Below are 54,892 nucleotides of genomic sequence, written 5' to 3' on the forward strand. Positions count from 1 at the left end.
CATCCTGTTCGATTTCGCAAACGGCCAGCTCGGCCTGCGTGCAGCACAGCCGGTCGAGGCGCTGGGCGGCTGAGCGCTCTCTGCGTGTCATTCGCATGAGCGGGGAGGCGGCGAGAGCGCTGCGGCCCGCCTCCCTGCCGCCACTCACGGCATGGTCAGCGGCTTCACGTGCCAGATATCGTGGGCATACTCGGCGATCGTGCGGTCCGATGAAAACTGGCCCATTCCCGCGACGTTTTCGATCGCACTTTCAGTCCATGCCCGCCGGTCGCGGAAGCGTTCATCGACGGCGTTTTGCGCTTGAGCAAAGGCCGCAAAATCGGCGAGCACCATGTAGTGATCGCCCCAGTCGACCAGCGTGTGGAAAATATCCGAGAACCGCAGCGGATCGTCCGGCGAAAAGAACCCCGTGCGGATCTGGTCGAGCGCTACGTGCAGTTCCGGATTTGTCTCGTAAAGGTGCCGCGGGCGGTAACCCTGGGCCCGCAGATCGTCCACCTCGTCGGCGGTGTGGCCGAAGATGAAGATGTTCTCGCGTCCCACCGCATCGCAGATTTCGATGTTCGCGCCATCCATCGTGCCGATCGTCAGCGCGCCGTTCAACGCCAGCTTCATGTTGCCAGTGCCGGACGCCTCGGTGCCCGCCATCGAGATCTGCTCGGACAGATCGGCCGCGGGAATGATCAGCTCCGCGACGCTCACGCCATAGTTCGGCACGAACACCACCTTCAGGCGATCGCCGATCAGCGGATCGCTGTTGACCTTCGCGCCGACATCGTTGATCAGCTTGATGATCGTCTTCGCCATCCGGTATGCCGACGCTGCCTTGCCGGCAAACATCACCACGCGCGGCACCCAGTCGCGCTCCGGATGAGCGCGAATCTGGTTGTAGCGGACGATCACGTGCAGCACGTTCAACAGCTGCCGCTTGTATTCGTGAATGCGTTTGACCTGCAGATCGAAGAGCGCGTCGGGGTCGAACGACACCCCCGTCGCATGCGCGAGCCGTTGCGCGAGGCGCAGCTTGTTCTGCCGCTTCGCCTCATGAAACGCGTCAACGAACGCGTCGTCCGTGCGCAATTGGCGCAGCTTCGCGAGGTCGAACAGATCGCGGCGCCAGTGCGTGCCGATCTGCGCGTCGATCAGTGACGACATCGACGGGCTCGCCTGCGCGAGCCAGCGGCGTGGCGTAATGCCATTGGTGACGTTGGTGAAGCGCTCCGGAAACATGCTCGCGAAGTCCGCGAAGATGTGACGCGTCATCAGTTGCGAATGCAACTTCGAGACGCCGTTCACCTTGTGGCTCGCGACGATGGCGAGGTGGGCCATCCGCACGCGCCGCTGACCGTACTCGTCGACGAGCGAAATGCGCCGGATCATTTCGGCATCGTGCCCCGAGTGTTCGCTGACGTGCTTCAGAAAATCCGCGTTGATCTCGAAGATGATCTCGAGGTGACGCGGCAACAGCCGCGCGAGCATTTCCACGTCCCACGTTTCGAGAGCCTCCGGCATCAACGTATGGTTCGTGTACGAGAACATCGTCTGGATGTTCTTCCACGCCTTGTCCCAGGGCACGTGATGCACGTCGACGAGCAAACGCATCAGTTCGGGAATGGCAAGCACCGGATGCGTATCGTTCAGATGCACAGCCACCTTTTCCGCGAAGCGGCCGAACGTGCTGTGCGTGCGCTGATAGCGGCGGATCAGGTCCTGCATCGTCGCCGACACGAAAAAGTATTCCTGCCGCAAACGCAGTTCGCGGCCCGCGGGCGTCGAGTCGTCCGGATACAGCAGGCGCGACACGTTCTCTGAGTGCTCTTTCGCTTCGACCGCGCGCCGGTAGTCGCCACGGTTGAATGCCGACAGGTCGAGTTCTTCGGTGGCGCGCGCGGACCACAGCCGCAGCGTATTGGTGGCGCTCGTCGCATAACCCGGGATCACCGTGTCATACGCCATCGCGTTGACGTGCTCGGTCTCGATCCATTCGATGTGGCCGTCGCGCTCCACCGTGCGTCCGCCGAAGTGCACCATGTACTTCACTTCCGGGCGCGGGAATTCCCACGGATTGCCGGCACGCAGCCAGTAGTCAGGCGTTTCGAGCTGCTCGCCATCGACGATCTGCTGCCGGAACATGCCGTACTCGTAGCGGATGCCGTAGCCGAAGCCCGGGATGCCGAGTGTCGCCATCGAGTCGAGGAAACAGGCCGCGAGCCGCCCAAGGCCGCCGTTGCCGAGCGCCGCGTCCGGTTCGAGATCGGTCAGCGCTTCCATATCGACGCCGAGATCAGCGAGCGCCTCCTTCACCTGGTCATAGATGCCCAGCGCAAGCAACGCGTTCGTAAACGTGCGGCCGATCAGGAATTCCATCGACAGGTAGTAGACGCGCTTCACGTCCTGTTCATACTGAAGACGCGTGGTATGCATCCAGCGCGCGACAAGACGGTCGCGCACGGCCAGCGCCGCGGCGTGCAGCCAGTCTTGCGGGCGCGCCGTGACGGCGTCCTTGCCGACGCCGTACATCAGACGGTTGGAGATGGAGCGCCGTAGCGCGTCGACGGTACTGTTGAGCTGGTCGAATTCCAGATCCACGGCTGTCATCGAAGCCTCCGGGTTGGGCCCTGTGGCGCGCACCGGCCGCGCGGTCGGTGGGCGGAATGGCGCGTGCCGGTCAGGCGGTTAAATATGCAGAGTAGGACATTTTGCGGCTTCACGTCATAGCGGCGGGTGATAGGGCAATCCGCCTGTCCGCCTGCTGCGATGAACCGCTGTAGTCCGTCTTCGCACGAATCCAGTGCACAGGGGACGATGCGCGGTGTCCCGTGCACTAACATGAAAAGGCGCGTGAGACGCGCCGAAGGCCGCAAACGACGCGCACGCGCTCGCTACAGCCGGGTCCATGGAGAACCACCATGAACGTTCAGACAATGCTCGGCATGTTCCATGCCCAGGAACTCCTGCTGGTCTCCCTCATCCGCTCATTGCCGCCCGACGAGCGGCGCAGGATCGCCGATGAATTCCAGGCGCAGATCGAACTTGCCGAAGCGCCGCACCTCACGACGAGTCATGACCGTGAAACGGCAGAGGCGTTCAAGGCACATCTCCGAAAACTCTCGATCCTGATGGCTTCGTTTTCCTGAAGCCGCCGCCTGCGTGGGACACTCGCGCCGCGCCGTCTGCAGGCGCTCTGGCGAGTTTGCGCCTGTTTTATGTCACCTGCCCTGGTGCTCGCGGGTGCGGCGCCGGCTTGACCGTTAGTTGCGTTCTTTAGCGGCTTCAAAAGCCTTTCAAAAACCTTCGCTCGCAGACCCTACCCTGCACGATTTCGGCGCGTCTGTAACAATCGCTGAATTCGTGACCCGGCGACCGCAAAAATACTGTCGGGCCGACGAAAAACCTCTCGCAAATATCAACGAGCCAGGCTTTGTCCGACCACACCCCTATTCCCGGCTACGCGCGCCGCGACGACGCGCCGATGTCGCCCAGCGACCGCCGCGCGATGGCAGCCATCATGCTCGCCGTCGCGCTCGCGACCCTCGACACTGCAATCGCCAACACCGCCCTGCCCGCCATCGCGGCCGACCTTCACGCAGCACCCGCCGCGTCGGTCTGGATCATCAACGCCTATCAGCTCGCGGTGGTGGCGACGCTGCTGCCGCTCGCCGCGCTCGGCGACATCATCGGCCATCGCCGTATCTACATCGGCGGGCTGGTGGTGTTTACGGTCGCGTCGCTGGCTTGCTCAGTCGTTTCGACGCTGCCGATGCTCACCGCCGCGCGCATCCTGCAGGGGCTCGGCGCGAGCGCGATCATGAGCGTCAACACGGCGCTGATCCGCTTTCTGTATCCGCCACATCGTCTCGGACGCGGTGTCGGGCTCAATGCGCTGGTGGTCGGTGTGTCGTTCGCTGTGGGGCCGACGGTGGCGTCGCTGATTCTGTCGGTGGCATCGTGGCCGTGGCTCTTCGCGATCAACGTCCCGCTCGGCGTGATCGCCCTCGCATTCGCGTTGCCCGCGCTGCCGCAGACGACACGCGGCAGCCATCAGTTCGACCCCATCGCCGCGCTCCTCAACGTGATCACATTCGCGGCGCTGATCTTCGCGCTGGGCGAAGCGGCGCAGCGGGCGCCGACGCAGGTCGTGCTGGGCGCCGCTGGCATCGCGCTGGTATTCGGCCTGCTACTGATGCGCCGTGAGGCGGGTCACCCCGCACCGATGCTGCCCGTCGATCTGTTCAGGCTGCCGGTGTTTGCGCTATCGGCGGTGACCGCCGTGTGCTCGTTCGCCGCGCAGGGGCTCGCGTTTGTGTCGCTGCCGTTTTACTTCGAGGATGTGCTGCATCGCAGCCAGGTCGAGACAGGCTTTCTGATGACGCCGTGGCCGGTGGTCGTTGCGCTCGCCGCGCCGATTGCCGGGCGGCTGTCGGACCGCTATCCGCCCGGCCTGCTCGGCGGGATTGGTCTTGCGGTACTCAGTGCGGGGATGGCATCGCTTGCGCTGTTGCCGTCGCATCCGCACGTCCTCGACATCGCCATACGGATGGCGGTGTGCGGCGCAGGCTTCGGATTTTTCCAGTCACCGAATCTGAAGGCGCTGCTGGCCAGCGCGCCGCCCGAGCGCGCGGGAGGCGCAAGCGGGATTGTGGCGACCGCGCGGCTCCTCGGACAAACCACCGGCGCGGCGCTGGTAGCGTTGAGCTTCAGCGTTGCGGGCCGCCACGGTCCGACGCTCGCGCTCAGCGCCGGCGCAGTGTTCGCAGGCGCCGCGAGCGTCGCAAGCGGATTGCGGCTTTTCGCGCCGTCGCACCGGGTGTCCGGCGCATCGATGCGGCAACCAGGTAGCCAGTCCCGCGAGCTGACGCCGAAGTAACGGGCTGCGACGTCAGCGCATTGACATCAACGGGCGAAGTAGGCTTTCACCGCCGACAGGAAAGTATCGATGTCCGCCCGCGACACGTCCATGTGCGTCACAAAACGTGACGCATAAAGCATCTGTGTGAGAATGCCCCGCTCGTTGAGCCAGGCTTCGAGCGGTGCGCAGTGTTCCTGCGGAAACTGCGCGAACACCATGTTGGTTGCCTGCGACTGCACCTTCACCTGGTCGATCTGCGCAAGACCGGCCGCGAGGTGCGCGGCGTTGGCATGATCGTCGGCGAGGCGCTCGACGTTGTGGTCCAGCGCGTAGAGACACGCCGCCGCCAGCACACCCGACTGCCGCATGCCGCCGCCGAGCACCTTGCGCCAGCGATGCGCGCTGTCGATCAACGCCTTGCTGCCGACCAGCACCGAACCCACCGGCGCGCCAAGCCCTTTGGAAAAGCAGATCGACACGGAATCGAACGGGCCGCACAGCGCCATGAGCGATTGCCCGGAAGCCACGGCGGCGTTGCAGACGCGCGCGCCATCGAGATGCGTTGCGAGCCCGCGTTGCCGCACGAGCGCGACCGCCTCTGCGACGTAGCCCGCCGGCAGCACCTTGCCGCCAATGGTGTTTTCCAGCGCGAACAGACGCGTGCGCGCGAAATGGTCGTCGATCGGCTTGATCGCGGCGGCGACCTTGTCGAGCGGCAACGTACCGTCAGCGGCATTTTCGAGCGGTTGCGGCTGGATACTGCCCAGCACCGCGGCGCCGCCACCTTCGTACTTGTAGGTATGGGCCGCCTGACCCACGATGTATTCGTCACCGCGCGCGCAATGCGCCATCAACGCGGCAAGGTTGCTCTGAGTGCCGCTCGGGAAAAAGAGGCCTGCTTCCTTGCCGGTGCGTTCAGCAACCGTAGCCTGTAGCCGCAATACGGTCGGATCGTCGCCCCAGACGTCGTCGCCCACTTCGGCGCCTGTCATGGCGGCCAGCATTGCCGGAGTGGGACGGGTGACGGTATCGCTGCGCAAATCGATCATGGGAATGTCCTGGTCGGCTGCCGGTGCGGGCACCGCCTCGAACGGCGTGCGGCATCCCGGCGGGGTAGAGCCTGCCAGTGTAGTCAATTCTGCACGGGTTGAAAACCGCACAACGGCCTCGCCCTGCGGTGCGCGCTTCCCGCTTTGTGCGAGCCGCGTGGCGGGTTCTTGCGGATCTTGCTACCCGTCAGATGGCTAGCCACCGGATCGCGGCAGCATGCCGAGCGGATCGACCGGCTTGCCGCCGCTGCGCACCTCGAACTGCAACGAACCTGTGCCGTTCGCATCGGCGCCCATCTCAGCGATAGCCTGACCCTGGGCGACCGCATCGCCTTCCTTGACGAGCAGGGCGCCGTTATGGCCGTAAGCGGTGATGAGCGTGTCGTCGTGCTTGATGATGATGAGCGGACCATAAGCCTCGATACCCGTGCCGGCGTACACCACCCGCCCGGCGGCCGCGGCCCGCACCGGGTCGCCCGCCCTGCCGCCGATCACGATTCCCTTGGTCTTGCCCGGCGTAAACGTCGACAGCAGCGGGCCGCGAACCGGCCATGTCAGCTTGACTGACGACGTCTCGGGAGTCGGCGTTCCGCCCACAGGCGGCGGAACCGCGCCGACCGGCCCGGGGACGACGGGCGCGGGGACGACAGGCACGGCGGCGACCGGCGCGGGTGCAACCGGATAGGGCGGTGCGACACGCAGGATCTGGCCCACCACCACCATCGCGTTGGGCGGCAGCCGGTTCCATCGCGCGACGTCCTCCGGGCGCTGCCCGAACGCGACCGCTATCGACTGCATCGAGTCGCCCGGATTCACGCGATAGAAGCCGGCAGGCACGCCCGACGTCGCTGCATACGGCGGGGGGGCGCTGCGATAGTCAAGGGACTCGTTCCATGGCGGCATCGCGCACGCGGCCAGAGCCATCGGTACGCCAACGCAAACCAGGACCTGCGCCCCTTTGCGCAACCAAGCTGGAATCATCGTATTCGCCCTCGCTGCTGCACTGCGTCAGACGCTACCCTCGGTTTCCGCCACCAGTATCCGCGCTTCTCCGAACGGGTGCGCCACATGTTCTGTACCCATAGACGCGTAAAACACGTCGCCAGTTTCAAGAGCCGTCGATTGTTCGACACCCGCTTCACGAAACCGCATCTCGACCCGGCCGTCGAGAACGGCGAGAAGACAGAGTCCCAGTTGTTTTTCCCGCCGTGCTCCTCGTCCAGTAACTCGAGCTCGGCTAGCAGTGTTTCCTCAAGTTCCTCCAAGCTGTTCGGAGCGACCCCCAACGCCCGTATGATACGACTGGGCCTTTGACAAAGATGGGTCCACTTGTCGCCCATGTACTTGCGGATTGCGGACCGCTCGACCACGAGAGTTCCTTGTGAAACGCGATGACTGTGAGCTGCGGGTGGCCCGGCTCGACGCATATCTTCCGCGAAAAAGACGAAGTCAGCTGCGATGCCATTTCGATTGGCGACCACAAGTTTGCCGTTGGCGCTGACGTACTCGAAGACATGGCATCATTGCGCCGGCTCGCCCGATGCTGGCGCGCGAAGTTCCACGGTTCGTCCCAGCGTTACAGTCAGAGCCTCCCGCCTGGTTGCGGTACGGCGAGAGCCAGGAACTGGCGTGAGTGACGAGCAGCAGCACATTCTCGTGAATTCGTCTCAGGCGCAGAAATTCAGACGTAACGGCGGCGTGAAACGGCCGCCAGTATTTTTCAACACGCCCCTCGACCTCAGCCTCTGACGGCTCGAGTCCTGCCTCGTAAAGCGACTCACCTCGCGACGTGTGCGTGCGGCACAACCCGGTGCGGTTAAGTCGCGGCGACAGCGGTCTGTTGTCCGTTGCAACGTTGAAGTCGATGACGCACGGGTGATAGAGAGCCGAAACGCAGGAAACGCCTTGCCGCAGGGCTTCAGCCTGCAGCGCGATTCCGGCGGGGCCTGCGAGACGCCCTTCGATGGCAACCCAGGCGGGATGGACCCGCAACTCGCCGGGAATACTGCTGCCGGTGTGCGGTGCGACGGCGAGTATTGGCGAATCTGCGTGAAAAACGTGCCCGAAAGTCATCCTCTGCGTTTGGATACCCTCAGGTTCGCATCAGCTTGCTGGTAAATTGCAGGCGCGTCGCCACCAGGCGCGACGCCGCTCGAACGTAACCAAGGTACCCGAACAATTGTTGGCCCAACACTCCGTAAGCGCGGCTCGTCCTATCGATAAGCAGGAGTTACGCAAAATACGCGATATGTGACCCCGCCGTCGCCCGCGCCACTGACATAAAAGGTACTCAACAAGCCTTAGGTGTTGCCGACGTCAGTGCGACCCGGATGCCGGAATTCCGCTGGACCATCAGAGCGGGTCGCGAATCGGTGCTGCTGGAACCACCTGATATTCCGCAGACTGGCCAGCCCGATGTCGGCATGTGGGTCAACCTTATGTTGGCGTCAACATCTCAGTTACCGTTAGCGCGGCCGCGCTGTCAGTCAGGTCGTGGCAAGCGGCAACCCGAATACGCTCGTGGCGCTCAATGCGAGGGCCCGTGACCTCCGCCGCCACCCCAGTAATGGCCACCGCCACCGCCCCAGCCGCCGTGACCGCCCCAGCCGCCTCCATGTCCGTGGCCGCCCCAATAGCCGTGGCCCCAATAGCCGTGGCCCCGGTAGCCGTGACCGCCCCAGCCGTAACAGCAGCCACCCCAATAGCCGAAGCCCAGCGACACCGACGGTCCCCACCACGCAGGCCACCCGTAGTATGGATACGCAACTGGATAATACGCAGGCTCGACGAACACTGGCGCCGCCAGTGCGCTATAGGGGTACGGCGACACAGTTGAATCGGACGCTGCGGCATCGGGCAGCGTGAATGGCCACTGCTGGGTCTCCGTCGTCGGCACGGCGCTGTATGGAACGTACGCGTACGGAACGTAGTAGTAGCAACCGGACAACGCTGTGGTAAGCGCCAGCAACACAACGGCGGCCCGAACGCGCGACGTGGCATCAAAAGGCTTCATGACGTCGCCTCCAATACAGTTATGTCTCGCGTGGTCGGACGCGTCGCCGCCGTCAGTTCGGTCCGCGGTGTGCGGGCGATTCGCGAACTGGGGCGTGTCTAAACGATATAAACAGTACCGTTTTTGGGCAATCTTCGCTCTGCATCCACGATGCTACTCGACGGGCACGGACGTCGGCTTGTCCACAGAATCTGTTTGCAAGCCTGTGGACAATTCTCGAGGAGACGGGACAAGTGGCTGAAACGATTGAATTTGTGCGGTGCGCCTCCGGCACGTGCATCTGACTGGTCGGAGGAGGCGAGCACTGGCGAAAAGAACTCCAGCAGATACCGAAGCTTCTTCCCTGCAATTCGTACTTCATGCAGTGCCCCGTAACCGGGATGTTCAGGTTGTATCGCGCGCTTCACCTTCTTCTTCAGTGCCTTTTCGGCCAGCTCAACACGCTCCTGGGCGAACTCCGTAAGCATCGGACTCGCAATGTGCGATTCCAGTTGCTGTCGGGCGCGCGTCCTCGAACGTCTGCATCTCATTGTCCGTCAATACGACAAGGGCCGCCCATCTGTGGTGCAGATTGTGTGTAAAGGAAATGAGTCCGTCCATCGCCAACTCGTTGACGATACGCTGAACGTTCTGGCGGTGCGCTCCGATATCGCGCGCGAGGCATGCGACCGGCTGAGGCCGCTCGATCGCAGCAATGGTGCCAGGAATCTGCCCGCGGGCACTCGTCAATCCCACCTCGTCGACCAGTCGGTCAACCGCCGAGCGTAGTCGATTGTTGAGCCGCAACAGGTCGAGAATCATGTCGGGCAAAGCCCCACCGGACATGATTCGAACCGAGCTCTGGCCCGACTTTCCGAAAAGGCGTTGTCTGCCTCTGTCCTCTCGCGCTCCTTAACCGCTGTGTTTAATCGGCACGCCACCGCTCCCAGAGGGGAAGGGGCCTGGCTAGCAGCACGGCCCTTCGGCTGTTGACACTGCGGGAGAGGAAGGACAGCCTGGGTTTACGCCCTCGGCAGAGTGTGCAAGTATCCTTTCCAGCGCCTAGCACGGATACTCTTGCTCTCTTGGGAGGTTCAGAATGGACTGGAGGTTCTGGAAGACCGAGAAGCGCCACGAGGAGGCGCGCAACTGGCCCACCGATACACACGAATCGATACGGCAACTCCTGGGCAAATACCAGGACGCTGGAACACCGTTCGCCAGCTGGGCCGCGCCCGGCATTGCGTTCACACCCGACATCGAACCCACCGCCCGAAACGGTGTAAAGGGCTACCAGCTTGCCCTTTGGTTCTGGCTGTTTGCTGAGAAGCACGGCACTATCGCCGCGAGGATGGCTCGCGAAACGTTCTGCCTGCTTGCCGATGCGGCGCAGCCGTCATCGGGAGACACCATTGATGCGCTCCTCGACCTGGAAAACCAGCTGGCGCATTCTGTCGAGGCAATTTCCGCTGAACAACGCACCTTCAGACAGGAAGGCCTGTCCGTGGAACTGCCGATGGAATTCTTTCTGGCCACAGGCACCCTCAGGCTTACGCCCGACTCGCCTTATGCGGGCAATGCGGACGCCCCCCTGCAAGGCAATGACTACAAGCTGGCAGACTGCTTTCGCCATGCTACAGAGGAAGCGCTGGCTGTTTTCCGGCCGATGATACAGGCGGTCGAATTTGACGCGAAATCGCTGCCCAACTGGAAATGGAGCGCCCGGCCGGGCGCGGCTGAGCGACATCTACAGAGGCGCCACCGCAATCCACTCTTCCCTCTGCACCGACAGATGGTGACGGCCCACGACGTGCACGAAGCGCGACTTGCCGACAACCAGGCCCTTCAGGACATCCGCAATGAATTCAATGAGGTTCGCCACACATTCTCCCAGACGCAGGAACTGCCGTTGAACTGGCAGCCATTCCTCGAAGGTTATCGGGAACACGTAGACAGACTCGATGAGCGTCGCCTTGTAGCGGGTGGGCAGAACGCGTCGCTCGGTGATGCGATAGCGGCGATGCGGGCAGACATCCTGGGGACGTGGCGCGCTGAGATTCAGACGAACCGGCATAGCCTCGCCATGCTCGAACAGGACGAAGCGCGAAAGGCCGAACGACGTGCGCTTCTGTACGGATGCGACTGGACCGCTCAGCTGTTGACTCACGGCTCCCTGATACCACCGGAGGAAGTTGTTCCCGCCCTGCTAAGCGAATGTACTTCTGACCTTGAAAAAGCGGTGACCGGCCTGCAGTCAGAACCACGCCTGCATGAGACGCTTGCTCACTGCAGGGTAGTCGCACATCGGCTCGTGAGTGAGCTTCGCGCGGCAGGTCACAACGTCCCCGATATGAGCGACAAGCTTCGCATCCTTGCCGGCACCTCGGGGCAGGTGCCGGCCTGACACTCCTCACTAACATCGACTGACTGTCCTGCAAGGCTCAGGCGGTCCCGCATAACACCTTACTTGGGGGCGTGTTTAAGAAAGAATCGGTGCCGTGCCGCGTTGTGAATTTCACTGACCCAAAGGAAGCCTGGTCGTGCGGTTATTCATGTCTATCGGAATGATTTCACGAGTGTATTGAGCGCATTCACGAGGTGCGTGGTAACGGACGACCTGCGGGACCGCTGCTGCAAAGGTACTTCGTCGCGCGCCCGGCTTCGCCGAGTCGGGTACGGTGCAGGAGTAACGGTTGCCGCAATTGCCTGTCACCAATCTCGATTTTCGCGTGCGTCACGCCACATACTCCAGACGCGAGGTCCATTCCGCAACTCAGAAGCACCCAGCACCTCAAATCCGTACGCCGAGTAAAACGGCAGGTTGCTGGGTTCAGCGGTCTCCAGCCAGGAAGCTGCTCCCTGCTCGTCGCACACATCAAGTCCGGTCTTGAGCAGGGTGCCCCCAAGGCCCGTGCGTTGCTTGACTGGCTCAACTCCCAGGACGTCGAGATACCAGAACGTTCGACCGGCCGGATGCATCTGTTCAAGATGACTCAGCACATGCAGCGCGCTGGGGCGCGCCGTCAAACCGGTAGCCATCGCCATGCGTGGCAGCAGCCGTAAATGTTCGGCCAGCGAGAGCGGATAACGACCGGGAGGCAACCAGAGTGAAGCTGCGTTCCGGTCGCGGTTGGTTACAACCACTCCACTTCGCGAGAATATGCGAAGGTAGAATCGGTACACCGCGACTAGCCGTTGATGTCGCACCTCGTCGTCCGGGAAAACATGGACAGCGAGCGGGTCATTAGCGAATGCCCTCGCGAGCATACCCGCCAGGATTTCTCTGTCTGATGAACCGGGATTTTGAATCGTCTCCATCACGAGACCGACCTTGCTGACGGGGTGGATTTGATGCTACCACTTGTCCGCAAGATGTCTGATGGCGTGCGGAACGGTGCTCGGCGATGTGGGCATGGCTCTTCATCACAAGCTGTGCCACACCTTGGGTGGAACATTTAACCTCCCTCACGCTGAGACGCACGCAATCGTTCTCCCTCACGCTCTCGCTTACAACAGTACCGTTGCGGATGAGGCTATGGGCCGAATCGCCAGGGCATTGAACGTAGACTCTGCGCCTGACGGCCTTTACCAACTCAACGAAAAACCTGGAGTTCCGCGAGGTCTTCGCGAGATTGGGTTGGCCGAAGCCGACCTCGATTACGCGCGTAAGGTGGCATTGCCGAATCCATACTGGAACCCGCGACCGATTGAGGAGGAACCGCTTAGAGCACTGTTACAGCGTGCCTGGGAGGGGGCCGTCCCACCGCGTAACCTTCGACAGGCTCATTTCCCAATGGCACTCCGTCTTCTCCAAGGGGGATTCGCTCGCTCCTGCGAAAGCGCGGGCTTTTTTTCGGAATGGTCCTAAACCTGCATGTCTATGGACGAAACTACCGCTGGACCACCAGAGCGGCTCGCGAATCGTTCGCTGCTGGAGCCTTTTCCTAATTGGCAGACATGATCAGTCCGACGTCGGCATGTGGGTCGATTTTGTGTCGGCACCGACAGTGATGCGTATCACGCAGCAGGAGCACGCTTGCCGTTCTAGTTCGAAGCCGCCTTGGTTCTAACAGCACTGGGTTCACCGGTTTGCTTGAACATCTCGTCCATCAGGTCCTGAACGACGCCATCCGCATTAGGAAACTGATGCAAGACCGAATTCTTCCAGTGCCCCGATGCGATAAGTCCACCGCTGGGCGCCTTGTAGAAACGGATGTCCATGGAACGCAGATACATGACGATGTCCCAAAACCAGCTATCGGTGTAGGTGACGTTCATGTCTGCCTTGTCGCACGCGGGCGCAAGCGCCACCGACACGCCGTGGTTTTCGAGATTGCGCTGAATTGCGGCGTCCATATCAGCCGACCTGCCCCCATGTGCAGTAAAGCAGGCCGTCGTCATCGGAGAGCTTTTCACTTGAGGACCAGCGGTGACGTTTTGAGTCGTCGAACATCCAGGAAGGATGACGAGCGCCGAGACGGCGAAGACCAAAGAGACCAAAGAGACCAGCGTGCGCATTTTATTTTCCCGTTTGAATGCAAAGGCAGCATTCTGGATATCGGCGCTGTGCTCGAGAACTTGAACGAGCGGACGCGCCTACCTCGCTCGTCTGTACGACCGTCGACTGCGCCTCTATCACGCCGTGTCCGTCGATTAACGTCGAGACCATTCAAGGCTGGACTGTCGCGACCAGAACCGGTAGCCTAAGAGCGCTGAATGTCACTGTTTGGCTATGCAGGTCCTACGACGAAAACGAGGAGCCGACGCATGGAAGTGAGCACAGAATCGCTGGTGGAGTTGCTGCGGGAAGTGGAAGCCGACGACCCCATTGACTACGCGGACCTTCCGTTCGGAGAGCAGGAACTCAGGCGGCTGGTCATGAGCTCGCTCGTCGAGCGCCACCACCTGGTCGAAGCAGGTATGTCTGTCTCCGACATTCACGCGCTATACCTGCTGAGCACCGCCAAGCTCGTCCTCGAAAACACGGTCCTTCACGCGAGGCTGCTTATGCTCCAGGGCCAGCAGGTCGATGTGCAATCGATGCTGGCTCCATTTACCCTCAAAGGCAAACCGTAGGTCGTCGGTTCAGCCCTCAAGTGATGGGACAACGTGAACCGTCTGCCAGCCTGCGCTCATAGTACGGCCGGGCTCAGTCACTAACAATAGCGCGAGGTCCCGCCAGGTATTTCGATGGCATTGGCGGCTGTACCCGCCGAGGCGCCCGAGTCCGACGCTACAACGGACATGTTCCGATATCGAGTTGTGGCTCCTCACAACGACCGCAGCGGAATTTTTCTCGCGAGCCGGATATGCAGTGGTGAATCGGGGCAGCGCGTCTGTCAGGCTGAGCTGGGTGTCGTATGGCGGCTGACCCGGACGGCCACTAAGAATGCGATTGCCGACAGTATCGAGACGAGAAAGACCGTCCATTCGACGGCCACATAGCCGTGAGCGAGACTCCAGATGCTGGCCGCGGCAATCGGCGCTATGCCCTTGGCAACATTCGACGGGAACGAAAGCATGCCGCTGACCGCACCGTAGCCTTCGGTCCACATCAGGTCCTGGACGATGGTGCCGCGCAGGATGGTCATCATCCCGTTCGCGGCGCCATAGCAAAGCGCGAACAGCCATAGCAGCGCGGCCGAGTGGCCAGCACTTATCAGGATAACGGTCGAGAGCGGGAACAGCGTCACGATGATGATGCCCACGGTACTAACATGAAGCGTTCGGCCGAATGTGAACCACACTGCACGAGCGGCAACCTGTGCGGGACCAATGAGCGCCATGGTTGTTACCAGCACAGCATTCGATACGCCGCGCTCGACCATGAGCGGTACCAGATGAAATGTGAGCGCCGCGAACGTCGCGTAGTAGGCCGTGAAACAGACAGCGAGCGCCCAGAATGTCGATGTGCGCAGCGCGCGGCGCGTGGCGGCATCGTTCGCCAGCTTTACGGCGCCACTATGCGGTCAGGAGCCCACGTCCGCTCGCGAGGAGTGAATTGCCAATATGTGAATTGGTAGGCCGATGATCAGGTTTGCACTCGCAAGCACGACAAGTGACGTACGCCAGCCAACTGAGCCAACCAGCAACTGGGTCAAAGGAATAAAGACTGTGCTGGCGAACCCTGCCACCAGCGTAATGAGCGTGATTTTGGTCCGGAAGCTTCGTGGATACCGGTGCGTGACGACAGCGAAGACGGGGTCGTAGAACGTGGCCGCCATGGAGATGCCGAGGCCAATCCATGCTGCAAAGAGCACCGTCAGCGACTCCGCGCCGGCCCAGAGCAGCAGCATGGCTGCAGCGATGGCTGAGCCGATAACCATCACCCGGCGTCCGAGCCCATGGTCAATCCAGCGCCCAACGGGATAAGGCAGCGAATCCGGAAACTAGCAGTCCCACCGAGAGCGCGGCATTTGTCGCCGTTTTGCTCCAGCCCATGGTCTGGTCCATTGGCACGACCAGCAGCGAAAAAGAATAGTAGACCGAGCCCCATGAGACGAGCTGCGCCAGCGCCAGGGCCCACGTCACGAGCCTGTCGTGGGTGTCTGCTGGTGCAGTCTTCTCGCTGGCATTCTCGTCGTGACTCGACATCGTGCTCAATTTTCTCAGCCTCTCATCTGGCTCAGTTTGTTGACGGTGCCGTCACCGGTGCGAAAAGCGTCGCAGCAAAAGAATGTTGTCGAAGCGAGTCTGTGCGCGATGACAGCGGCGACGCGTTCGTGAAGCTGGTCCATACGGCGCGTGACGGAGGTCTGAGGCGTGACCTGTACGGAGCCGAGAAAGCCAATTCCCTCCCGATTGCTGTATCGCCGAACGCGTCGGGCGACGAGCTGCTCCCGCAGGCTTGCCACCACCCCGATGACGCTACTTGCCTCACGGCGCGTAGTTAATGCGACAAAAAACTTCGAACCCTCGTCGGCCAGGTGATTGCGGACCCGCAGCAACGGAGTCTTCCAGTCACACGGCGGCCAGGCACGGCTCAGGACTTCTGCATCCATCACAAGGACCGCAGCCGACGAGCCCTCTGTAGCCAGGAATCGCGCAAGCTCGAGTTTCTCGTCAACCTCTGCTGTTAACGCAATCGCTGAGGTCGCGTACCCGGTCTCCAACTCAAACGCCCTTGCCACGTCTTCCGGGAGCAACCCGCACCATGACTTCGTCGTAGCGCGCCCACCAGCAGATTGTGTCGCTGCGCCAGCAGTTCGTCCGTGTGCCATCAGCACGAGGAATCCCAGTATGGAGCGGCAATGCCACCCTCCCGACACCGGCAGGAGCGATTCGGTCGAAATGCGGTCTTCGCTGTCCATGGCAACCTCATAATTTTCTCATTTCCAGAATACTGGAAATATAGTAGAATGCAAGTAACGAAATCAGGACGGTCGTATTCCGCAGACGCTTCAAAGCGCCTTGAATTGACCCAACACCTCCATCTAATTGGAAATATCAAATAGCAGTGTAATGAGATGACAGTTCATGCAATTAGCGGCGACCACAGCTTTCCGGCCGCCAAGCCAGATTTTTTCGATACAGATATCGCCGCACGGCTCGGAATGCATGGGGAGCCGCCGGTGCGGATACTGCTCCTCTACGGCTCGCTGCGTGAGCGGTCGTATTCGCGGTTGCTCGTCGAGGAAGCTGCTCGCCTGTTGCAGACGTTCGGTGCGGAAACGCGGATTTTCGACCCGCGCGGTCTGCCGCACGCAGACGACGTCGACGTGAAGAATCATCCGAAGGTAAAGGAGCTGCTCGAGCTGTCGCTGTGGTCAGAGGGTCACGTGTGGTGCAGCCCGGAGCGCCACGGCACCATCACGGGCCTGATAAAGACGCAGATTGACCACTTGCCACTCGTCAGCGGCGGTATCCGGCCGACGCAGAGTCGCACACTGGCTGTCATGCAGGTCAGCGGCGGCTCGCAATCTTTCAACTCGGTGAATCAGCTTCGTCAGCTCGGACGGTGGATGCGCATGTTCACCATCCCCAACCAGAGCTCGGTTGCCAAGGCGTTCGAAGAGTTCGAAGAGGATGGCCGAATGAAGCCGTCCTCGTACTACGACCGTCTGGTCGATGTCATGGAGGAACTCGTCAAATTCACGCTGCTGCTTCGCGGTCGTGCCGGCTATCTCGTGGACCGATACAGCGAACGTGTGAAGGAAGACCGTCCGCTCGACCCGGCGACCGACCTGGCCTCCCAGGCAATCGCTGACCATTCCCGCAAAGAAGCGCAGGCGAGCAATCAATAAGAGGCACGTCATGGCAACCCTCGATTCGAAGCTGGCAGTCAAGGCGCTTGCAGCGCTCGCACATGAAACCCGTCTCGCGGTCTTCCGTCTTCTGGTGACGGCCGGACGCTCGGGTATGAGTCCAGGAGCCATTGCCGAAAAGCTGGGGTTGCCTGCGCCGACGCTGTCATTCCACCTGAAGGAGCTCGCACACGCAGGGCTCATCGAAGGCAAGAGTCAGGGCCGGTTCATCATCTACTGCGCCAGCTATGACCACATGCAGACGCTCATGGATTTCCTGATGGAAAACTGCTGCGCGGTGGAGCAAGCAGAGCAATGCGGCTGCGCGACCAACGAAACGGAGGCGTAAATGAAGCGATTTCACGTGCATGTTGTTGTCCCGAAGCTCGAAGAAAGCGTGCGTTTCTATAGCAGCATGTTCGGCGCGGAACCCTCGGTGCTCAAGGACGACTACGCGAAGTGGATGCTCGAGGACCCGCGCATGAACTTCGCCATCTCAGCGTGCGGCGGTGAAACTGGCGTCAATCACCTAGGCTTTCAGGTCGACAGTGACGAAGAGCTGGCTGCTCTCCGCGAGCAGGTCGTCTCCGGCAGCGTCGCGGTACAGGACCAACCTGGCGCCCAGTGCTGCTACGCTAGTTCGAACAAGTACTGGACGCAGGACCCGGCTGGCGTGCCGTGGGAGACGTATCACACCCTCGGCGGCATCCCGATGTTCGGTGCGGACAGCCGGCAGGCTGCCGCTTCAGAGCGCGGTGTCTGTTGCGCTCCGGTCACGTCGATTCCGGCCATGATTGAGAGAAAGGTTGGCTGTTGCTGAGCGCGCGGCGTGAAAGACGACGGCCGCCTAAGGGCGGCCGCAATTGGCACGTTGCTCCCCAGCCCCGTGCGGGATTCACGCCGGCCGGAACGGGTTGGACAACAGCGCCGCGCTTTTGCATTTGATCGCACAGGCACCTGAGCCGCGTTATTGGTTTCAGGTCAGGTCACGCTGGAACCGGCTTGCACTTCAGCTTTTTTCTGGGAGCGCAGGCCGCCGAATCCACTCCCCGGCAGCAGTTTTCGGTGAGGAAACCGACGAGCTCGTTCATGTACTCGATTTCCGGTGCGTAATAGACGAAGCGGCCCTCCTGGCGTGACGTGACCAGTCCGGCGTGCGTCAGTTCTTTCAGGTGAAAAGACAGCGTTGCGCCAGCAAGGCCAAGCTTCTCCTGGATAACCCCCACTGTCAGGCCTTCGGGCCCCGCTATCACCAGCAGCCGGAAAATACTGAGGCGCGTCGGTTGCGCCAGTGCGGCCAAAGCCGTGATTGCGTCTTTTTCCTTCATGATGTGCCGTTGGTTGGGTCTGTAGCATGATTCTAACGCGTCACGCAGCAGGCGCGCCGTCGACCGTATGCTGCTTCAGTGCTGGCTCGCAGGTGCCGGCTCGGTGCAGCATGTAATGTCATCGAAATGAGGTTGCTGGCCGATGACATTTCCATTAGATTGGATATATAGATATATCATCCTGAGCCACAACCCATTCCGGAGATATTCGTGGTCGAATCCCGAACGTTCAACGTGCTGTTCCTCTGCACGGGTAACTCCGCTCGCAGCGTGATGGCGGAAGCACTTCTCGCCACGTTGGGGCAGGGTCGCTTCCATGCATTCAGCGCAGGAAGTCATCCGACCGGAAAGGTCAATCCTTTCGCAATCGAACAGGTTACGGAGACGGGCTACGACGTGTCCAATCTACGTAGCAAGTCATGGGACGAGTTCGCCGCACCGGGTGCGCCGCATATGGATTTCATCATCACGGTGTGCGACCAGGCTGCTGGCGAAGTATGTCCCCTTTGGCCCGGGCAGCCAGCATCTGCACACTGGGGCTTCTACGACCCTGCCGCTGTGGAAGGCACTGATGCGACGAAGCGCGCTGCATTCGAACAGGTTTTTCAGCAGATTAAACATCGCGTCGACGTCTTCCTCGAGGTACCGCTGGAGACACTTGATGAAGCCGCTATTCGTGCCGAGTTGCGAAGGGTCGGCGACATCGACGTCTCAGCCATCGGCGTGGCTCAGTAACCGATACGACGCGTATCCATCGGCTTATCTGCTTGAGGTTCGACATGAGCGACAAGGTCTACAACGTCCTGTTTCTGTGCACGGGTAATTCGTGCCCGCAGCGTGCTTGCTGAAGTTCAGTTAAATGCGCTTGGCGGTGGTCGGTTCAGGGCCTGGTCGGGCGGCAGTCATCCGAAGGGGGAAATTAACCCGTTGACGCTGCAGCTCCTTCAGCAAATGGGGCCTCCCACGGAAGGACTTCGAAGCAACTAATGGGATGAGTTTGCTGCTCCCGATGCGCCGGTAATGGACTTCGTCTTTACCGTATGTGACCAGGCGGCCGGTGAACAGTGCCCAGTCTGGCCGGGGCAACCGGTCACTGCGCATTGGGGCGTTCCCGACCCGGCTGCTGTCGAGGGTTCCGATGACACGAAGAAGCGCGCTTTCAAGGATGCGGCGGCGACACTTCGCAAACGGCTTGAGCTCTTCAAGAGCCTTCCGCTTGCATCCCTCGACCGTCTCGCGTTGAAAAAAGAAGTCACTGATATCGGGATATCATCGCTATGAGGGTGCGTCATGCCGTCGTGGCCGAGTTCCTCGGCTCGGCGCTGCTTCTGGCAACCGTCGTGGGCTCCGGAATCATGGGCGAACGACTTGCCGGCGGCAACGTCGGAATCGCGCTACTGGCCAATACCCTGGCAACTGGCGCAGGACTGGTCGCGCTCATCGCCACCTTTATCAGTATTTCGGGGGCACACTTCAACCCATTGGTTACGCTCGCCGAGGTCTGCCTTGGCAAGCTGCGATGGAAGCACGCAGGTGCCTATGTCGCGGCGCAAGCGGTCGGGGCAATTGCGGGCGTGATAGCTGCTCACGGAATGTTTGACCTGCCGTTGATAGAAGCTTCGCGACACGTGCGCACGGGCCCATCACAGTGGTGGAGTGAGGTAGTTGCCTCGTTCGGCTTGCTCACGGTCATTCTGAACGTTGCAAAACGACGAATTGAGTTTGTTCCCGTAGCGGTCGGCGGCTATATCACAGCAGCCTACTGGTTCACAGCTTCCACCTCGTTCGCGAACCCGACCGTGACGATTGCGCGCTCGTTCACAGACACCTTTGCTGGCATTCGACCTGTCGACGCGCCCGGATTCGTTGTGAGCCAACTGGTCGGCGGCGCTCTCGCCGTACTCCTGTTTCGTTGGATGGAGCGTTCTCATGACCCATCGGAAAGCGTGCATAAAGCGGTCGGCAAGGAAGGTATGCGCGATGACGCTGCACGCTTGCGTAAAGAGGCCGCTGAGCAGACTGAGGGCGCCGAATTATCTGGCGCGCGGAGGCGCTAGCGCCAATCTGTGGTGACGCGCCCATCCGAGTGGCTGCTTTCCGCCACCTCTTACCCGTAACCGGCTTGCGGTCTGAAAATCGTCAGTGCCGAGCGCGGCGCGCCGCATCAGAGCGCAAATCGAGGCAGTCGAGCGGCTGCACCAGGATTAACGCGGCTGTGACGGACACAGCGGAAGCCCTCCCGGCATTCCAGGCCATCGTCTGGCCGGGAACCAGGGCAGCGTAAGCGAGAATGAGAGCCCTTGTTGTTCGCAATAAATGCCATGCGTGGGGCCTTTATCTTGTTGTCATGGGAAACCACCTACACTCGCGCGGTGACTATCAGGACAACTGCGCCCATGACACAACACCACAAATCAGATATCAAACGCTTCCGCGCTAACCTGCGGGACGAGATGGACGGTGCGGCACTCTACGAAGAACTCGCAGCAGCGGAGCCGAATTCCTCTCGACGGGACGTCTTCCTGCAGTTGGCTCAGGCGGAGCGGGAGCATGCGCAGCTATGGCGCGCCAAGCTGGAAGAACGAGGCATCCACGCTTCATTCGCCAAACCATCGTTCAAAACGAAAACTTTGCGTACGCTCATACGCCGGTTTGGCCCGCGCTTCGTCCTTCCGGCCCTGGCTGCCGCTGAGTTCGCAGACCGCGACAAATATGCAAACCAGCCCGATTCACAGGGTCTTTCCGCTGATGAACACAGTCATGCGGCAGTCGTGGCGGCAGCAGCGCAACGAGGCCCCGCCGGGGGGGTGACCGGCGCGGAAATCGCCCGGGCCGAATCGTGGCATCGGGGCGCTTCGGGCAACGATTTGCGGGCCGCCGTGCTTGGCGCCAACGATGGCCTTGTGTCGAACTTCTGCCTCATCATGGGCGTGGCCGGCGCCGGCTCATCCAACAAGGTCATACTTCTGACTGGACTCGCCGGTCTCATCGCCGGAGCCTGTTCCATGGCGTTAGGCGAATGGCTGTCGGTGACGAACGCAAGAGAACTCGCGTCGACTCAAATCGCGCGTGAAGCTGAAGAGCTCGAGCACACACCCGAGGCCGAGCAACGGGAGCTGGCGCTCATCTATCAGGCAAAAGGACTTGATAAGGACGAAGCACATCGGGTCGCCGAGCAGATAATGCGCAATCATGACAAGGCGCTCGATACGCTCACACGTGAAGAGCTTGGCATCGACCCGGACGAACTCGGGGGAAATCCATGGAGTGCCGCCGGCACGTCCTTCGGCCTCTTCGCCGTGGGCGCAATCTTTCCCGCCATGCCATTTTTCTGGTCGCATGGCTTTATAGGCATTGCCACCAGCGTCGCGCTTAGTGTCCTTGGGTTGGCGATTATCGGCGTGGTCACGTCGCTCTTCAACGGCCGGACACCCTGGTTTTCAGCCGCCCGCCAGGTCATTATCGGTTGTGTCGCCGCCGCCTTTACCTACGGTGTCGGTACGCTGCTCGGGGTATCGATGTCCTAGCGCACCGGTCATCCCGCCCGAACCCGGGCGAGTTGACACGGCTGCGTCAGAAAGTGATGCTAGTCTGCACGCCAACCACAGCTTCGTTACCGACGCGTTGGGATGGATTGTCCGCATCCGGAATGCCGCCTGCCGGACGGAACGCGTACTGGAAGTCCGTCTGCAACTGCCACCACGGTGTGGCCTGATACTGGTAGGTCACCTCGATGATGGTCTCGGCGCTGCGCGACCATGCCATGCGTACAAAAAAAAAGGACCCGGACGTGATGCCGGGTCCCACAAGGGATGGCTGCCGCTTCGGGTCAATGGCGGCACGGTATTGCCTTTGTTGACCCTGCAGCGGTGACCATCCACTGGACGTGAGAAACGCTCTTTACCGGCAATGACGTGCCACGAGTGGAATGGACACAAGCACGCCAAGCGGTGACGAGCAAAACTGCGAACTCGGATTTGTTGACCGGCTAGCCAGGGTCAATGGGCAAAAAGCGTGGAATTTTTCCCAACGTTGTGCGACATCGAGGACTGCGATGAGCCGTTGATTGTGGGCCCATATCCCGAGCTGTCGCGAGAGATTCCCGCACTAGGGACGGACTTCTGGTATTGCGGGTTCGAGTGGTTCAAGAGCCCGTCGGGCGAGGAGGTCATGGGTTGTGGGTTCGCCGCACCGCCAACCGCAGGGCTGTTCGTTTGTTGAGCAAATGACACTGCGGGAATCAAGAGAAATGCAACAATTGTGAGGTGTGAGAGAGTTCTCATATGGATACTCCGGAATATTGAGCTACCGCGTCACGGAACCTACGCAGCATGTTTGCATGCTGTGCAACTGGCGCGAGCGGAAATGGCATCGGTGTATTCGACGCGTGAGAACAGGATAGACGGGTATTATTAGCGGAGGCTTAGCCTGCAACAGGCGGCGCCGACGAAGTTGGAACTGACAGCACCAGTCACATAGTCACGACCATTATCCTGGCAGCCCTCGTATCACTGGCGGCTGTCTCCATCGCGGCAAACTTTGGTCACAGGGTCGATACAATTTCGAGCGTCGCGCTGGCGGCGTTCGGACTCTGGAGTGCGATTTCGTCCTGGTTTGTGACCTGCGCAAGGGCGACGACCACGGGCATAGTCACGGCACAACGGACAGACCGCTTCTCTCATCTTGAAGGACCTGACGGTTCCGTAAATTCAATTCAAGGTCCAGAGCTACGGCGTCTGTACGGGGAGCATGGCGTCGTCCTTCGCACGGGATGACCAGCGATGCGCAATGACCCACAAGCCACATGCGAACCAGGCTCAGCGGCTGGGACTCACAACGAGATGAGTGACACTCGGCATCCCATTCGCGAGGAGCGTCCACGTCGGCAATGGCGCGATGGCTCCAGCGGCGTATGCTAGAGGGAATATTCAGGAGTGGACCATGAGCCTTGCCGGCAAGACCCTCTTCATATCCGGCGGCAGTCGCGGCATCGGACTCGCGATTGCACTCAGAGCCGCACGCGACGGCGCGAATATCGTGATTGCCGCCAAGACCGCCGACCCAGACCCGCGTCTTGAGGGTACGATTCATACGGCGGCTGCCGCTATTAGAGCTGCTGGTGGCAACGCGCTTCCGCTGGTTGTCGACATACGTGACGAAGACCGCGTAAAAGCCGCGGTTGCCGAAGCCGTCGGGTTGTTTGGCGGCATCGATATACTCGTGAACAATGCCAGCGCCATTCGACTGACTGGCACGCTTGACACACCCGTCAAACGGTACGACCTGATGCATGGGGTCAATGGCAGAGGGACGTTTGTATGTGCACAGGCCTGCCTGCCTCACCTCCTCAATTCGTCGAACCCGCACATCCTCACTCTGTCACCGCCATTGGTCAGCGACGCGAAGTGGTTTAAGGATTTTCCGGCATACACCATCGCAAAATACACGATGAGCCTGTTCACGCTGGCGCTTGCGGGCGAGTTCAAGGACCGTGGCGTCGCGGTCAATTCACTCTGGCCCAGAACGGCCATCGCGACCGCTGCTGTGCGAAACGAGATTGGCGGCGCGGACATGGTCGCGGCTTGTCGGAAGCCGGAAATAGTCGCCGACGCGGCACACTTTATCCTGACGCGTCCCGCTAGAGAGTGTTCGGGAAACTTTTTCCTCGACGACGAAGTCCTGCTGGCGGCGGGCGTGCGGGACTTTGCCCAGTACGACGTGCAGGCTGGGGCTGCATTACAGGCAGATTTCTTTGTAGAGGCGTTGCCGGGCATGCTACCGGCGGACAATATGACGAAGCGTACAAAGCCCCCGTGAGACTTGCTCCAGGCAGCGCCTTGGTCGGGATCCTTTCGCTGAACAAGCTTCGCACCAACAACGCTTTCCTGAGACCGCATGTGGCACGGCCTGGCCGGCCCGCACACGGGGCCGTCTGTGACCGTGAACTAGCCGCCAATCTCCTGGTGACTGACCACGCCGCACATTCGACGCCCTCCGTCCGTCATAAAGCTTGGGACTTTTAAACGGACACTACGCAAATCGAAAGTGCGTCATTGCGCTGGCAGGCAACTCGACGTGCACTCGCGTGCAATCCTCCCTCGCCCCCCTGCGATATCGTTGTTTCACCCACAAACCTTGCCGAGCTCGATGACGGTTCGGCGGAGATGAGGAGACGACGATGGAAATCAAGCCGAAAGTCCGCGAAGACGCAACGGATACGCTGTTCGTAAAAGACGGGAAGATTGCGGTTCAGACGTTCACATCCTTCTCGGCCTGATCGACCACTTTGAGGGTCACTGCCTCGTATACAAATAATGCAACGCAGCGTCATTCGACAGTACTACTACACAAGGAGACAAGCTGCTTCACGAGCTCACCCCTTGGCCGCGTGTCGGCACCGCTGAAGATGTCGCCAAAGCCGCGCTCTTCCTCGCGTCGGACGACGCGGAGTGGATGACGGGTTCGATGCTCACCGTAGACGGCGCCTTCACGGCTCGCTAAACGCAGTGATGGCCGGCCCGTTGCGGCTGCCATTACATCTGACAGGAGGGTTTATGGATAGGCTCAAAGGTAAGGTTGCCATAGTCACGGGCGCGAGCTCGGGGTTCGGTCGTGGCATCGCAATGGCGTATGCAGCGGAAGGCGCCTGCGTGGTCGTCAGTGATGTTCACGAAGCCCCTAACCAGGGTGGCTTCGAAGGCAATCCCCAGTTGACGACTGCGGCTGCCATTACGGAGGCCGGTGGCAAGGCTCAGTATGTAGCGTGCGACGTGACGAAACAGGAGCAGGTCGCAAATCTGGTGAGAGAGACCGTCCGGCTATATGGCGGTCTCGACGTCATGGTGAACAATGCTGGCATCTACCGGGCCGGAAAGCTTGCCCACGAGTTCGGGGTCGAAGACCTCGACGCCTGCTTTGACGTGAACGTGAAAGGTACGTGGTTCGGCTGCCAGGAAGCTATCAAGGAGTTCCTTAAGCAAGGTCGAGGCGGAAATATCGTCAACATCGTTTCGACAGCGGGCCTGCAGGGCCACCCGAAGCAGTCCGTCTATAACATATCAAAGGGAGCGGCGGCGAATCTGACACGCTGCCTCGCAATCGAATACGGGCGTGACAAAATCCGCGTCAACGGAATCTGCCCGACGTATGCGAAAACGTCCCTGACTCGCGCGCTGTTCGACGACAAGGACTTCGACAAAGTGTTCACGGAGGCAATCCCCCTGAAACGCTGGGGCGAGGTCGAAGATATCGCGAACCTTGCGATATTCCTCGCGTCGGACGAGTCGAGCTACATCCACGGTGACCTCATCCGCATCGACGGCGGCGAGACGCTCTGTCGCTTCTCGGTTTAACTGGTCGGTCGCGACGCGGCATGGCATGGCATGGCAGTCGCGTCGCGAGTAACGCACTAAGGAAGGCCACTTGAAGTCTTCGCACGCATGCTCGAGGCCCCGACACAAACACCATCAACCCTCCATTAACCCGTTGCACTTCGGCTTTGAAACCGCCCGTGCAAGAGGGAATGGCCCTCCACGGGAAAACGACCAGATTGCAAACGGTTATGAGCGGCCCGGGCTCCGCCCGGCCTGCTTATCGCACCAACTCGTGAGAGGGGCCTATGCCTGAGGTTCTGCTGACGGGGTCGAATACACGTCAGCGCGATGTGCCGGTCGATCGTAGAACAATGCGTGACTGATTATATGATCCGCTGCATCAGGCACGGTCCCCTCGCTCAAAACTGACAGTTTGTAAAGCGAACCTGGCACGTCCGGCACATCATTGAATCCCCCCGACGCTCGCCTATACTGGCCATTACCGCCGCGACATACTGCGGGTGAGCCGATTGCCGATTCGCGATGTCCTGTCCGCGAGGAGTTCGAGGATGAACAAAGCCACGTTTCTGGCCCTGCAGCTCAATGTCGAGGATGTCGCGACGTCATCCGGGCTGGCCGAGCTGTTGAATACGCATCTTGTCTTCGCCACCGATGTCGCCGAAGCGGCCGACGCACTCGTTCAGCTGGCAAGCGTTGCGCGCCTGTCGAGCGGCGTGGAGGCGACCGTCGAACTGCCCGCGGTTGCAATCGAACGGCTGCGCGAGGCCCTCGATACATTGAGCGGCTACGACGAAACCTGGCTGCTCGCGCTCGAATCGAGCAGTGATCTGTTCGACGATATAGCCCGCCGCCATCGCACACTGCATTGAAATGCAAAAAAGCGCCGACCGGACATGCCGGTCAGCGCTTTTCTGTTTAAGCGGACGCTCTACGCGTCCTGGCGATCAGTTGCCGAAGAACACCGATTGCGGGCCGGTGCGGTCAGCTTCAGCACGGAAACCGGCCTGCGACGAACCCTTGGTCGACGCGCCGTAGCCGCTGCTATCGGCTTGCGCAGTGCTGTTCTGCGCCGCAATGCGCGCTTCGGCGGCCTGGATGTGCTGCGGGTACGTGGTGCGGTCGTCGAGCGGGCTGTAGCCTGCCTTTTCCAGTTGCACGAGTTGTTCGCGGACCTGCGCGCGGGTCAGCGGCTGGTTCGATTGGGCAAACGAAACAATCGGGGCGGCCAGAACGGCGGCGACAACTGCTGCTTTGATCAGTGACTTCATGGTGACTTCCCTCCAGAACTTGTTTTAGCTCGCTTCGGACACCTTGTCCGGAAGCGGTTAACGACAGTCTAGGGAAGTCGGACTTCAGGGAAAACCCTTATTTCAATGAAACTCTTTTGCTCGATCCGCAATAATTCAATTTTTGAGCGAGAAAAAACCCATTGCGTCGATAGGGTTTCGCAATAATGCCCTTACAGGCGCCATGGAGGGCAGTCTGCCCGCCACAGCGCCCGAATTACTCCGTCAGGACCAGTTGGCGTGGAAACTGCCGGGCTTGTCGATGCGCTCGAACGTATGCGCGCCGAAGAAATCGCGTTGCGCCTGCACCAGGTTCGCCGGCAGACGCTCCGACCGGTAACCATCGAAATACGCCACTGCCGACGCAAACGCCGGCACCGGCACACCGGCCTGCACGGCGGCAATCACCACGTCGCGCAGCGCGCTCTGATATTTGGCGGCGATGTCGCGGAAATACGGATCGAGCAGCAGGTTGGGGAGCGCCTTGTCCTTCGCGTAGGCGTCGGTGATCTTCTGCAGGAAGCGGGCACGGATGATGCAGCCGGCGCGGAAGATCTTCGCAATCGTGCCGTAGTCGAGATCCCATTTGTACTCGCTGGCCGCCGCGCGCAACTGCGCGAACCCCTGCGCGTACGAAATCACCTTGCTGAAATACAGCGCACGGCGCACCGATTCGATGAGCGCCGCGCGGTCGCCGTTGAACGGCTGCTTCTCCGGGCCGGTGATGACCTTGCTCGCCGCCACGCGCTGATCCTTCAGCGACGACAGCACGCGCGCAAACACCGATTCGGTGATCAGCGGCAGCGGCACGCCCAGGTCGAGCGCGTTCTGGCTCGTCCACTTGCCGGTGCCCTTTTGCGCGGCGCGATCGAGGATCACGTCGAGCAGATCCTTGCCGGTCTCGTCGTCCTTCTTGCTGAAAATCTTCGAGGTGATTTCGATCAGGTAGCTGTCGAGCTCGCCTTCGTTCCATTCGGTGTAGACCTTGCCCAACTCCTCGTTCGACAGGCCCGCGACCTGCTTGAGCACCGAATAGCTTTCGGCGATCAGCTGCATGTCGCCGTATTCGATTCCGTTGTGCACCATCTTCACGAAGTGGCCCGCACCGTCCGGCCCCATGTAGGCGACGCACGGTTCGCCGTCCGGCGCCTTCGCTGCAATTTCGGTGAGGATCGGCGCGACGAGGTCGTACGCATCGCGCTGTCCGCCCGGCATGATCGACGGCCCTTTGAGCGCGCCTTCTTCGCCGCCCGACACGCCCGTGCCGATGAAGTGCAACCCGGACTTCGCGAGTTCCTGGTTGCGGCGGATCGTGTCGGTGAAGTGCGTATTGCCGCCGTCGATCAGGATGTCGCCCTTCTCGAGGAGCGGCTTGAGCGACGCGATGGTCGCGTCGGTCGGCTCGCCGGCCTTGACCATCATCAGGATGCGGCGCGGCTTTTCCAGCGACTCGACGAATTCTTCCAGCGTGTAAGCCGGCACCAGTTTGCGATCCGGATATTCCTTGATCAGTTCGTCGGTTTTCTCGCGTGTGCGGTTGAAAACCGACACCGCGTGACCGCGGCTCTCGATGTTGAGCGCCAGATTGCGGCCCATCACCGCCAGCCCCACCACGCCGATTGCCTGCTTGCCCATGTGAATTCTCCAGATTCCAGAAAGACGGGATGCCGCGCCGGATTGCCGCCCGCACGGCGTCGAGGATGAAAGGATAAAAGAAATGGCCGCTTGTCGCTTGTTTGACCGTCTTGTTCGACCGTCTTGTTCGACCGTCTTGTTCGACCGTCTTGTTCGACCGTCTTGTTCGACCGTCTTGTTCGACCGTTTTGTTCGACCGTTTTGTTTGACCGGCTTGTTTGACCGGCTTGTTTGACCAGCCCGTTCGGCTATAGGGCGCCTTGCCTGCCGGACGATGCCCGAACGCGCATCGCCCCGTGGCGCCCGCGCTACCGCTTTCGAAACGCCAGGCTGAAGTTGTTGGCAGGCATCGCCACCGGCTCTTCACCTTCGAACCCGACCGAAGTCGCCAGTTCCATGACCGCCTCCATATCGCGTACGCCCCACTCCGGATCGCGGCTTCGCAGCTGCAGATCGAACGCCTCGTTGCTCAGTGCAGTATGCGCGCCGTTGCGCCGGTACGGCCCGTAAAGATAGATCACCCCGCCGCTCTTCAAGATTTGCGCGGCGCCGGCGAACAATGCCTCGCAGGCCGACCAGGGCGAGATGTGAATCATGTTGATACAGACGATCGCGTCGGCGGACTGGATGCCCCAGGGCAGACTCCTCACATCGAGCGCGAGCGGCGCACGCACGTTCGCCAGGCCCGTATGCGCTGTCCATGCCGCGATCGATGCGCGCGCGTCGGGGTCGGGGTCGCTCGGCTGCCAGTCGAGACCAGCCAACGCCGCTGCAAAATGCGTCGCGTGCTGGCCAGTACCGCTCGCGATTTCGAGCACGACGCCTGTTTCAGGCAACACGCGCCGCAGCACCGCGAGAATCGGCTCGCGATTGCGCTCCGCCGAAGGCGAGCGTTGACGCAGATCCGGATTGGGTGTGTTCATCGCTCAGTAGAGGCTGGTGCGCATTCTTTCGACCAGTTCGCGATCGTACGAATCGGCATCGAAAGTCGCGCCATCGATGCGCCGATGCATCGCGCCCGCGCTCGGCAGGCGCGAACGCTCGACATGGTGCGCGGGATCCCACAGTTTCGAACGCGCAAGCGCCTTCGAGCAATGAAAGTACACCGCGTCGACATCGACGATCAGCACAGTGCGCGGCAGTTTGCCATCGACGGCGAAGCTTTCCAGCAGCGACGGGTCATTCGAGATACGGCCGCGCCCGTTGACACGCAATGTCTCGCCGACGCCCGGCACGACGAACAGCAACGCCAGGTTCGGCCCGACGATGACGTTGCGCAGGCTGTCGATGCGGTTGTTGCCGATGCGGTCGGGAATCGCGAGCGTGCGTTCGTCGATGATGCGCACGAAGCCCGGCGCATCGCCACGCGGTGAACAGTCGACACCGTCCGGGCTGGCCGTGGCCAGCACCGCGAACGGCGCCAGTTCGATGAACGCGCGGTAATCCTCGTTGACGTAGGGAATTTCCTTGCGGACGGCGCGCTCGTGGGGCTGCCCGTAAAGCGCTTCGAGTTCGCTCTCCGTCGTCAGGATCGAAGGCTGGTTGCCACCTGCTACCGTCATGTCGGTCGTCATTGCTGTCAGGGAAGGGAATGGATCAGGTGCTCGCCAGCGCTGCCGCGAGCGCGGTCAACATCACCGAGCAGGGAGCGGCGATTTTCAGTGCCAGCAGCGGATCGGCACGCGTCTTGCCAAGGTTGATCGCCGCCACCGGCTTGCCGGCCTTTCCGGCCCACACGCAGAAGCGATAGCCGGAATAAACCATCAGCGACGAGCCGACGACCAGCACCGCGTCCGCCGCTTCAAGCGCACGGCCGGCGGTCTCCACGCGCTCGCGCGGCACATTCTCGCCGAAGAACACGACCGAGGGCTTCAGCAGGCCGCCGCAGGCCGGGCACGCCGGAATGCGGAACGTCTCGAGAGCATGCCATTCGAGATGCGCGTCGCCATCCGCGGCCGGTTCAGCGCTTGCCTCGAGCAAGGCCGGATTGTCGGCTTCGAGCATGCGCTGGATCGAAACGCGCGTATGCGGCGCGCCACAGTCGAGACACGTCACGCCGCCGATGCTGCCATGCAGTTCGATGACATCCGTGCTGCCGGCGCGCTGATGCAAACCGTCGACATTCTGCGTCACGAGCGTTTCAACATGCTGCGCGGCTTCCATCTGCGCGAGCGCACGGTGCGCGGCATTCGGCGCAGCATCCGCGACGACTGGCCAGCCGATCATGCTGCGCGCCCAGTAACGCTTCCTCGAATGCTCGGAGCCGAGAAACTCCTGCAACGTAATCGGCGGCGAGCGCTTCCATTCGCCGTTTTCGTCGCGATAGCCAGGAATGCCGGAATCGGTGCTGATGCCTGCGCCCGTCAGCACAAAAAGACGCGGGTAGCGCTGGACGAACTCATGCAACGCAGCGAGCGCGTGGGGCTCGATAGCAGGTGTGACAGGTAACTGAAGTTCGTTCATGTACGGGGACGGGCGGGCTTGTCTGCCTGGACGCTTCGGCGCGGCCGCGATTTTGCGGCCGCGTGCGCGTGACGCGATTCCCACGCCGCCAGCGCGATCCGATAACGTTCGAGCGCATCCTCATGAAGGTCGAAAACGCAGGGATCGCAGCCGCTATGGCAGCAGTCTTCCAGCTCAGGCGGCGTGGGCGGCACGGGAGGCGGGTCGTCCTTCAGCGAGGCTTTGGTCACGGCAGCGTACGGAATGCATGGATCGCTCAGTATAAGTTCATCCCGCAAGGCGTGTACGCCGTGCCGCGCGTTCCGCGTATCGAAGCATCGCCGCCGATGCCCGCGCCAATGTTTCCGCAGATGTTCACGCGGATGCTAGCCGCGCCCGACAAACGGCATCTTGCTCGCCATGATCGTCATGAACTGCACGTTCGCCGACAGCGGCAGATCGGCCATATGCAGCACCGCATCGGCGACGAGGCCGACGTCCATCAGCGGCTCGACGGCAATCTCGCCGTTTGCCTGCGGCACGCCGCGCGCCATCCGTTCGGCCATTTCCGTCGCGGCATTGCCGATATCGATCTGTCCGCAGACGATGTCGTGGCGCCGGCCATCGAGCGACACCGATTTCGTGATGCCTGTAATCGCATGCTTCGTCGCGGTGTAGGCGATGCTGTTCGGCCGCGGCGCGTGCGCGGAAATCGAACCGTTGTTGATGATGCGTCCGCCCCGCGGGGATTGCACCTTCATCATGCCGAACGCCGCGCGCGTGCAGAGGAACACGCCCGTGAGGTTCGTATCCACGACCGCGCGCCAGTCGTCGACACTGATTTCGTCGATGTCGACCGGCGGTGCGTTACGGCCAGCGTTGTTGAACAGCACGTCGAGCCGGCCATAGCGCAGGCGGATCGCATCGAACAACGCGGCCACGCTCGCCGCATCCGTGACGTCGCACGACACCGCCAGCGCGTCCTGCCCGCGTTCGCGCGCGGCGTCGGCAAGCGCGTCGAGCGGCGCCTGCCGCCGACCGGCCAGCACCACGCGATAGCCGTGCTCGAGCAGCCTGAGCGCGCTCGCCCGGCCTATGCCGCTGCCCGCGCCGGTGATCAATGCGACCTTGCCCTGCTTCGTGTCCGTACTCACTGCTTTCTCCTTGTTCGCGGGACGCCGGATCATCCGGGTTCGTGCTCATATGCTCTCGCACCATACAACGGCGGATTGTTCTTCACAAACGCCATGGCTTCCTCGCTTCCCGCCATGTGCAGGGATGGTTGAAGTCCACGACGTCCCGGTCACGTGGCGTCACGTGGCGGTATAGCATTGCGCCCGCAGAACACGGGACGCATCGCAGACCGATGCCACAGCGAGGCCGGACAGCCATCAGTGGTATCTTTAGCGGTCATTCCCCCCGGCGACTCACCAGCGACCTTCCCGGGACAAAGCACCATGATCGAATCGAATCCGGCCCTGCAACACAGGCCATCCCACACCCCAGCGCGCCGCTGGCCCTATGACGGCTATCCGGCGATGCTGAAAGTCACCATCGTCTGGCACGTACTCGCGCTCGCCGGCCTGGCTGTTGCGCCGCATGCGTGGCCCTGGTGGGTCGCGAGCATCGCGGTCAATCACATCATCGTGACGGCGGCGGGCTTGTGGCCGCGCTCATCGCTACTCGGCACAAACTGGACGCGCCTGCCCGCAATCGACAGTAATGCGGACGCGATCGCCCTGACCATCGACGACGGTCCCGATCCGATGGTCACGCCCAAGGTGCTCGATATGCTCGACGCGCACGGCGTGCGCGCGACTTTCTTCTGCATCGGTGCGAAGGCGCAGCGCCACCCGGAGTTGACGCGTGAGATCGTCGCGCGCGGTCACGCCGTCGAGAATCATTCGCAGGTTCACGTGCATACGTTTTCGGTAACGGCGCCTGGTGCACTGAAACGCGAAGTCGAAGCGGCCCAGCGAACGTTCGAAGCACTGACGGGCGAGCGGCCCTACTTCTTCCGCGCGCCCGCGGGCCTGCGCAACATCTTTCTCGAGCCGGTGCTGCAAAAGCTTGACCTGCGGCTTGCTGCGTGGACGCGTCGCGGCTTCGATACGCGCGAGCGAGACGCTGAAGTGGTCGCGCGACGGCTGCTCGAGGGCCTCGCTGGCGGCGATATCCTGCTGCTGCATGACGGCAACGCCGCTGCCACGCAGGAGGGCGAACCGCTCATCCTCGCAGTCCTGCCGCGTGTGATCGAAACGGCGCGCCGCCAGGGGCTGCGCTTCGTCACGCTGCGCGAAGCGCGCGCACCCCTCTGAGTTCGCGTGCACCCGACAAGGATCCCGGGCACCATCGAGCGGACCGCAGCGCGGCGGCTCGCCATCTCCAGATCGGCTAGGGGCGAAAATCGGCCGCCATGTCCTCGTCGGTGCGCGCTTCGAGCTCCCCGCTACGGCAGGCCTTCAGGAATCTGTCATAGTCTTTTTCCGCCTGGTCCGCGCAGGCGAACGCGTAATCGGTCAGCGACTCCGCGAACTGGTCGTTGCGGCCGATGTAGGCGGCGATCTCGATTGCCTTGCCCCCCGCCTTCGCATGTGCCCGCGCCATAACCCAGCCGCAAAGCCGCGCATAACCTTCAAGCACATCGTTGTCGAACATCTCGATGTTCGCCGAGAACTTCATGTCGCGCAGTTGACGAAAGTAGAAGTGGCGTCCCGACGGCCCGCTCGACCAGCCGAGGAAAATATCGCTCACTGCCTGCAGCGCTCGCTGGCCGCGCACCACCCGCTCGCCGTTATGCCCCAGCATCGGCGCCTTGTAGAATTGCGAGACGACAGACTCGCGCGCCTCCTTGATCTGCAGAAAGAGCGGCTTTCCCTTGTGGTCGATGTTCAACAGCACAAGACAACGCGTGCCCACGCTGCCGACGCCGACCACCTTGAACACCAGATCCTGTGGCACAAACTGGCTGAGCAGCTGGCGGCGGTCGTACGTCAGGGTCTTCAGATAATCGGCGTACATGCGGTCGGTCAGCTTGCGCCAGCAGCCAATCTTGAACCAGTCGTCTTCGGCATCGAACAGTGTGCTGGCGCCATGAACGTGAAAGAGGCCGGGCGGCGCATCGTGTATCTGCCACCCATCGCCGAGTTGTTCCGCCATCTTTTCGAGCATGCTTTCATGCGTGCGCGACGCGGCCTTCTCCATGGCGCGCCGCGCCGCGCGACGGCGTTCGGGCGTCAGCGCCGTCTCTATCATGCGGTCGAATGTAATGCGCTCGTACCAGAGTTCGAGTGCACCGTATTCCGCATATTTGCGGATCCAGTCGCGGTACGCCGTGACCGCCGACATCGCCAGCGTCGACGCCATGCCGCGGCTCAGACGCATATGGCGCGCCGCGATCACAAGGCTTGCCGTCAAACGCTTCAGGTCCCATTCCCAGGGTCCGAGCGCGACTTCGTCGAAGTCGTTCAGGTCGAAAGCGAGTTGCCGCTCGGGTGTCGCGAAGCCACCGAAGTTCATCAGATGGCCGTCGCCGCAGATGGGCATGACCATGCCGGTATCCTGCACCTTGCTGAGATCATGAGCCTGCAGGATGGCGCTGCCGCGAAAGAACGTGAACGGCGAAACCGCCATGCGCCCGTATCGCAACGGAACGAGCTGGGACACCCGGCCTTCGCTGCTCTGACGCAGCAGTTCGATGGGATCGCGACGGAGGTCGCCGATCGCGGCGTGACTCGAGCGTTTCGAACGTTCCCGCGCCGCGCGGCCGGCGGCTTGCCGTTCTGCGATGGTGCTCGACTTCATGCTCTTCTCCGTTCTTCGAATTGTCATGAGCCGGTACGCGCCCGCGGCAGCCTGGGGCGACAGCGTCCGGCGCCCCGGCCTTCCGAAGGCGCCGGATCACGCTGTCGACGCGGCGTTTCGCCCATCACACGCCTTATTAAATCCCGCGACGAACACCTGTGCAAGGGGTCGAAACGCCGCCCTGCAGATTGCAATAAAGCATCACTATTCTCTTAATGGTTGATTACAATCACCACACACGAGACTGGGTTCAGGATTCAGGATTCAGGAGACGACTTATCCGATGCAGCGCCCCATTCCATTCCTTCGGACGCATCCCATTTCAAAACGACGTCACCTTGCCGACACTCGCGCTTTCCTGCCGGGATCCGACCAGATCGCAGCAAGCCCGCGCGCTCACCTCAATCGACCCGGCGAGAACCTCACGGCGTGAAACCCACCTCCTTCGTCCGATACGGCGTGCTCAGCACTGCCCTGCTGCTTTCCGCCTGCTGTCTCTTCGGCAGGCACCGCTCCCGCACTGACGCCCTTACCCATCTGAACGGTTCGCTCAGCGTCGCCCCCGCGTACGACTTCGTCTACGCCCCGGCGGAAGCCGGCCGTGTGTCGCCGAACCGCATCGAAAACACCGCGATGTCCAGCATCATTCTGAAGAAGAACATCGACGTCTGCGTTCACGATGCGGTAGCCAGCAACCTCAAGCACGCGGGCATCGACACGGCCAACAGCAAACGCGTCCTTACTGCGCGCATCGAAACGTTCTCCGTGGAAGACGCGCGCTCGCCCGCGTGGTGGACCTTGACGATGCGCTACAGCCTTGTCGATGCCGACTCGAAGCGCGTGCTCTACACATCGACGAAAACGGTCCGTCAGGAGTTCCGCACGTTCACGAACAACACCTTCGCGCTCGAGGACATCGTCCGCGCGAACGTCTCGACGCTTCTCGACGATCCGGAATTCGCCCAGGCTGTGCACTGATTTCCGGGGTTCCGACGGTTCGGTACAATCGATCGACCCATCGTCGACGGCCACGTGCCGCCCATTCCGCGAGCCCCTCATGTCCCTCACCGCCTGGCTGTTCTTTTTGCCCGCCTGCTTCGCATTGAACATGGCGCCGGGGCCGAACAATCTGTTGTCCGTCAATGTTGCGGCGCGGCACGGCTTCATGACGGCTTTCATCACGGGGACCGGCCGGCTCGTCGCGTTCGCGTTGATGATCGTGCTTGCCGGAACCGGGCTGGCGGTCATCCTGCACGCGTCCGCGCTGTTCTTCCTCGCGATCAAGCTGACCGGCGCGGCCTATCTGATCTGGCTCGCGATCCAGCTATGGCGCAGCGACGCCGCGCCCGTCGATACGTCGAAGCAGGGCGATATGTCCATGTGGCGACTCGCGCGGCATGAGTTTCTCGTGGCCGCAGGCAATCCCAAGGCCATTCTGGTTTTCACGGCGTTCCTGCCGCAGTTCGTCAATATCTCGCAGCCGATGCTGCCGCAGTTCACGATTCTCGGCGCGAGCTTCCTCGTACTCGAGTGGTTTTCGATCGCGCTCTATGCCGCTGCCGGCATGTATCTGGGAAGGTGGCTCACCCGCGCGAAGGTGCGCCGCTGGTTCAACCGCACCTGCGGGACCTTTCTCGGCGCAATCGGCCTGAGTTTTCTGCTGGTAAGGCATTCGTGACGGCTGCCTCATGCTTCAGCGAAAACCATAAGCGATGACGAATGCATTTGGCCAGAAACTTTAACTATCGCCAATCGATGCGCGCTTCTATGCTGTGACTATCGCCCGCACTGGCCGCGCCATGATGCACAGGTGAGGCGCCCCGCGCGCCTCGTGCGGTCCTGCATTCCTGTATTGACGGGCAAACGGCTTTTCATTGTGACAGGGCGTAAATCATGAAGATCTGTGTCTTCGGAGCGGGCGCAATTGGCGGCCTGATGGGTGTGCAACTGGCGCGCGCCGGTGCTGATGTCAGTTTCGTCGCGCGTGGGCCGCATCTTGCGGCAATGCGTGAACACGGCGCGCGCCTGTTGATCGACGGTGAGGAAGTGTCGGCGAAGGTGCGCTGCACTTCCGATCCGCGCGAATTGGGCGTGCAGGACTACGTGATCGTCACGCTCAAGGCGCATTCGCTGCCGGGTGTCGTCGAATCGATGCAGCCGCTCTTTGGCAAGCATACGGCGATCATCACGGGCACCAACGGCATCCCTTACTGGTATTTCTATCAGCATGGCGGCAAATTCGCCGGCACGCGCCTCGCGAGTATCGACCCCGACGGCTCGCAGTGGACCCGGCTTGGGCCCGAACGCGCGATCGGCTGCGTGCTGTATCCGGCAGCGGAGATCGCCGAGCCCGGCGTGATCAAGCATGTATACGGCAAGAAATTCCCTATCGGCGAGCCGAACGGGGAACGTACGCAGCGCATCCAGCAGTTTCACGACATCATGCAGGCCGCGGGCTTCGAAGCACCGATCCGCGAGAACATCCGCGACGAAATCTGGCTCAAGCTGTGGGGCAATCTGTGCTTCAACCCGATCAGTGCGCTGACCCATGCGACGCTCGACATCATCACCAGCGATCCCGCGACGCGCGCCCTTTCACGCACCATGATGCTGGAAGCGAAACAGATCGCCGAGCAGTTCGGTGTGCATTTTCGCGTCGATGTCGAGAAGCGCATCGACGGCGCGGGTGCCGTCGGCGCACACAAGACGTCGACGCTGGTCGATCTGGAGAACCGGCGGCCGATGGAAATCGACCCGCTGTTGACGGTCGTGCAGGAAATGGGCCGCCTTGTCGGCGAGCCCACGCCGACCATCGATGTCGTGCTCGCGCTCGTCAAGCAACGCGAACGGATGGCGCTTCAGGGAGACTGATTGTTTGCTGCGTTCAATGCGGAAGGGGACCGAATGCGCAGCATTCGATCCCCTTCCCTTCATGCGTCGTCAGAGGCATCGACTCATTGATCGAGCGACAGCCACACACTCTTGGGTTCAGTGAAGTTTTCGATCGCGACGTCGCCATGCTCGCGGCCGAAGCCTGAGTCACCCGTCCCGCCCCACGGCAGACGCACATCGGTATAGCCGTAGGTGTTGATCCACACGGTGCCGGCCTTCAGTTCGTGCGCGACGCGATGCACGCGGCCGATATCCCTGCTCCATACACCTGCGGCCAGACTATAAAGCGTGCCGTTGGCGATGCGGATCGCATCCGCCTCGTCGTCGAAGCGAATCACGCTCGCCACCGGCCCGAAGATCTCCTCCTGCGAAATGCGCATTTCGTGTTCGACGTTGGCGAACACCGTCGGCTCGACAAAGAAGCCGCGCTCGCCGATCCGCGCGCCGCCCGTCACCAGCGACGCGCCCTCCTTCGTGCCGACGTCGACATAGTCGAGCACCGTCTTCATCTGCGCGGCCGACACAAGGGGCCCCATGGTCGTTTCGCGCGCAGCCGGGTCGCCGACGCGTATCGACTTGGCCCGTGCGGCCAGCCGTTCGACGACTTCGTCGTAGATATCGCGTTGCGCCAGAATACGCGAACCCGCCGAGCAGACCTGCCCGGTATTGAAGAAAATGCCCGACGCCGCGGCGCGCACGGCATTGTCGATATTCGCATCGGCAAAGATCACATTCGCCGACTTGCCGCCGAGTTCGAGCGTCACGCGCTTGAAATTGCCCGCGGCGCCCTGCAGGATCCCGCGCCCAACCGACGGCGAACCCGTGAACGTCACCTTGTCGACGCCCGGATGCGCCACCAGTGCGTCGCCCACCACGCGGCCCTTGCCGGTGACGATGTTGAGCACACCGGGCGGCACGCCCGCTTCGAGCGCAAGTTCGCCGACGCGCAGCGCGGAAAGCGGCGTGATTTCAGCCGGCTTCACGATCAGCGTGCAACCGCAGGCAAGCGCGGGCGCGATCTTCCACATCCCGATCATCAGCGGAAAATTCCACGGCACGATCGCCGCCACCACGCCGACCGGCTGGCGAATCGTATAAGTCAGTGCATCGGGACGTACCGGCACCACCTGACCGTTGATCTTGTCGCACCAGCCCGCATAGTAGGCGAGCGTATCGATGGCGGCCGGCACGTCCTGACGCAGCACCGCAGCTATCGGCTTGCCCGCGTCGAGGCTTTCGAGCGCGGCAATTTCGTCCTGATGGGTGCGCAACAATTCCGCAAAGTGCCCAAGGATGCGCCCGCGTTCGGCCGCCCGCATGCCGTTCCACACTTTCAGCGCGGCGCGAGCGGCGGCCACGGCCGTATCGACATCGGCCGCGCTGCCCTGCGCGACCAGCGCGATTGGCTCCTCGGTGGCGGGGTTCACGTCGACAGAGTATTCGCCGCTGCCAGGCGGCAGACGCTTTCCATCGATCAGCAGGTCGTGGCGCTTGAGATCTGCGTCGATTTGATTGTTCATCATCGTGCTCCTTGCAAAAGGTATTGCCTCGAGCGTGCCTGCCAGCACACTACGTTGCCGCTATGGCGCGCGCAGCATCGCGCCATCGTCGGCAGCCGCAACCCGTATGCGGCTGCCTGCGCCCGACCATGCTGCAGCCGGCGCATGTGCTTCCTTGAAGAGTTGCGACCAGACCGCCTCCGCGTTCGGCCGCAGCGAGCGATTCTTCCGCCGCACGAGCACGGTCGTCAGCGTGACTTCCGGCACCAGTTGGCGTGCCACGAGGCGCGTGGACGGCGCGGGCCAATGCGCATCGATGGGCAGGATGCCGACGCCGAGGCCGAGTTCGACCATGCGCAACACCGCCGCAACGTGCCCCAGTTCCTGCATCGGACGGCCACGCATGCGATGCGTGCCCAGCGCGCGATCGACGGCAGCGCGGCTTCCCGCGTCGGCGTTGAGGGTGACAAGCGGCGCGTCTTCGAGCGCGGCCCATGCCAGCGCCGGACGTTGCGCCAGTGCGTGACTAGCGGGAAAAACAGCATGGAGCGGCGTGGAGAACAGGACCTGCGCGTGCAGGCCCACGCCCTGTGCGGAGTCGAGATCGGATACGACGCCAAAGTCGACTGCGCCCTGCTCGACGCTCGCCAGCACCGCGGACTGCGGTTCGTCCTTCACGGAGACGATCAGATCGGGAAAGGCCGCCGCGCAGCGCGCGAGACCGCCCGGCAGCCAGCTTGACGACAGCACCGGATTGCTGGCAATCACAACCACGCCGGTATGGCCTTCGTGCGCGGCGCGCCCTTCGCGCAATGTGATGTCGATCTCATCGAGCAGACGGCCGATGCGGCGCTCGAGGCTCGCACCGGCCGTCGTCAGTTCGACCTGACGCGTGGTCCGGTCGAACAGTCTCAACTGGATCGCGTCTTCGAGTTCGCGCACGCAGCGGCTGACCGCCGACTGCGTCAGATCGAATTCGCGCGCCGCGCGGGTAAAGCTCCGCTGGCGCGCGACGGCGACGAACACCTTGAGTTGATGCAGCGAAATATTCATAAGACAGCGCGCTCGGCGCTATTCGCCTGTCTGCTCCGGCCAGTGACTCAGGCGCGAGGCACTTTTGGTATGAACGACCGGGTTTTCGCTGGCCTCCACCCAGCGGGTGCGCATTGGCGCCAGGATGAATTTCGCCGAGATGCCTGCCGCGATCGTGATCACCGCGGCCACGATGAACACCAGATTCCAGCCACCCGTTGCCGACAGCACCGAAGCCAGCGGCACGATCAAGGATGCAGTGCCCTTCGCCGTGTACAGCGTGCCGGCATTCGCGGACGCATACTTGCTGCCGAAGGTATCGGCGCAGATCGCCGGGAAGATCGAGAAAATCTCGCCCCAGAACAGAAAGATCAGCGCGGCGAAGGTCATGAACGCATACGGGTTCGAGCCGAACTGCATCAGACCCAGCAACGCCAGCCCTTCACCGATGAAGATGAAGAACATCGTGTTCTCGCGCCCGATCTTGTCGGAAATGAATCCGCACAGGGGACGCGTGAAGCCGTTGCAGATGTTGTCGATCGAGAGGGTGACGGTCAACAGAGGCAAGGTCATGCCCAGGAAGGACATCGGGATCCGGGCGAGGCCCCAGTCTTTGGCGATAGGGCCGATCTGCGCGGTGGCCATCAGTCCACCGGCAGCCACGCCGACAAACGCCAGGTAGATCACCCAGAACACCGGTGCCTTGATCATCTGGCCGGGGGTGTAGTCGACCTTGGATACCGCGAAATTCTTTCTCGGCGGCGGTGGCGCACGCTTTACGGGCTTTTTCAGCAGCATGGCCAGCACAAGGATGCTGACGCCCTGCAGGATGCCGAAGAAGAAGAACGTGTGCTCGTAGCCCTCGCGCGTGATCATGTTGGCAATCGGGATCACTGTCACGGCCGCACCCGCACCGAAACCCGCTGCGGTGAGACCTGCGGCAAGACCGCGCTTGTCCGGAAACCATTTCAGCGCATTGCCGACGCACGTGCCGTACACGCCGCCTGCACCGACACCCGCGATGAACGCCGCGACATACAGCTGCGGCAACGCATTCGCGTAGGAGTTGATCACCCACGCGAGGCCTGCGCACACCGCGCCGACCGCCACCACCGGTCGCGGACCGAATTTGTCGACGAGCCATCCCTCGACCGGCACGAGCCACGTTTCAGTCAGAATGAAAATCGAGAATGCGAGCTGGATCGAGGCTTCTCCCCAGTGGTGTCTTGCATTCATCGGTGCGACAAAGAGCGTCCATGCATATTGCAGATTGGCGACGAGCGCCATACACACCATGCCAATGACAAGCTGGCACCAACGGTTCCCTAGAAAGGAAGGTGCTGGCGCGTGCTGGTTGATGTCGTCCATTTACCTTGTCTCCGCTATCTATTTAGTGCAGCCGACCCAATCGCCCTGCTGCATTTACTCCACCTTATAGTTATGACCCGAAATTAAATGCCATCGGGAATATTTATCACCTGCATCGCCCTTGTTAAATTCATAAAAAATGGCAATGCAAAAATCAGATTACTAATTAACTGATTAATCTTCAGTTCCCGTACCCCGCGCTTCGCCATATTTCGCCTGACCTTCGCCGCTACGCGTTAACCCGGGGACTCCGCTGCATAAACCGCTTTGTTACAGAATCATGTTAGGGTCTTTGCTGAATTACCAATAATTAAAGTTTGTTATTATGTTGATTCACATATGCTTATACATCGGCCATGACGATGAGAAATGCGACCCTTCGCCAGCTGAAGGTCTTCGAAACGGTGGCACGGCATCTCAGCTTCTCGCGCGCGGCGGAGGAGCTGCATCTGACCCAGCCGGCCGTCTCCACCCAGGTGCGGCAACTCGAGGAACACGCGGGCCTGCCGCTCTTCGAACAGCTCGGCAAAAAGATCTACCTGACCCCTGCCGGCACCGAGATGCTTCACTACAGCCGCGCGATCATGCAGCAGTTCCACGAAGTGGACGAAGCGATGAGTCAGCTGAAGGGCGTATCGGGCGGCAAGCTGAACGTTGCCGTGATCAGCGCGGGAGACTATTTCTTTCCGCGCCTGCTGGCGGAGTTCACGCGCCGCTATTCGGGCGTCGTGCTCAATCTTGCCGTGCACAACCGCGAAGAACTGCTGCATCAGCTTGCGACCAACCAGACCGATCTCGCGGTGATGGTGCGTCCGCCGCACGAGATCGACTCGATCAACGAGCCTTTCGCGCCGCACCCGTACGTGATCGTCGCCGCGCCCAGTCATCCGCTCGCGAACAAACGGAACATCAAGCTGAGCCAACTGGCGAACGAAGCGTTCGTGGTGCGCGAGCGCGGCTCGGACACCTGGAATTCGATGGAAGAAGGTTTTGCCGGCCGGCTCGAGAACCTCAAGATCGCGATGGAGATCAAGAGCACCGAGACGATCAAGCAGGCGGTGATCGCCGGCATGGGGATCGCGTTTCTGTCCGCTCACACGATCAGCCTCGAACTGCAGGTCGGGAACCTCGTTGTGCTCGACGTGGAAAGCTTTCCGGTGATGCTCAACTGGTACGTCGTCCATCGCAAGAACAAGCGCCTGCCGCCGGTAGCGGTGGCCTTCAAGCGCTTCCTGATGGAGGAAGGCGCGAACCTGATCGAGCAGATCACGCATCTGAAGGAATCGACCGTCTATAGACGATAGGATATGGTTTTCCAATAAAACTTTAACTATTGCGGATCCAGGGTCGTACCTATGCTTGAGGCGAGTCCTTTCACTCGTCCGCATGGGAGCCCGATCATGCTGAATCATTCTTCGATAGCGTCTCATCCTGTCACGCGTGCAGCCCGCGTTACCGCGGACAGTCCCGACGATGCCCATCTGAGCGCATACAACGCGGCCTTCAGCGATCTCGGCCTGCGGTTTCGCTGGGACCGCGATACGCTCGACGCGCTCAACGAATTCACCAGCGAAGTGGCGCGGATCACGGCATACATCGAGCGGTTCCATTCGCATCTTCATAAGGCCTATGACGCCGACTTTCTGGCCCAGTTGATTCTGCGTAAAAAGAGCCAGTACTTTCACGAATTCGAGCCTGACGGCGGCGTCTGATTCCGCGCCCTGGCTGCACGCGGATCGATGATGATTGCGCGTGCCGCCTTCGCTCCTGTTCATTCGGCTTCTCCGTCTGGTTTCGTCTCACGGGTCCTGCCTCTTGATGGATCAGTGGCGCATCGCGCGATAGCGCTGGCGTCCCCGATAGCGCCACTCGACACCACACCGGTATGCGCCAGCGCGCTGCACGTTGCATGTGTCGTCGCGCAGTGCCCAGCGTTGCGAAAAGTCGTCGCCTGCAACGTGGTGCGACGGATCTCCACGTAGTTCGATGCGCTCCAGAATCCCGCGCCGATGGACCAGGCCGCAGCGGGCATGGGCCCGCGCGCCCGGCCCCGCATACGCGTGCGTGTGCGGGTCGTCAGCCGTCGTCATCAGATGCGCGCCCAGCGCGGCTGCCAGCAGGCTCAAGGCGAGCAACGCGGCCACGTCGAAGTTCTGGGTGTCTTCCGCGACAAAGGCGTAGCCAAGCCAGGCGCACAGCAGAAGCGCCGCCACGTTGACAATCCTGCTGCCCGGAAACGTGCCACTGTGGCCGCCGATTGCGCCGCGCAGTTTGCAGAACGCGATGAACGATCCGGCAAAGACAAGACCGCCGATAAAGACGGCGACACACGATTCGACGCGCTCGATGCCCACGGGCACAGCCGAAAGGAGGTAGCGCGCGAAGCCCGCGCCAATCACGAGGAGCCCGGCGCCGCTGCCCAGCAGCGTCAGAAACCCCGGTCGATGCAACAGATCGTGCCGGCGCGCCATCCGCACGCAGAAGGTTGCGCCTACAACCGCTGCCAGAATGCCGCTCAATATGTAAGCGGCATCTTCCAGTCCGTCCAGCATGCCTCCTCCTTGTGCGACGCCCTGCGGCGCCGCTCCGATCAAGGGGTAATGCTCGTGGCCGTCGCCGCGGCCTGTTCTGTCTCACCCCGTACTGTCGCGAGGGTGTTGCTCAATGTGCCGATGCCGTCGATCGAAATCGCGACGGTCGAGCCATCCTTGATCGAACCGACGCCGAGCGACGTACCGCAGGCAATCACGTCGCCCGGCTCCAGCGTCAGATCGTGCGAGATGAGACTCACCTGCTGCGCCGGCGAAAACACCATGTCCGAGAGCGGATAGTTCTGCCGCTCCACGCCGTCGAGCAGGGTCACGACGCGGCTCGACAGCCAGTCGAGACCGGACACGATCGCCGGACCGATGCAGGAGAACGTATCGAAGCCTTTCGCCCGACACCATTGCGGAAAGTGCGGATTCTCGTTCAGCAGGTCCGCCGCGGTCACGTCATTGACGATCGTATAGCCGAAGATCGACGCCGCCGCTTCTTCGACGCTCGCCGCGCTGCAACGCCGTCCGATCACGATGCCAAGCTCGCCTTCATAGGCGATCTTTCCCATATATCCCACTGGACGCTGGATCGGATCTCCCGAGCCAATCACGGAGCCGGCCGGCTTGATCAGAAACAGCGGATGCGACGGCACCGGCTTGTCGAGCTTCGCGGCCAGCGCGTGAAAGTTGTTCCATAAGGCGACGACTTTCCCGGGCGCGCAGGGCGCGAGCCGGGTGAGCGCGCGCGTCGACAGCACGGCGCCCGTGGGCACCGGCTCGTCGAGCCCCACGTACTCGTGCAGGTAGCCGTTTTCAACGCGGCCGAAGACGATACCGCCGTCGTTCGACATGAAGCGCATCCAGGTATCCACTATCAGCTCCTCGGCGGTTCGGGCCGCCATCTTGGGCCGCCATCCGTCGAAACGGATTGCGCCGTCCCGACGGCAAATGAAATGCGTCAGTCACATGGCGTCGCGCGAGGGTGTTTGAAGCCTGCGCGCCGCGTCGTACCGTACCTTGAAGCGCGCTGTCAGATCGCTCCCGCCGCGCGCAGCGCATCGATCTGCGCGGACGTATAGCCCAGTTCGGCCATCACCTCATTGGTATGCTCGCCAAGCAGCGGCGAGCGCGTGACTTCGGTCGGACTGTCGGACAGCTTGATCGGGTTGCCCACAGTCAGATACTTGCCGCGCTGTGGGTGATCGACCTCGACGATGGTGCCGGTCTTGCGCAGCGACGGTTCTTCCGCGATCTCTTTCATCGACAGGATCGGACCACATGGGATGTCGTATTTGTTGAGAATCTCCATGGCCTCGAACTTGGTCTTGCTCATGGTCCAGCGCTCGATCTCGCCGAAGATTTCCTTCAGACGCGGCAGGCGCGCAGCGGGCGTCGCGTAGTCGGGATCGGTGGCCCATTCTTCCTTGCCGATCACGTTGCAGATCTTCGCCCACACCGGCGCCTGCGTGATGAAGTAGATGTACGCGTTCGGATCGGCTTCCCAGCCCTTGCATTTCAGGATCCAGCCCGGCTGGCCGCCACCCGATGCATTGCCGGCGCGCGGCACCGCTTCCCCGAATGTGCCATTCGGGTACTGCGGGTACTCCTTCATCACGCCGGTGCGCTCGAGCCGCTGCTGATCGCGCAGCTTCACGCGGCACAGGTTCAGCACGCCGTCCTGCATGGCAGCCAGCACCTTCTGCCCGCGGCCCGTACTGACGCGCTGGAACAGCGCCGTGACGATGCCGAGCGCCAGATGCAGGCCCGTGCCGCTATCGCCGATCTGCGCGCCGGACACGACCGGCGGGCCGTCGTCGAAGCCGGTCGTCGATGCGGCGCCGCCCGCGCATTGCGCGACGTTCTCGTAGACCTTGCAGTCCTCGTACGGCCCCGGCCCGAACCCCTTCACCGACGCCACGATCATCCGCGGGTTGAGTTCCTGGATGCGTTCCCACGTGAAGCCCATGCGGTCGAGAGCGCCCGGCGCAAAGTTCTCGACCAGCACGTCGCATGACTGGATCAGCGCTTCGAGAACCTGTTTGCCTTCCGGGTTCTTCGTATCGATCGTGACCGAGCGCTTGTTGTGGTTGAGCATCGTGAAATAGAGGCTGTCCACGTCGGGGATATCGCGCAGCTGTTCGCGCGTGATGTCTCCGGCGCCGGCCCGCTCCACCTTGATCACATCTGCGCCGAACCACGCCAGCAGCTGCGTACAGGTCGGGCCCGACTGCACATGTGTGAAGTCGAGGATGCGCACGCCGTCGAGTGCTTTGCCCATGTCATGTCTCCTTGATGTCTCGCGCGTTTTACCTGCACATGGTCTGGCGGTCGCTGCCCGGCGCGTATTCGCCTGGACCGCGGGTTTCTTTGCCGTTTCCGAAAACCTGCTGGAAGGCAACACCGGTGTCGAACGATGAAACAACGGCTAGCATGGTCGTCTCCTGGTCATCCGGTTGTAGAGCGGCTCTCGACGGATAAAGCCGACCCGACGACAGTGCCTCTTCACCATCGTCCTCAACCCTGCCCCATACGGTATGTGATATACCACATTCATTCAAGATCATTTTTTCTCCGATTTCCCTGAGAGTTGCGATCGGCAGCCGCATGTACAGCGTGGCTCAGCGCCCTGTATGAGGTCCTGAAACGGTTCGAGGCCGAGGGAAAACACTGATCACGATTCATTCCTCGGTCGCTTTGATATATCACATACCATATTTATATGGTCGTCAAGCAAGGCTTTTCCCGTACATCGAGAAGAAGTGAACCGTTGTGAATGTCAGACCAGGGAGTGACCGCCGCCCTACGGCGTGTCAACGCGAAACGATTGCGCTGCGTTCGCGCAAGAATTGGCCGGCGAGACCGCGAGGCAGTGCGGTTGATTGGTGCAGGCCGTAAGGTCGCGGAGACAGGTTGCTTAACGGATGAACACCCGCGTCGAGGCGGCACGCCCAGGGAGCAGCCAGTAGCCGTGGCCAGCCGTGTTGCCGCGCGGAGTTGATCGTTGGTGTTGTCGGGAAGCAGCCAGGTGCGGCACGCGGTGCAGTGCACCATCAAACGAAAAGGCCAGCGGTGACGCCACCACTGGCCTTTTCGTGCGTCTCTTTACTGACCGGTCACATCAGTCGAGAAAGTCGCAATTCGCTTCGACGAACGCCGCGAGATCGAGCGAATGCTGACGGACCAGACGCTCGGCCAGTTCGGTATCCCGCTGCTCCAGCGCTTCGATGATGCGCAGATGGTCGACGATCGACCGCGACGCGCGGTCGCTTTGCGAAATCGTCATCCGGCGAATCGCGCGGACATGGACAAAGATGTTCTTGATCGTGTCCAGAATGATCTGCGACTTCGACAACTCGACGATCGCCTGGTGAAACGCGATGTTCGCATCCGAGTATTCAGCGATGTGCTCCGCCGGCGTGGCATCGCGGAAATTGTCGAACATATGCCTCAACTTCGCGATCTCCTCGTCCGTTGCGTGGAGCGTGGCAAGGCGCGCGGCCATGCTTTCGAGCGCCGCCCACATCTGGATCATCTCGACGATTTCACGCTTGCTCTTGCGCACGATGTAAATGCCGCGGCGCGGCACCATGCGCAGAAAACCTTCCTGCTCGAGCAGTGTCATCGCTTCGCGAACGGGTGTACGGCTCACCCCGAGCGTCTCGCTCAGCACGCGTTCGTCGAGGCGAATTTCATCGCGAGACCGATAGATGTCCGCGTCCGCAATGGCCTGGCGAAGCATCGTGTAAGCCTGATCGCGCAGGCTGGCGGTTGCGTTGATAGGCTGCAGCGCCAGCGTAAGCGGCGCGCCAGCCTCGTTACCAATGACAGTAGCCACAGACTCAGTTTGAAGTTCTGACGACATTCATCGCCTCTTGTTGAACACGCGAACGATGCGGCGCAGCGGCCGGACCCGTTTCTCCGAGCCCGACATAACGGCCATGCAGCGCAGCCAGTTCGGCGACCGGCTGCGGAATCCATTTTGTCAGCAATACCGTGGCGGCGGAACCCAGGCCAACCACGCCGATGGCGAGCAGCGACAGAGAAACAAAATCCATTTGAAGCTCCGAATGATTGAATGAAGGAATGACTCAATCATATGTTGCATCGCCGCAAAAATCAATATTCCGTATGTGATATATCAAAAACTGTTGTATCCCTACATCAGACAAACGCTACCACGGGCGCGAAGTCAATGGGCTCTTCTGCGCCCGGAGCAGCGCGCGTGCACATTGCGCTGAACTATTCGACGGCCAATCCCGGCATGTCGCGCACGTTCATCCTGACCATCGCCTCCTCGTCGGCGCGCTCACACCGGACAACCGGCCACGCGCCCGCTTATGTACTCGCGTCTCATATTGCCAAGGTGCGCCCTCATCCCTATCGTTAAGGCCGCGGGAAGTTAAGGCAGTGTTTAAGAAAGCACATTCAAGAGCCGATAACAAACGATATCCCTTAACGGAGACCACCATGAGCAGCATGACTGAGCCAACTAACAACACCGGCTCGCCCCCGTTCTTCTCGAAACAGGCCACCGTCGCACAGCCCGGCTTCTCGCGCTGGATGGTGCCGCCCGCCGCGCTTGCAGTGCATCTGTGTATCGGGCAGGCCTACGCGTTTTCCGTGTTCAACGGTCCGCTCACGAAGGTGATCGGCATCACGCAGTCTGCGCCGGACGACTGGTCGCTGACCACCCTCGGCTGGATCTTCTCGCTGGCGATCGTGTTCCTTGGGCTGTCTGCCGCGTTCGCGGGCAAATGGCTGGAACATGTCGGGCCGCGTCGCACGATGTTCACTGCGGCCTGCTGCTTTGGCGGCGGCTTTGCCGTGTCGGCGCTCGGCGTGTGGCTGCATCAGATCGCGCTGCTGTATCTGGGGTATGGCGTGATCGGCGGCATCGGGCTGGGGCTTGGCTATGTGTCGCCGGTGTCGACGCTGATCCGCTGGTTCCCGGACCGTCGCGGCATGGCAACCGGCATGGCGATCATGGGCTTCGGCGGCGGCGCGATGATTGCCGCGCCCTTGTCGGTGGCGCTGATGAACCACTTCAAGAGCGCCACCAGCGTCGGCGTGGCGGAGACGTTCCTCGTGCTCGGCATCGCCTACTTCATTTCGATGACGATCGGCGCGCTTGCGATCCGCGTGCCGCCGAAAGACTGGAAGCCCGCCGGCTGGACGCCGCCTGACACGGCTCACAGGATGATCACGCGCAACCACGTGCATATCGATCAGGCGCTCAAGACGCCGCAGTTCTATCTGATCTGGCTCGTACTGTTCCTCAACGTGACGGCCGGCATCGGCATTCTCGGCCAGGCGTCGGTGATGATCCAGGAGAGCTTCAGGGACACGGTGAGCGCAGCCGCCGCCGCAGGCTTCGTCGGCCTGCTGTCGCTCTTCAACATGGGTGGCCGCTTCGTGTGGGCATCGGCATCCGACTGGGTCGGCCGCAAGAATACGTACGTCATCTTCTTCGTGCTGGGCGCCGTGCTGTACTACCTCGTCCCGGGCTTCGCCGCGTCGGGCAATATCGCGCTCTTCGTGCTCGCGTACTGCGTGATCCTGTCGATGTACGGCGGCGGCTTCGCGACCGTGCCCGCGTATCTCGCGGACATGTTCGGCACGGCCTTCGTCGGCGGCATTCACGGCCGTCTGCTGACCGCATGGGCGGCCGCGGGCGTCGCCGGTCCGGTGCTGGTCAACTACATCCGCGCATACGAAGTCGCCAACGGCGTCGCCAAGGCCGATGCATACACTATGACGGTCCACATCATGGCGGTCCTGCTGGTGGTCGGCTTCGTGTGCAACCTGCTCGTCAAGCGCGTCGACCTGAAACATCACATGACCGACGCGCAACTGTCGGCCGGTCAATAAGGAGATCCCCATGGCCAACCCAAGCGCCGCTCAACCGTCCAGCAAAGGCAAGCTGATCGTTTTCTGGGCATACGTGCTGATCCCGCTGTCGTGGGGTGTCGTGAACACGCTGATTCAGGCGATGAAGCTGTTCAGCTAACCCTTCTCGCTGGAAGAACAAAAGCCGGGCGCAAGTGAGCGCCCGGCTTTTTCGTTTGTGCTTCTGCGGATGGCGGCGATGCAGATCAGCGGGTAGCCTCGCCTCGCTCCCCAGCGGACGCCCGTGGCTCATTGCGCACGCGCCGTAACCTTGCACCCGGCACCGGCGCGGTTTTGCCCGCACACGCCGTGTGCGTTGTGCGCATCCGCGCGGCCATTGCCTCGCACATCGCCTCGCCAGCCTCGCCGTGCAACTCGCGTAAGACGCGTTGCAGCACGCCTGCCTCGAACCACGCCTTGAACCGTCGATGACACGTTCGATGGTCAGGATAGCGGCTCGGCAGTGTCGACCACGGGCCGCCCGTCGACAGGATCCAGAATGCGGCGTTCAGCACCGCGCGCGTATTGCGCTCTGGACGCCCGCGTGGGTCCTTGCGTGCGCGGAACTCGCGGAACAGCGCTTCTACGCTGTCCCATTGCGCGTTGGTCAGATCGCGGTGAAGCCCCATGAGTGCTCCGTCTTTGAAAGGTTCGACTTACGATACCCATTCAAAGACGCAGGAGAAATCTGATAATGCCGTAAATTGTGGTCTGGCACTCATTAGCGGCCCGCCGTTTGCGGTCCAACCCACATTGGGTCGGGTGGCAGGGCGGCGAGCCCCCCTGGCACCGCCAGCGCCTCCGCTCAAGCCCCGCAAGGCTCGCTTATACGCCCTCTTCCAGCACCAGCAGGTTTTCGTGCGAAAAACCGAGGGCGACCGGCTGGCCGCGTTCGGGCAGGCTGCGATTCGGATCGTTGAACACGTCGAGCGAAATCACCGCCTCTTTCACACGGGCACGGATGCGCACCACGGCGCCGAGAAAACTCACGTCTTCGACCGTCGCTGCCAGCGTGTTGCGTCCCGGCGCCGGCGCTTCGAGCACGATCGCTTCAGGCCGCAACGCAAGAAGACGCTTCTTGCCCGCATCGCCGGAAGCCAGCTCCTGGGTCGTGATGAGTTCCTGGCCGTCGACGACCATCTTCCCCGTTGTCGGGTCCACGACGTGTCCCGCGAGTATGTTGAGCGTGCCGACGAACGACGCGACAAAGCGCGTGCGCGGATAGTTGTAGATCTCGGAGGGTGTGCCCACCTGTTCGACGCGGCCCTCGTTCATCACGACGATCCGGTCGGAGATCGACAGCGCTTCCTCCTGATCGTGCGTCACGAAGATCGACGTGATGCCGAGCTCACGCTGCAGCATGCGGATGTCCTGACGCAGCGAGATGCGGATCTTCGCATCGAGCGCGGATAGCGGCTCGTCGAGCAGCAGCACCTGCGGCTTGCTGGCCAGCGCGCGCGCCAGGGCGACACGCTGTTGCTGGCCGCCCGACAGTTGCCACGGATAGCGCTCGCCAAGCTGAGGCAGCTTGATGAGCTGCAACATCTCTTCGACGCGCTGACGGATTTCCGCCTCGGGACGGCCCGCCACGCGCAAGCCGAAGCCGATGTTGGCGGCCACCGTCATGTTCGGAAACAGCGCATATGACTGAAACACCATGCCGACCTTGCGCTGCCGCGTGCGCAGATGCGTGACGTCGCGGCCGTCGAGCCGGATCGTGCCGCGCGTCGGCGTTTCGAAGCCTGCGATCATGCGCAGCACGGTCGTCTTGCCGCAGCCGGACGGCCCGAGAAACGTAATGAATTCGCCGCGCTCGATCTTCATGTCGAAGTGATGCAACGCCGTATTCGATGCGAACGTCTTGTGCAGATTGTCGATTTCAAGGAATGCCATGACTGGACGCCTCAGTTCATCAGGGTTTTTGTGCGGCGAACGAGCGCGCCGACCCGAATACCTGGATCAGCCCCATCGAGGCCCAGGTAATGGCGAATGCAATGATCGCGAGTGCCGACGGCTCATAGGCGCGATTCGCGCCGATCAACTGCAGATACGGCCCGAACGCAGGCCGGTCGAGCAGGCTCGCCAGCGTGAATTCGCCGATCACCACCGCGAAGGTCAGGAACGCGCCAGACAGAATGCCTGAGCGGATGTTCGGGAAAATCACCTTGAAGAGGATGGTCGGCCAGTTCGCACCGAGACACTCGGCGGCTTCAGTCAGCGAGCGCACGTCGACGGCCCGCAGACCGGCATCGACAGCGCGATACATGTACGGCAGGGACAGCGTCACGTAACCGAACACCAGCAACAGATCCGTCGCGCGCTCGTTGGCGGTGAGCGGCAGAATGGAGCTGCTGTTATAGATGCGCAGATAGCCGAACACGATCACGATGGCCGGAATCACGAGCGGCAACAACGTGATGAATTCGACGAGCGGCCGCAGCTTCGGCAAACGCAGCTGAACCCAGTACGCAGTGGGCACCACCAGCAGAATACCGACGACGATCGTCAGCAGCGCCATCAGGATCGAATAGCCGAACGACGCCTGAAAGCGCGGGTCGGTCAACACCACCCTGTAGGCTTCGAAGCTATACGTGCCGCGCGTCATGCGCAGGCTGAATTCGAATGTCGCGATGAGCGGCACCAGAAAATACACGGTGCCGACGATCATCGCGGTCCATGCACCCACACGGGATTGCGATTTCATCGACGCCCCCTTTCCGCGCGCGAACGCAGCCAGATATAGCCGCCATTCGACAGCCCCGTGACCAGAATCATTCCGAGCGCGAGCGCATAACCGAGGTTCTGGTTGTGCAGCACGTCACCGCGAATCTGCGCGAAGAGCAGGATCGTCACGATGTTGAGCGAACTGCCCGTGAGCGCATACGCCGTCGCCACCGCACCGAACGAATTTGCAAACAGCAGGAGCGTCGCGCCGAGCACGCTCGGCCACAGCACCGGCAGCGCGACATAGCGCCAGTACTGGAAAGCCGTGCCGCCGAGACAGTCGCATGCTTCACGCCATTCGCGCCTGAGCCCATCGAGTGCGGGCGTGACAATCAGCACCATCAACGGAATCTGGAAGTAGAGGTACGTGATCGTCAGCCCCCAGAAGCTGAGAATGCTGAAGCCAGTCGAATACAGATTGATGCCGGTGAACTTCTTCAGCAGCAGCGTAACGAGGCCGACGCGGCCAAGCGTGCAGATGAACGCAAACGCGAGCGGCACGCCCGCAAAGTTCGATGCGACGCCGGAAAACGTCATCAAGGTCGGACGGATCCAGCCGGGCAGCTTGCCCTGCACCGCGGCCCACGCGAGCAGCGAACCCAGCACCGCGCCGCCGATCGACGACGCCGCGCTCACCTTGAAGCTGATCCAGTAGGCGTCGAGCACGGTCGGCTCGAACAGGCCGAGAAAATTCGTCAGCGTGAAGTGACCGTGCGAATCCTGAAACGCGCCGACCATCAGGAAGCCGGTCGGCAGGATCAGGAACAGCAGTGCGAACAGGAAGAACGGCAGCACGCCGACCCAGGTCCACAGCGACGCGGACTGTCCGGTTCCCTTCACGTTCGGCGCCGGTGTCAGCACGACGGGAGCCTGAAGCTCCGGCGGTGCGGACCCGAGATTCGATGGACTGCTCATAGGTCACCCTCAGGCAAACAGATTGTCGCGATGCAAGGTCTGCCGCGACAGGAACGGGACGCCAGATGTGAAGCGGGCGACGCAGACCGCGCGCCGCCCGCCCATTCCAGCTTTGCTGCCCCGCTTACTTCACGTTGGCGCCAACCGCCGTATCCCACTGCTTCGTGACCGTTTCCTTGTAAGCGTCCTGCTGCTGGAGCGTCGGGAATACCGCGGTCTTGTACGCGGCTGCCGGCGGCAGCTTGTCGAGCAGCGCCTGCGGCACTTTCTTCGCGGCCGTCAGCTCGTTGTAGCGGATCGGATGGCAATAACCGGTCAGCCAGCCGATCTGGCCTTCATCCGAGTACAGATATTCCATCCACAGCTTCGCTGCGTTCGGATGCGGCGCGTACGCGCTGATCGCCTGCACATAGACGCCCGCGACGACGCCCGTCTTCGGCACCACCACCTGCACCTTCGGGTTGCCCTTCAGCGTGTCGCGGTCAGCCAGCGCGTTGTAGTCCCAGCGGACGATGATCGGCGTCGTGCCCTGCGCAAGCGATGCGGCCTTGCCGATCACCGGCACGAAGTTGCCGTTCTTGTTCAGGTCCGCGAAGTACTTGAGACCGGCCGCACCCGCCTTCGATGCGTCGCCCTTCGCCGACGACAGACCTGCCGCATACACGGCCTGGATCGCCTGGTTGGCCGAACGCGGATCGCCCGCCAGCGCCACGGCGTTCTTGTACTCGGGCTTGTGCAGATCGGCCCAGTCAGTGGGGGCCTTGTCGATCATGTCGGCGTTGACTTCGAACGAGAGCACGCCGTAGTAGTCGCCGTACCAGTAGCCGTCGGCATCCTTGGCGGAATCGGGAATCGACTTCCACGTCGATACCTTGTACGGCTGCAGCAGGCCGTCGGCCTTGGCCGTCGGGCCGAACGACAGGCCGACGTCGATCACGTCGGGCGCCTGCGGACCCTTGTTGCCCTTGTTCGCCTTGATCGCTTCGACCTCGTCGCCCGAACCGGCGTCCGGATTCAGCTCATTGATCTTGATGCCGTACTTCGCCTGGAAAGCTGCGATCATCGGACCATAGCCGC

The 54,892-nt window shown here is 61.8% G+C and carries 56 protein-coding genes and 6 pseudogenes (2 of these 62 only partly in view); 26 read left to right on the forward strand and 36 right to left on the reverse strand.

Annotated features, from left to right (window positions below; all coding sequences use genetic code 11):
- Nucleotides 1–73 carry the 3' end of a hypothetical protein gene (locus P3T23_RS10750; protein ID WP_429316132.1) on the forward strand. The gene continues 998 nt to the left of window position 1, outside the view, so 73 of the gene's 1,071 nt are visible here — the last part of the coding sequence; its start codon lies off the left edge, out of view; it ends in the stop codon at nt 71–73.
- Between the two features lie 71 nt (nt 74–144).
- Here the strand turns inward: P3T23_RS10750 and P3T23_RS10755 are convergent, their stop codons facing one another.
- Nucleotides 145–2,598, reverse strand: coding sequence for a glycogen/starch/alpha-glucan phosphorylase (locus tag P3T23_RS10755; RefSeq protein WP_429316133.1), 2,454 nt, complete (start codon nt 2,596–2,598; stop codon nt 145–147).
- 311 nt (nt 2,599–2,909) lie between these two features.
- On the opposite strand from P3T23_RS10755, the gene P3T23_RS10760 reads away from it, so the two are divergent.
- Together P3T23_RS10760 and P3T23_RS10765 are read left to right on the forward strand one after the other, a co-directional pair.
- A complete protein-coding gene (locus tag P3T23_RS10760) occupies nt 2,910–3,137 on the forward strand; it encodes a hypothetical protein (protein WP_133666437.1) in 228 nt (75 codons plus the stop codon).
- Between the two features lie 335 nt (nt 3,138–3,472).
- Nucleotides 3,473–4,867 carry an MFS transporter gene (locus P3T23_RS10765; protein WP_429316239.1) on the forward strand — a complete coding sequence of 465 codons (1,395 nt, stop codon included), beginning with the start codon at nt 3,473–3,475 and terminating at the stop codon, nt 4,865–4,867.
- 26 nt (nt 4,868–4,893) lie between these two features.
- Here the strand turns inward: P3T23_RS10765 and ltaE are convergent, their stop codons facing one another.
- The 7 genes and pseudogenes from ltaE to P3T23_RS10800 all read right to left on the reverse strand — a co-directional run bounded on the left by ltaE (nt 4,894) and on the right by P3T23_RS10800 (nt 9,712).
- A complete protein-coding gene (gene ltaE / locus P3T23_RS10770) occupies nt 4,894–5,898 on the reverse strand; it encodes a low-specificity L-threonine aldolase (protein ID WP_429316134.1) in 1,005 nt (334 codons plus the stop codon).
- Between the two features lie 195 nt (nt 5,899–6,093).
- Nucleotides 6,094–6,879, reverse strand: a complete 786-nt coding sequence (locus P3T23_RS10775; protein ID WP_429316135.1) for a peptidoglycan DD-metalloendopeptidase family protein — start codon at nt 6,877–6,879, stop codon at nt 6,094–6,096.
- 27 nt (nt 6,880–6,906) lie between these two features.
- Nucleotides 6,907–7,080: pseudogene (locus P3T23_RS10780) on the reverse strand (cupin); the annotation flags it as partial.
- A 267-nt stretch (nt 7,081–7,347) separates the two neighbouring features.
- Nucleotides 7,348–7,971 carry an N-formylglutamate amidohydrolase gene (locus P3T23_RS10785; RefSeq protein WP_429316136.1) on the reverse strand — a complete coding sequence of 208 codons (624 nt, stop codon included), beginning with the start codon at nt 7,969–7,971 and terminating at the stop codon, nt 7,348–7,350.
- Between the two features lie 454 nt (nt 7,972–8,425).
- Entirely contained in the window at nt 8,426–8,911 is a 486-nt protein-coding gene (locus tag P3T23_RS10790) for a hypothetical protein (protein ID WP_429316137.1), read from the reverse strand.
- Nucleotides 8,912–9,009: 98 nt separating this feature from the next.
- Complete coding sequence (locus P3T23_RS10795) at nt 9,010–9,441, reverse strand: CHAD domain-containing protein (RefSeq protein ID WP_429316138.1); 432 nt, start codon at nt 9,439–9,441, stop codon at nt 9,010–9,012.
- Complete coding sequence (locus P3T23_RS10800; RefSeq protein ID WP_429316139.1) at nt 9,347–9,712, reverse strand: hypothetical protein; 366 nt, start codon at nt 9,710–9,712, stop codon at nt 9,347–9,349. The genes P3T23_RS10795 and P3T23_RS10800 overlap by 95 nt, the downstream gene beginning before the upstream one ends.
- Nucleotides 9,713–9,989: 277 nt before the next feature.
- Between P3T23_RS10800 and P3T23_RS10805 the strand changes: the two genes are divergently transcribed.
- Complete coding sequence (locus P3T23_RS10805) at nt 9,990–11,294, forward strand: tryptophan leader peptide (protein ID WP_429316140.1); 1,305 nt, start codon at nt 9,990–9,992, stop codon at nt 11,292–11,294.
- Nucleotides 11,295–11,599: 305 nt separating this feature from the next.
- Here P3T23_RS10805 and P3T23_RS10810 read toward each other — a convergent pair whose 3' ends face one another.
- The gene (locus tag P3T23_RS10810; protein WP_429316141.1) at nt 11,600–12,208 is read right to left on the reverse strand and encodes a GNAT family N-acetyltransferase; all 609 of its coding nucleotides are present in this window, start codon (nt 12,206–12,208) and stop codon (nt 11,600–11,602) included.
- Between the two features lie 67 nt (nt 12,209–12,275).
- Here P3T23_RS10810 and P3T23_RS10815 point away from each other — a divergent pair.
- A pseudogene (locus tag P3T23_RS10815) lies at nt 12,276–12,653 on the forward strand (maleylacetate reductase); the annotation flags it as partial.
- A 281-nt stretch (nt 12,654–12,934) separates the two neighbouring features.
- Here the strand turns inward: P3T23_RS10815 and P3T23_RS10820 are convergent.
- Nucleotides 12,935–13,408: a hypothetical protein gene (locus P3T23_RS10820; RefSeq protein ID WP_429316142.1), complete on the reverse strand. Its 474-nt coding sequence runs from the start codon at nt 13,406–13,408 to the stop codon at nt 12,935–12,937.
- 249 nt (nt 13,409–13,657) lie between these two features.
- Between P3T23_RS10820 and P3T23_RS10825 the strand changes: the two genes are divergently transcribed.
- The gene (locus tag P3T23_RS10825; RefSeq protein WP_429316143.1) at nt 13,658–13,966 is read left to right on the forward strand and encodes a hypothetical protein; all 309 of its coding nucleotides are present in this window, start codon (nt 13,658–13,660) and stop codon (nt 13,964–13,966) included.
- 263 nt (nt 13,967–14,229) lie between these two features.
- Here the strand turns inward: P3T23_RS10825 and P3T23_RS10830 are convergent.
- Both P3T23_RS10830 and P3T23_RS10835 read right to left on the reverse strand, forming a co-directional pair.
- A pseudogene (locus P3T23_RS10830) lies at nt 14,230–15,484 on the reverse strand (MFS transporter).
- A 14-nt stretch (nt 15,485–15,498) separates the two neighbouring features.
- The gene (locus tag P3T23_RS10835) at nt 15,499–16,200 is read right to left on the reverse strand and encodes a hypothetical protein (RefSeq protein WP_429316144.1); all 702 of its coding nucleotides are present in this window, start codon (nt 16,198–16,200) and stop codon (nt 15,499–15,501) included.
- 243 nt (nt 16,201–16,443) lie between these two features.
- Between P3T23_RS10835 and arsH the strand changes: the two genes are divergently transcribed.
- From arsH to P3T23_RS10850, 3 genes are read left to right on the forward strand one after another with little or no spacing between them, the layout of a single operon-like run.
- The gene (gene arsH / locus P3T23_RS10840; protein WP_429316240.1) at nt 16,444–17,133 is read left to right on the forward strand and encodes an arsenical resistance protein ArsH; all 690 of its coding nucleotides are present in this window, start codon (nt 16,444–16,446) and stop codon (nt 17,131–17,133) included.
- A gap of 10 nt (nt 17,134–17,143) precedes the next feature.
- Nucleotides 17,144–17,482 (forward strand): ArsR/SmtB family transcription factor, encoded by a 339-nt coding sequence (locus tag P3T23_RS10845; protein ID WP_429316145.1) that lies wholly within the window; start codon nt 17,144–17,146, stop codon nt 17,480–17,482.
- Complete coding sequence (locus tag P3T23_RS10850) at nt 17,483–17,953, forward strand: ArsI/CadI family heavy metal resistance metalloenzyme (protein ID WP_429316146.1); 471 nt, start codon at nt 17,483–17,485, stop codon at nt 17,951–17,953. It begins immediately after the preceding gene.
- A gap of 166 nt (nt 17,954–18,119) precedes the next feature.
- Here P3T23_RS10850 and P3T23_RS10855 read toward each other — a convergent pair whose 3' ends face one another.
- Entirely contained in the window at nt 18,120–18,461 is a 342-nt protein-coding gene (locus tag P3T23_RS10855; RefSeq protein WP_429316147.1) for an ArsR/SmtB family transcription factor, read from the reverse strand.
- Between the two features lie 210 nt (nt 18,462–18,671).
- On the opposite strand from P3T23_RS10855, the gene P3T23_RS10860 reads away from it, so the two are divergent.
- From P3T23_RS10860 to P3T23_RS10875, 4 genes and pseudogenes are all read left to right on the forward strand, one after another.
- Entirely contained in the window at nt 18,672–19,196 is a 525-nt protein-coding gene (locus tag P3T23_RS10860) for an arsenate reductase ArsC (protein ID WP_429316148.1), read from the forward strand.
- A 44-nt stretch (nt 19,197–19,240) separates the two neighbouring features.
- Nucleotides 19,241–19,742, forward strand: a pseudogene (locus P3T23_RS10865) (arsenate reductase ArsC).
- Entirely contained in the window at nt 19,739–20,518 is a 780-nt protein-coding gene (locus P3T23_RS10870) for an aquaporin (RefSeq protein ID WP_429316149.1), read from the forward strand. The pseudogene P3T23_RS10865 and the gene P3T23_RS10870 overlap by 4 nt, the downstream one beginning before the upstream one ends.
- 396 nt (nt 20,519–20,914) lie before the next feature.
- Nucleotides 20,915–21,988: a VIT1/CCC1 transporter family protein gene (locus P3T23_RS10875; RefSeq protein ID WP_429316241.1), complete on the forward strand. Its 1,074-nt coding sequence runs from the start codon at nt 20,915–20,917 to the stop codon at nt 21,986–21,988.
- A 46-nt stretch (nt 21,989–22,034) separates the two neighbouring features.
- Here P3T23_RS10875 and P3T23_RS10880 read toward each other — a convergent pair.
- Nucleotides 22,035–22,214, reverse strand: a pseudogene (locus P3T23_RS10880) (carbohydrate porin); the annotation flags it as partial.
- A gap of 1,188 nt (nt 22,215–23,402) precedes the next feature.
- Between P3T23_RS10880 and P3T23_RS10885 the strand changes: the two are divergent.
- The 4 genes and pseudogenes from P3T23_RS10885 (at nt 23,403) to P3T23_RS10900 (ending at nt 26,664) form a co-directional block, all read left to right on the forward strand.
- Nucleotides 23,403–24,278, forward strand: a complete 876-nt coding sequence (locus tag P3T23_RS10885) for an SDR family oxidoreductase (RefSeq protein ID WP_429316150.1) — start codon at nt 23,403–23,405, stop codon at nt 24,276–24,278.
- A 537-nt stretch (nt 24,279–24,815) separates the two neighbouring features.
- Nucleotides 24,816–24,962: pseudogene (locus P3T23_RS10890) on the forward strand (SDR family oxidoreductase); the annotation flags it as partial.
- A 53-nt stretch (nt 24,963–25,015) separates the two neighbouring features.
- Complete coding sequence (locus tag P3T23_RS10895; RefSeq protein ID WP_429316151.1) at nt 25,016–25,813, forward strand: SDR family NAD(P)-dependent oxidoreductase; 798 nt, start codon at nt 25,016–25,018, stop codon at nt 25,811–25,813.
- A 530-nt stretch (nt 25,814–26,343) separates the two neighbouring features.
- Entirely contained in the window at nt 26,344–26,664 is a 321-nt protein-coding gene (locus tag P3T23_RS10900; protein ID WP_429316152.1) for a hypothetical protein, read from the forward strand.
- Between the two features lie 75 nt (nt 26,665–26,739).
- Here the strand turns inward: P3T23_RS10900 and P3T23_RS10905 are convergent, their stop codons facing one another.
- From P3T23_RS10905 to P3T23_RS10935, 7 genes are all read right to left on the reverse strand, one after another.
- Nucleotides 26,740–27,063, reverse strand: coding sequence for a DUF4148 domain-containing protein (locus P3T23_RS10905; RefSeq protein WP_429316153.1), 324 nt, complete (start codon nt 27,061–27,063; stop codon nt 26,740–26,742).
- A gap of 243 nt (nt 27,064–27,306) precedes the next feature.
- Nucleotides 27,307–28,716: an NADP-dependent phosphogluconate dehydrogenase gene (gndA, locus tag P3T23_RS10910; RefSeq protein ID WP_429316154.1), complete on the reverse strand. Its 1,410-nt coding sequence runs from the start codon at nt 28,714–28,716 to the stop codon at nt 27,307–27,309.
- A gap of 308 nt (nt 28,717–29,024) precedes the next feature.
- Nucleotides 29,025–29,639 (reverse strand): DUF938 domain-containing protein, encoded by a 615-nt coding sequence (locus tag P3T23_RS10915; protein ID WP_429316155.1) that lies wholly within the window; start codon nt 29,637–29,639, stop codon nt 29,025–29,027.
- A 3-nt stretch (nt 29,640–29,642) separates the two neighbouring features.
- Nucleotides 29,643–30,248, reverse strand: a complete 606-nt coding sequence (locus P3T23_RS10920) for a pyridoxamine 5'-phosphate oxidase family protein (protein ID WP_429316242.1) — start codon at nt 30,246–30,248, stop codon at nt 29,643–29,645.
- A gap of 64 nt (nt 30,249–30,312) precedes the next feature.
- Nucleotides 30,313–31,179 (reverse strand): NAD-dependent protein deacetylase, encoded by an 867-nt coding sequence (locus P3T23_RS10925; RefSeq protein ID WP_429316156.1) that lies wholly within the window; start codon nt 31,177–31,179, stop codon nt 30,313–30,315.
- The gene (locus tag P3T23_RS10930; RefSeq protein ID WP_429316157.1) at nt 31,176–31,409 is read right to left on the reverse strand and encodes an oxidoreductase-like domain-containing protein; all 234 of its coding nucleotides are present in this window, start codon (nt 31,407–31,409) and stop codon (nt 31,176–31,178) included. The genes P3T23_RS10925 and P3T23_RS10930 overlap by 4 nt, the downstream gene beginning before the upstream one ends.
- Before the next feature lie 135 nt (nt 31,410–31,544).
- Nucleotides 31,545–32,312 (reverse strand): SDR family oxidoreductase, encoded by a 768-nt coding sequence (locus tag P3T23_RS10935; RefSeq protein ID WP_429316158.1) that lies wholly within the window; start codon nt 32,310–32,312, stop codon nt 31,545–31,547.
- A gap of 303 nt (nt 32,313–32,615) precedes the next feature.
- Between P3T23_RS10935 and P3T23_RS10940 the strand changes: the two genes are divergently transcribed.
- Nucleotides 32,616–33,476, forward strand: a complete 861-nt coding sequence (locus P3T23_RS10940; protein WP_429316159.1) for a polysaccharide deacetylase family protein — start codon at nt 32,616–32,618, stop codon at nt 33,474–33,476.
- 76 nt (nt 33,477–33,552) lie between these two features.
- On the opposite strand, the gene P3T23_RS10945 is transcribed toward P3T23_RS10940, so the two are convergent.
- Nucleotides 33,553–34,962, reverse strand: coding sequence for a DUF2252 domain-containing protein (locus P3T23_RS10945; protein ID WP_429316160.1), 1,410 nt, complete (start codon nt 34,960–34,962; stop codon nt 33,553–33,555).
- Nucleotides 34,963–35,421: 459 nt separating this feature from the next.
- Between P3T23_RS10945 and P3T23_RS10950 the strand changes: the two genes are divergently transcribed.
- The 3 genes from P3T23_RS10950 to P3T23_RS10960 all read left to right on the forward strand — a co-directional run bounded on the left by P3T23_RS10950 (nt 35,422) and on the right by P3T23_RS10960 (nt 37,833).
- On the forward strand, nt 35,422–35,940 hold the full coding sequence (locus P3T23_RS10950; protein ID WP_429316161.1) for a hypothetical protein: 519 nt from the start codon (nt 35,422–35,424) through the stop codon (nt 35,938–35,940).
- A gap of 79 nt (nt 35,941–36,019) precedes the next feature.
- On the forward strand, nt 36,020–36,640 hold the full coding sequence (locus P3T23_RS10955; RefSeq protein WP_429316162.1) for a LysE family translocator: 621 nt from the start codon (nt 36,020–36,022) through the stop codon (nt 36,638–36,640).
- 215 nt (nt 36,641–36,855) lie between these two features.
- Nucleotides 36,856–37,833, forward strand: a complete 978-nt coding sequence (locus P3T23_RS10960; RefSeq protein WP_429316163.1) for a 2-dehydropantoate 2-reductase — start codon at nt 36,856–36,858, stop codon at nt 37,831–37,833.
- Between the two features lie 83 nt (nt 37,834–37,916).
- Here the strand turns inward: P3T23_RS10960 and P3T23_RS10965 are convergent, their stop codons facing one another.
- From P3T23_RS10965 to oxlT, 3 genes are read right to left on the reverse strand one after another with little or no spacing between them, the layout of a single operon-like run.
- Nucleotides 37,917–39,374 (reverse strand): aldehyde dehydrogenase family protein, encoded by a 1,458-nt coding sequence (locus P3T23_RS10965; protein ID WP_429316164.1) that lies wholly within the window; start codon nt 39,372–39,374, stop codon nt 37,917–37,919.
- A 60-nt stretch (nt 39,375–39,434) separates the two neighbouring features.
- Nucleotides 39,435–40,406 (reverse strand): LysR family transcriptional regulator, encoded by a 972-nt coding sequence (locus tag P3T23_RS10970; RefSeq protein ID WP_429316165.1) that lies wholly within the window; start codon nt 40,404–40,406, stop codon nt 39,435–39,437.
- An 18-nt stretch (nt 40,407–40,424) separates the two neighbouring features.
- Nucleotides 40,425–41,753 (reverse strand): oxalate/formate MFS antiporter, encoded by a 1,329-nt coding sequence (oxlT, locus tag P3T23_RS10975; protein ID WP_429316166.1) that lies wholly within the window; start codon nt 41,751–41,753, stop codon nt 40,425–40,427.
- A 356-nt stretch (nt 41,754–42,109) separates the two neighbouring features.
- Between oxlT and P3T23_RS10980 the strand changes: the two genes are divergently transcribed.
- Together P3T23_RS10980 and P3T23_RS10985 are read left to right on the forward strand one after the other, a co-directional pair.
- Nucleotides 42,110–43,057: a LysR family transcriptional regulator gene (locus tag P3T23_RS10980; RefSeq protein ID WP_429316167.1), complete on the forward strand. Its 948-nt coding sequence runs from the start codon at nt 42,110–42,112 to the stop codon at nt 43,055–43,057.
- A gap of 99 nt (nt 43,058–43,156) precedes the next feature.
- A complete protein-coding gene (locus P3T23_RS10985) occupies nt 43,157–43,465 on the forward strand; it encodes a hypothetical protein (RefSeq protein WP_429316243.1) in 309 nt (102 codons plus the stop codon).
- Between the two features lie 111 nt (nt 43,466–43,576).
- Here the strand turns inward: P3T23_RS10985 and P3T23_RS10990 are convergent, their stop codons facing one another.
- From P3T23_RS10990 to P3T23_RS11015, 6 genes are all read right to left on the reverse strand, one after another.
- Nucleotides 43,577–44,305 (reverse strand): NAD(P)(+) transhydrogenase (Re/Si-specific) subunit beta, encoded by a 729-nt coding sequence (locus tag P3T23_RS10990; RefSeq protein ID WP_429316168.1) that lies wholly within the window; start codon nt 44,303–44,305, stop codon nt 43,577–43,579.
- A gap of 38 nt (nt 44,306–44,343) precedes the next feature.
- Complete coding sequence (locus tag P3T23_RS10995) at nt 44,344–45,162, reverse strand: fumarylacetoacetate hydrolase family protein (protein WP_429316169.1); 819 nt, start codon at nt 45,160–45,162, stop codon at nt 44,344–44,346.
- A gap of 158 nt (nt 45,163–45,320) precedes the next feature.
- Entirely contained in the window at nt 45,321–46,568 is a 1,248-nt protein-coding gene (gene frc, locus P3T23_RS11000) for a formyl-CoA transferase (RefSeq protein ID WP_429316170.1), read from the reverse strand.
- A 28-nt stretch (nt 46,569–46,596) separates the two neighbouring features.
- Nucleotides 46,597–46,854, reverse strand: coding sequence for a hypothetical protein (locus P3T23_RS11005; protein ID WP_429316171.1), 258 nt, complete (start codon nt 46,852–46,854; stop codon nt 46,597–46,599).
- A gap of 554 nt (nt 46,855–47,408) precedes the next feature.
- Nucleotides 47,409–48,152 (reverse strand): GntR family transcriptional regulator, encoded by a 744-nt coding sequence (locus P3T23_RS11010; RefSeq protein ID WP_429316172.1) that lies wholly within the window; start codon nt 48,150–48,152, stop codon nt 47,409–47,411.
- The gene (locus P3T23_RS11015; protein WP_429316173.1) at nt 48,130–48,345 is read right to left on the reverse strand and encodes a hypothetical protein; all 216 of its coding nucleotides are present in this window, start codon (nt 48,343–48,345) and stop codon (nt 48,130–48,132) included. The genes P3T23_RS11010 and P3T23_RS11015 overlap by 23 nt, the downstream gene beginning before the upstream one ends.
- A gap of 167 nt (nt 48,346–48,512) precedes the next feature.
- On the opposite strand from P3T23_RS11015, the gene P3T23_RS11020 reads away from it, so the two are divergent.
- From P3T23_RS11020 to P3T23_RS11030, 3 genes are all read left to right on the forward strand, one after another.
- Nucleotides 48,513–48,677 (forward strand): hypothetical protein, encoded by a 165-nt coding sequence (locus tag P3T23_RS11020; protein ID WP_429316174.1) that lies wholly within the window; start codon nt 48,513–48,515, stop codon nt 48,675–48,677.
- 80 nt (nt 48,678–48,757) lie between these two features.
- Nucleotides 48,758–50,158 carry an L-lactate MFS transporter gene (locus P3T23_RS11025; protein WP_429316175.1) on the forward strand — a complete coding sequence of 467 codons (1,401 nt, stop codon included), beginning with the start codon at nt 48,758–48,760 and terminating at the stop codon, nt 50,156–50,158.
- A gap of 10 nt (nt 50,159–50,168) precedes the next feature.
- On the forward strand, nt 50,169–50,297 hold the full coding sequence (locus P3T23_RS11030) for an MFS transporter small subunit (protein WP_429316176.1): 129 nt from the start codon (nt 50,169–50,171) through the stop codon (nt 50,295–50,297).
- Between the two features lie 85 nt (nt 50,298–50,382).
- On the opposite strand, the gene P3T23_RS11035 is transcribed toward P3T23_RS11030, so the two are convergent.
- From P3T23_RS11035 to P3T23_RS11055, 5 genes are all read right to left on the reverse strand, one after another.
- On the reverse strand, nt 50,383–50,805 hold the full coding sequence (locus P3T23_RS11035; RefSeq protein WP_429316177.1) for a transposase: 423 nt from the start codon (nt 50,803–50,805) through the stop codon (nt 50,383–50,385).
- Nucleotides 50,806–51,001: 196 nt separating this feature from the next.
- On the reverse strand, nt 51,002–52,069 hold the full coding sequence (locus P3T23_RS11040; protein ID WP_429316178.1) for an ABC transporter ATP-binding protein: 1,068 nt from the start codon (nt 52,067–52,069) through the stop codon (nt 51,002–51,004).
- Nucleotides 52,070–52,088: 19 nt separating this feature from the next.
- Nucleotides 52,089–52,880 carry an ABC transporter permease gene (locus P3T23_RS11045; RefSeq protein ID WP_429316179.1) on the reverse strand — a complete coding sequence of 264 codons (792 nt, stop codon included), beginning with the start codon at nt 52,878–52,880 and terminating at the stop codon, nt 52,089–52,091.
- Entirely contained in the window at nt 52,877–53,815 is a 939-nt protein-coding gene (locus P3T23_RS11050; protein ID WP_429316180.1) for an ABC transporter permease, read from the reverse strand. Before P3T23_RS11050 ends, P3T23_RS11045 begins: the two co-directional genes overlap by 4 nt.
- A gap of 124 nt (nt 53,816–53,939) precedes the next feature.
- Nucleotides 53,940–54,892 carry the 3' portion of an ABC transporter substrate-binding protein gene (locus P3T23_RS11055; RefSeq protein WP_429316181.1) on the reverse strand. Its footprint extends 160 nt past the window's final position, so only the last 953 of its 1,113 coding nucleotides appear in the window; its start codon lies off the right edge, out of view — the gene reads right to left on this strand; the stop codon is at nt 53,940–53,942.

It is taken from the genome of Paraburkholderia sp. GAS448 (assembly GCF_050435685.1).
Taxonomy (GTDB): Bacteria; Pseudomonadota; Gammaproteobacteria; order Burkholderiales; family Burkholderiaceae; genus Paraburkholderia.

What these genes read in the sequence shown, in the direction of transcription:
- P3T23_RS11005 (WP_429316171.1), bottom strand. Translation starts at nt 46,854, where the DNA reads ATGATCTTGAATGAATGTGGTATATCACATACCGTATGGGGCAGGGTT.
- P3T23_RS10790 (WP_429316137.1), bottom strand. Translation starts at nt 8,911, where the DNA reads ATGAAGCCTTTTGATGCCACGTCGCGCGTTCGGGCCGCCGTTGTGTTG.
- P3T23_RS10825 (WP_429316143.1), top strand. Translation starts at nt 13,658, where the DNA reads ATGGAAGTGAGCACAGAATCGCTGGTGGAGTTGCTGCGGGAAGTGGAA.
- P3T23_RS10940 (WP_429316159.1), top strand. Translation starts at nt 32,616, where the DNA reads ATGATCGAATCGAATCCGGCCCTGCAACACAGGCCATCCCACACCCCA.
- P3T23_RS10795 (WP_429316138.1), bottom strand. Translation starts at nt 9,441, where the DNA reads ATGAGATGCAGACGTTCGAGGACGCGCGCCCGACAGCAACTGGAATCG.
- P3T23_RS10960 (WP_429316163.1), top strand. Translation starts at nt 36,856, where the DNA reads ATGAAGATCTGTGTCTTCGGAGCGGGCGCAATTGGCGGCCTGATGGGT.
- P3T23_RS10945 (WP_429316160.1), bottom strand. Translation starts at nt 34,962, where the DNA reads ATGAAGTCGAGCACCATCGCAGAACGGCAAGCCGCCGGCCGCGCGGCG.
- P3T23_RS10885 (WP_429316150.1), top strand. Translation starts at nt 23,403, where the DNA reads ATGAGCCTTGCCGGCAAGACCCTCTTCATATCCGGCGGCAGTCGCGGC.
- P3T23_RS10845 (WP_429316145.1), top strand. Translation starts at nt 17,144, where the DNA reads ATGGCAACCCTCGATTCGAAGCTGGCAGTCAAGGCGCTTGCAGCGCTC.
- P3T23_RS10755 (WP_429316133.1), bottom strand. Translation starts at nt 2,598, where the DNA reads ATGACAGCCGTGGATCTGGAATTCGACCAGCTCAACAGTACCGTCGAC.
- P3T23_RS10850 (WP_429316146.1), top strand. Translation starts at nt 17,483, where the DNA reads ATGAAGCGATTTCACGTGCATGTTGTTGTCCCGAAGCTCGAAGAAAGC.
- P3T23_RS10900 (WP_429316152.1), top strand. Translation starts at nt 26,344, where the DNA reads ATGAACAAAGCCACGTTTCTGGCCCTGCAGCTCAATGTCGAGGATGTC.
- P3T23_RS10955 (WP_429316162.1), top strand. Translation starts at nt 36,020, where the DNA reads ATGTCCCTCACCGCCTGGCTGTTCTTTTTGCCCGCCTGCTTCGCATTG.
- frc (WP_429316170.1), bottom strand. Translation starts at nt 46,568, where the DNA reads ATGGGCAAAGCACTCGACGGCGTGCGCATCCTCGACTTCACACATGTG.
- P3T23_RS10760 (WP_133666437.1), top strand. Translation starts at nt 2,910, where the DNA reads ATGAACGTTCAGACAATGCTCGGCATGTTCCATGCCCAGGAACTCCTG.
- P3T23_RS10980 (WP_429316167.1), top strand. Translation starts at nt 42,110, where the DNA reads ATGACGATGAGAAATGCGACCCTTCGCCAGCTGAAGGTCTTCGAAACG.
- P3T23_RS10905 (WP_429316153.1), bottom strand. Translation starts at nt 27,063, where the DNA reads ATGAAGTCACTGATCAAAGCAGCAGTTGTCGCCGCCGTTCTGGCCGCC.
- ltaE (WP_429316134.1), bottom strand. Translation starts at nt 5,898, where the DNA reads ATGATCGATTTGCGCAGCGATACCGTCACCCGTCCCACTCCGGCAATG.
- P3T23_RS11010 (WP_429316172.1), bottom strand. Translation starts at nt 48,152, where the DNA reads ATGTCGTCAGAACTTCAAACTGAGTCTGTGGCTACTGTCATTGGTAAC.
- P3T23_RS10895 (WP_429316151.1), top strand. Translation starts at nt 25,016, where the DNA reads ATGGATAGGCTCAAAGGTAAGGTTGCCATAGTCACGGGCGCGAGCTCG.
- P3T23_RS10810 (WP_429316141.1), bottom strand. Translation starts at nt 12,208, where the DNA reads ATGGAGACGATTCAAAATCCCGGTTCATCAGACAGAGAAATCCTGGCG.
- P3T23_RS10775 (WP_429316135.1), bottom strand. Translation starts at nt 6,879, where the DNA reads ATGATTCCAGCTTGGTTGCGCAAAGGGGCGCAGGTCCTGGTTTGCGTT.
- P3T23_RS10870 (WP_429316149.1), top strand. Translation starts at nt 19,739, where the DNA reads ATGAGGGTGCGTCATGCCGTCGTGGCCGAGTTCCTCGGCTCGGCGCTG.
- P3T23_RS10820 (WP_429316142.1), bottom strand. Translation starts at nt 13,408, where the DNA reads ATGCGCACGCTGGTCTCTTTGGTCTCTTTGGTCTTCGCCGTCTCGGCG.
- P3T23_RS11040 (WP_429316178.1), bottom strand. Translation starts at nt 52,069, where the DNA reads ATGGCATTCCTTGAAATCGACAATCTGCACAAGACGTTCGCATCGAAT.
- P3T23_RS10990 (WP_429316168.1), bottom strand. Translation starts at nt 44,305, where the DNA reads ATGCTGGACGGACTGGAAGATGCCGCTTACATATTGAGCGGCATTCTG.
- oxlT (WP_429316166.1), bottom strand. Translation starts at nt 41,753, where the DNA reads ATGGACGACATCAACCAGCACGCGCCAGCACCTTCCTTTCTAGGGAAC.
- P3T23_RS11025 (WP_429316175.1), top strand. Translation starts at nt 48,758, where the DNA reads ATGAGCAGCATGACTGAGCCAACTAACAACACCGGCTCGCCCCCGTTC.
- P3T23_RS10835 (WP_429316144.1), bottom strand. Translation starts at nt 16,200, where the DNA reads ATGGACAGCGAAGACCGCATTTCGACCGAATCGCTCCTGCCGGTGTCG.
- P3T23_RS11035 (WP_429316177.1), bottom strand. Translation starts at nt 50,805, where the DNA reads ATGGGGCTTCACCGCGATCTGACCAACGCGCAATGGGACAGCGTAGAA.
- P3T23_RS10800 (WP_429316139.1), bottom strand. Translation starts at nt 9,712, where the DNA reads ATGATTCTCGACCTGTTGCGGCTCAACAATCGACTACGCTCGGCGGTT.
- P3T23_RS11015 (WP_429316173.1), bottom strand. Translation starts at nt 48,345, where the DNA reads ATGGATTTTGTTTCTCTGTCGCTGCTCGCCATCGGCGTGGTTGGCCTG.
- P3T23_RS10855 (WP_429316147.1), bottom strand. Translation starts at nt 18,461, where the DNA reads ATGAAGGAAAAAGACGCAATCACGGCTTTGGCCGCACTGGCGCAACCG.
- P3T23_RS10805 (WP_429316140.1), top strand. Translation starts at nt 9,990, where the DNA reads ATGGACTGGAGGTTCTGGAAGACCGAGAAGCGCCACGAGGAGGCGCGC.
- P3T23_RS10915 (WP_429316155.1), bottom strand. Translation starts at nt 29,639, where the DNA reads ATGAACACACCCAATCCGGATCTGCGTCAACGCTCGCCTTCGGCGGAG.
- P3T23_RS11045 (WP_429316179.1), bottom strand. Translation starts at nt 52,880, where the DNA reads ATGAAATCGCAATCCCGTGTGGGTGCATGGACCGCGATGATCGTCGGC.
- P3T23_RS10925 (WP_429316156.1), bottom strand. Translation starts at nt 31,179, where the DNA reads ATGAACGAACTTCAGTTACCTGTCACACCTGCTATCGAGCCCCACGCG.
- P3T23_RS10875 (WP_429316241.1), top strand. Translation starts at nt 20,915, where the DNA reads ATGGACGGTGCGGCACTCTACGAAGAACTCGCAGCAGCGGAGCCGAAT.
- P3T23_RS11030 (WP_429316176.1), top strand. Translation starts at nt 50,169, where the DNA reads ATGGCCAACCCAAGCGCCGCTCAACCGTCCAGCAAAGGCAAGCTGATC.
- P3T23_RS10970 (WP_429316165.1), bottom strand. Translation starts at nt 40,406, where the DNA reads ATGAATATTTCGCTGCATCAACTCAAGGTGTTCGTCGCCGTCGCGCGC.
- P3T23_RS10965 (WP_429316164.1), bottom strand. Translation starts at nt 39,374, where the DNA reads ATGAACAATCAAATCGACGCAGATCTCAAGCGCCACGACCTGCTGATC.
- P3T23_RS10765 (WP_429316239.1), top strand. Translation starts at nt 3,473, where the DNA reads ATGTCGCCCAGCGACCGCCGCGCGATGGCAGCCATCATGCTCGCCGTC.
- gndA (WP_429316154.1), bottom strand. Translation starts at nt 28,716, where the DNA reads ATGGGCAAGCAGGCAATCGGCGTGGTGGGGCTGGCGGTGATGGGCCGC.
- P3T23_RS11050 (WP_429316180.1), bottom strand. Translation starts at nt 53,815, where the DNA reads ATGAGCAGTCCATCGAATCTCGGGTCCGCACCGCCGGAGCTTCAGGCT.
- arsH (WP_429316240.1), top strand. Translation starts at nt 16,444, where the DNA reads ATGCATGGGGAGCCGCCGGTGCGGATACTGCTCCTCTACGGCTCGCTG.
- P3T23_RS10785 (WP_429316136.1), bottom strand. Translation starts at nt 7,971, where the DNA reads ATGACTTTCGGGCACGTTTTTCACGCAGATTCGCCAATACTCGCCGTC.